Genomic DNA, 42,490 nt, shown 5'->3' with positions numbered 1-42,490 from the left:
ATCCATGCCCCCATCGTGCAGCGACACCTGCCCCGATCACCCGACATTCTCCGCACCGCCTTTGTCGGGTAATCACCGGAGCGCGGTCAGGTTCACCGTTCCCGGCGTCCCGTCGTACGAGGGCGGAAAGGCCACCCACACCAGCGGCATGAGCCGCATCGAGATCGGTGACACCGTGGTGTGGGGCAAGACCGGTGGGCGGTACGGGTACCTCAACGGCTTCGGTGCCACCAGGGACCTCTCCCGCACGCTCGTCCACTCGGTCAATGCCGCCGATGCGAAGGGCGAGGCGCAGAACCCCGTGGTCGGCCGGATCATCGCCGCGGCGGGCTTCTGACGAAAGTCTGCCGGGAGGGCGGGGGCGCCGGGCCCGGATCCCCCCCCCGGATCCCGGATCCCCCCGGATCCCCCCGGATCCGGGATTCCCCCTGGTTTCCCCCCCGATGGTCCCCCTCGGGCCGGGAGCTCCCCCCCCCGAGCCGGTCCCCCCGGCCCGACAGCTCCCTGCCCGTTTCGCGCGTCGGCCCCGGATGCGCCCCCCGTTGCACATCCGGGCCCGATCTGCGGTCGGGACCACTTTCTCCCAGCTCACGAGGAGCCGGTAGTGGCATCTGTAGTGGCATATCGGCGGGCAAGATGGGGTCTGTGTTGATTGGAGAGCTGATCAGAGACCTGCGCACGGCACGGGGGTGGAGCCAGGGCAGGCTGGCGTCGGAGATCAACGACGCTTGTTCGGCAAGCCTCACGCGGGAGTACATCAGCGGCTGGGAACGTGCGAAGGTCCGGCCGGGGCCGTTCTATCTGCGCTGCCTGTCCACGGTGCTGGACGTGCCGCTGGAGGTGCTGGAGGGGGTGGCCGGACGTCCGGGGCAGCCGGTGCGGTCGAACGCCGCCGCCACCGTCGCGGCGCCCGCGGTGACCGCCGGCCTGTTGAGCACGGGCTTCGCGGTCCGGCTGCGGGGTGGGCCGTCGTCGGAGGAGTGGGAGGCCAAGCTCGCGGCGTACGGCTCCGACTACATGTCGCTGGGGGCGGCCGACATCCAGCACCGGGTCGCGGGGGACCTGGTCGTCGTGCAGCAGCAGCTCGACGATCCGCCCATGTGGGCCGTCGCAGCCCGCCTGATGACCCTCTACGCCACGACCTTCTCCCGGGCCGAGCAGGCGCAGGCCGTCAGCTGGTTCCGGACGGCGGCCGAGGCCGCGGACCGGTCGGGGGACCGCGACACCCGCGTCTGGGTGCGCGGCCGGGCCGCGCTGTCCCTGGGCTACGGGGGCACGTCCCTGGGCCTCGCCGGGGTGCTGGCCGATCAGGCCATGGCCCTCACCGACAGGCCCTCCGCGGGGCTGCTGGGCGCCACCCTGGGCAAGGCGTACACGGCGGCGATCCGCGGCGACAAGGCCACGGCGCTCCGGCTGGCCGACCGCGGACGCCGGCTCTTCGACGCCTCCGCTGCCGCCGCCGGCCGCTCCGAGGGCGTGAGCGACTACGCCATTCCCGCCTGGCGCATGAACGGCTTCCTGTCGCTGCTCTCGGCCCGGGTCGGCGACGAACGGCGCGCCCTGCAGGCCCAGGAGGAGGCCCGCCGTGAACTGCCGGAGAAGCTGCCGCGCTTCGTCGCGCACCTGGAACTGCACACGGGGCTCATGCTGACCCGGGCCGGTGACAAGGCGGCCGGACTGGCCCATGCCCGGGCCACCCTGGACGCCCTGCCGCCCGGGAAGCTCAACGGCACGCTGCAGATGCTGATGGACGAGATCAGGGCCTAAGGCTGGAGCTGGAGCTGGAGCTGGAGCTGGGGTTGGGACTGCGGGGTGCAGGCGTCGGCGATCGTGAGGCTGTCCTCGTAGAGGCAGAAGCGCGTGATCAGCCCGTCCTCGACCGTCAGCCGCATCGCGAAGGGCGACCGGAAGGTCTTGCCGGTGGTGCGTACGACGCCGCTGACGTGGCCCGTCAGCATGGCTTCGGCGCCGTCCACCACAACTGCGTCGACCGTGGGGCCGCCGTCCACGGGGACCATTCCTTCGGCCAGTTCGCGGAAGTGCCCGGCCACGTCGGCGCGCGTGGAACGCGGCCGGAGCCACGGTACGACCGCGCCGCCTGCGATCAGCCAGTCGACCTGCTCGGCGAACAGCGCGGCGATACGGTCCGGAACCCCCTCCGCGAAGCGGGTCAGGAACTCCTGTACGACCGCACGGGTGTGGCTGTCGCTGACGTTGCCCATTCCGCGTTCCGAGCCTTTCTGCCGCGATTCCATGTGATTTCCCCACAAAATAGCGTGCTCGGAATCCAAACTTCCGCATGGGGTCTTCGGCGCTGAGGCAAGAGCAGGAGCAAGGCCGGGCCGGGGGTGCTAGCCGGCCGGCAGGGGCCGGCGGGGCCAGCGGGCGCGGGCCTGCTCCTCGGAGCGCATCAGAGCGAGCGTGGGCAGGCCCTGGGCTTCCCCGCCCTCCAGCAGTTCCGGGAGGGCGGGCAGCGGGGCCACCGCCGCCACGTCGTCGAGGACGAGGGCGAGTGGTGGGTCGAGCCGGCCGGAGGATGACCGTTCGGCCATGCGGCGGCCGTGCTCGACCACGCTTGAGGCAAGTGCGGTCAGCAGGGGCATCGCACCAGGGCGGGTGCGGGGATCCTCAATCGCCTCACCCACCACGTACAGCGTTCCCCCTTCGGCGATGAATGATTCCCACGACGGCGAATTGGCTCGATTGGGATTACAGGCGTCGCGGATGTGGACCGACGTGAGGGCGCTGAGGGCACGGGCCGTCAACGCCTGGGCCATGTCGCGCCGCTCGGGGTGCCCGGTGAGCGCCGACTCCAACTCGCCGGCCGTACCGCCGGTGGCCCGGGGGTGGGTGCGGAGGATGCGAACGGGCTCGTGCGCCGACGTCCCCTGCGCCCACCGGTGGACCTGGCGGAAGGGACGGCCGTCCACGGCGGCGGCGTGCAGCCAGCAGCGCAGCAGGGTCTCGGCCGTGTCGGCGGTGGCCGAGTCGAGGGCGCTGGGCGGGCGTACGGGCGCGAGCAGGGCGGTGGCGCGGGCGGCGGCCGTCCCGCGGGACTCGCAGCCGCTGGTGGGGTTCCAGCGGAGGCGGTCGGGGGTGTCGAGGAGATGGGCGGGGTCGAAGACGAGCACCGGCCCCAGCTTGGCGCGGGCGGCCTTCGTGCCGGCCCAGAGTCCGGGGTCGCTGGTGACGACGAGAACGGGCCCGGAGGCGTCGAGGACCGCACGGGTGGCGGTGTCGCGGCGGTCGGTGGTGTAGACGAGGCGCTGTCGCGTGGGGGCGGGAGCAGCCGGTGGCACGGGCGTGGCCGAGGCGGCGACGGTGGGCAGGGGCGCGGTGGGGGCGGGTGCAAGGGGTACAGCGGGCGCCTGAGCGAGCGGCTGGGGCAGCCCCGGGGGCGGGGGCTGGGGCGGGGCGGACGCCCCCGGCTGGGGCAGTGCCGCGGCCTGGGGCTGTGGCTGTGGCTGTGGCTGGGCTTGGGCCTGCGTCTGGGCCTGCGCCTGGGCTTGGGCCTGCGCCTGCGCCTGGGCCTGGGCCTGCGCCTGGGCTTGGGCCTGCACTTGCGCCTGGGCTTGGGCCTGCACCTGCGCCTGCGTCTGGGCCTGCGTCTGCGTCTGGGCCTGCGTCTGGGCCTGCGTCTGCGTCTGGGCCTGCGCCTGGGGTGGGGACTGGGCGGGGATCGGGGCCGGTGCCGGCGCTGCCGTCCCGGGAGACGTCACCGCCACCGGCTGCGCGCCGGTCGCCGCGCCTGCCGCCTCACTCGCCACCCCACTCACCGCGCCACTCACCGCGCCACTGGCCGTGGCCGCTGCCGCTGCCGCGGCCGTCGCGGATTGGGTGCGCTGCCGTGCGCGTACCGCGCGCCAGCGGGCCACCGTGCCGATCGCGAACGTCGCCAGCACCACGGCCACCAGCACCTCGCTGATGAGGATTCCCCAGAACAGCCCGTACCCCGAGAGCGCGTTCACGGGCGTCTCCGGCCAGGCGGCCGGGAGGTCGCGGGGCTGGGTCATGAGGTGCCGCAGGGCCTGGGGCGTACGGGCGAGCGACACGCCCTCCGGCCACGCGCCGTGGGCGAACAGGGCGGAGAGGCCGGTGGCCGTCCAGACGAGCAGCGTCAGGCCGAGCAGGAAGGCGATGACGGTGAGCAGCAGCCCATCCGGAATTCCACGTTCCGGGGCGGGTTCCCGGTCCCGTATGGGCGTCACGTCACGCCACCGTGGACTCGGACGGTGGCGCGGCCGGCGATCCGTAGGGCGCGTCGGCGTAGTCGGCGTTCCGCGCGGCGGCCGCCCGTTCCGCAGCGGCCGCCTCCGCGGACGCCTCGCGGGCGAAGGCGCCGTCCTCGGTCATGGCCCGGTCGGTGTAGACCAGCGGCCGTTCGGCGTCGGTGATCAGGTGTTTGACGACTTGGACGTTGCCGTTGACGTCCCACACGGCGATGCCCGGCGTGAGCGTCGGGATGATCTCGACCGCCCAGCGCGGCAGCCCCAGGACGCGGCCGGTGGCGCGGGCCTCGTCGGCCTTCTGGGCGTAGATGGTGCGGGTCGAGGCCATCTTCAGGATGGCCGCGGCCTCCTTCGCGGCGGCGCCGTCGACGACGTCCGAGAGGTGGTGCACCACCGCCACGAACGACAGGCCCAGCCGTCGGCCGAACTTGAGCAGGCGCTGGAAGAGCTGCGCCACGAACGGCGAATTGATGATGTGCCAGGCTTCCTCGACCAGGAAGATGCGCTTCTTGCGGTCCGGCCTGATCCAGGTGTGTTCCAGCCAGACGCCCACGATCGCCATCAGGATGGGCATGGCGATGGAGTTGCGGTCGATGTGGGAGAGGTCGAAGACGATCAGCGGGGCGTCGAGGTCGATGCCGGCCGTCGTCGGCCCGTCGAACATGCCGCGCAGGTCACCGTCGACCAGGCGGTCCAGCACGAGCGCCACGTCCAGGCCCCAGGCCCGTACGTCGTCTATGTCGACGTTCATCGACTCGGCGGACTCCGCCTCCGGGTGCCGCAGCTGCTCGACGATGTCCGTCAGGACGGGCTGGCGGTCGAGGATCGTGTCGTTGACGTACGCGTGCGCGACCTTGAGGGCGAAGCCGGCCCGCTCGTCGAGGCCGCGGCCGGTGGCGACCTCGATGATCGTGCGGAGGAGGGCGAGCTGCCCGGTGGTGGTGATGGCCGGGTCGAGCGGGTTGAGCCGGATGCCGCCGTTCAGGGCGGCCGTCGGGTCCAGCCGGATGGGGGTTATGCCCAGCTGCTGGGCGATCAGGTTCCACTCGCCGACGCCGTCCTCGCCCTGGGCGTCCAGGACGACGACCTGACGGTCGCGGAAGCGCAGCTGCCGCAGGACGTACGTCTTCTCCAGCGCCGACTTGCCGTTGCCGGACTCGCCGAGGACGAGCCAGTGCGGGGCGGGCAGCTGCTGGCCGTAGAGCTGGAACGGGTCGTAGATGTAGCCCTTGCCGGAGTAGACCTCACGCCCGATGATCACGCCCGAGTCGCCGAGGCCGGGGGCCGCGGTGGGGAGGTAGACGGCCTGCGCCTGCCCGGTCGAGGTCCGGACGGGCAGACGGGTGGTTTCGACCTTTCCGAAGAGGAAACTGGTGAAGGCGTCGGTGACGGCGGAGAGCGGATCGAGCACGGCGTTTGCCCCTATCGTCGGATGCCGGTCGCGAACGGCAGCGTGTTGACGAACGCCCGGTGGTGCTCGCGGTCGCACCACTCGAGCTTGAGGTAGCTCTTTCCGGCAGACGCTCTTATGGTCCGCTTGTCGCGCGCCAGCGCTTCGGGGGAGCGCGAGGAGACGGTGATGTAGCCGACGAGGTTGACGCCCGCCGCGCCGCTGGCGAGGTCCTCGCCGCGCTGGTCGACGCGTGAGTGGTGGGCCACGTCGCGGGGGTCGACGACGCGGTTCATCTTGGCGGCGCGGGAGGCGTCCGCGTCGTCGTTCGTCTTCTCCGTCAGCATCCGCTCGATGGCCACGTCGGTCGGCTCCAGGTCCATGCAGACCGCGACCGTGCGGATCACATCGGGGGTGTGGACGAGCAGGGGGGCGAGGAAGTTGACGCCCACCGGCGTCATCGGCCACTCCTTCACCCACGCGGTGGAGTGGCACCAGGGCGCGCGGGTGGACGACTCGCGCGTCTTCGCCTGGAGATAGGTGGGCTCCATGGCGTCCAGCTCGGCCGGCCAGGCGTTGCGCTTCGTCATCGCCTGGATGTGGTCGATCGGGTGGTCGGGGTCGTACATGGAGTGCACGAGCGACGCCAGCCGGCCCTGCCCGAGCGGCTGACGGACCCGGATGTCGGCCTCGGCGAGCCGCGCGCAGATGTCCGTCAGCTCGCGCGCCATGACCACGGCCAGGCCCGCGTCGCGGTCCAGCGTGCGCTTGCCGCGCTCGTGCCGGGAGGCGCGGGCGATGGCCTGCGCCTCGGCGGCCAGCTCACGACCGTAGTGCATGCAGGCGACCAGGTAGGCGCGGTGCTGCTCGGAGGACGTGGAGACCATCGACTGCAGCTGGTCGTAGGAGTCCTTGAGCCAGTCCGGCGACCGTGCGTCGCCGCGCCGCTCGACGTCCTTGGCGTGCGCGTCGGGGTCGGCGGGGAGCGTGCGGGCCAGCATCTGGATGCGGGTGACGTAGCCGTCGCCGTTGGCCACGTGCTTCAGGAGCGTGCCGAAGCGCTCGACCAGCGCCTCCTGGTCCTCCGAGTCGCGCAGCCCGACGCCGGGGCCCTCGATCTCGATGGCGGCGGTGACGGTGCGGCGGTCGGCGTGGAGCAGCACGGCGATCTCGTCCGGCCCGAAGGGCGCGGACAACCAGTTGATCCGCCCGATCCCGGGCGGCGGGCCGACCTCCACCTCGCGGCCGTCCAGCTGCGTGCCCGCCTCCATCGTGCCGGAGCGGTACGTGGTGCCGCGGCGCAGCGTCCGTTTGTACGAGCGGTTGATTTCAAACCACTTGTAGAACGTGCGGCCCTTGTACGGGACGTAGACGGCGGCCAGCGACAGCGCCGGGAAGCCGGTGAGGGCGAGGATCCGCAGCGGGAGGAAGGGGATCAGCAACCCGCACATCATGCCCAGGAACGCGCCCGCGATGATCAGCGCGATCTCGCCGCTCTCCCGGTTCTTGCCCACGACCGCGTTGGGGCGCGCGCGGCCGATCAGATACGTACGGCGGGCCGCGATCGGCTGGGACTGGGCCGGGACCGTCAACTCCGCTCACCTCCGGATGTATTGCTCTTGCTGTCGTTCTGCGCACGCGACGCGGGCGCGGGGGCTGCGGAGGGAGCGCTTCCGTTGCCGCCCGGGCCACCGCTCGGTGCGGCGGGCCGGGCACTGTGGGCGGCGACACCGCCGGAGACCGGGTGGGCGGGACGGGCCTGCTGGGCGGAGCCGTTGCCGTTGCCACGGGCGCTGTGGGTGGTGATGCCCTGCTTGACCAGGGCGGCGGGCGAGGAGATCACGGCGGCCGCCTGGCGGGACGCCGCGTCGTTGGAGGCGTTGCGACTCTTGACGATCTCGTCGCCGAAGCCGGGGACGAAGCGGTAGATCATCGCACTGGCGAAGATGGCGAGAATGATGATCGCGAGCCCGGAGACGACGGCGGAGAAGGCGGTCGGCCCGTCGCCCGCGGACAGCGCCCCGGCGAGGCCCAGCACGATCATGATGACGGGCTTGACCAGAATGACCGCGATCATGATGCCGGCCCAGCGGCGGACGTGTCCCCACATGTCTTTGTCGACCAGCCCGGAGTACACGGCGGTGCCGAGGAGCGCCCCCACGTAGAGCAGGGCGGCCCGGATCACCAGTTCCAGCCAGAGGACGCCGGCGGCGAGGACGGACACGAGCGATACGACGATCAGCATGATCGGACCGCCGCCGATGCCGTTGCCCTTCTTGAGCGCGTCGGAGAAGCCGGCGAAGAACTTGTCGTTGTTCGCCCCCGAACCGCTGGCGATGACGTCGGTGACCGCGTCGGTCGCCGAGACGACGGTGTAGAGGACGAGCGGCGTGAAGGCGGACGCCAGCACGGTGAGCCACAGGAACCCGACGGCTTCACTGACCGCCTCCGTCACCGGCACCCCCCGCACGGCCCGCTTGGCCACGGCCAGCAGCCACAGGACGAGCGTGAGGATGGTGGAGGCGGCGAAGACGACGGCGTACTGACGGAGGAAGGGGGCGTTGGTGAAGTCGACGGCGCCGGTGGAGTGGATGGCGTCGGAGAGCTTGTTGATGATCCAGGAGGCGGCTTCGGCACAGCCCTTGGCGAGGGAGGCGAGAGGGTCCAGGGCGGATTGGGAGTCGGTGGGAGGGGCGTTGTTGCCGGCTCCGCCGCCTTTGTGGCCTTGGCAGTATTCCTTGGCGGGGCCGCGGATGAGATCACACGGGTCGTTGCCCGTTCCGGCGCTGGCCGAGGGTGACGGCGTCGGTGTGGGGGCCGCACTCCCGCCGGGGGTGGGCGTGGGGGTGGCGCTTGTCCCAGGGCTGGGCGGAGGTGACGGAGCAGCGAAGGCCCTCGCCGACAGGACGACGGCTGTTGCCTGAACGGCTGTCAGTGCCGCTGCGACGGAGAAGCGGCGACTAGCGGGCATAGGTGAACCCTCCGAACCCTTCCACAGCGTCCGACATCTCCTTGGCCGAGGAAGCGACCTGGTCACGGCCGACCGGAGTCGGACCGTCCTTCTGCGTGAAACCGGTGACCTTCCAGTCGTCACCGGTCCACTTCAGGTCGAACGTGTTGGTGTACCAGCTGTCGGCGACGGGGTGGGTGGAGCTCTCGCCGGCGATCCCGAACAGCGAGGAGTACCAGACGGCAACGCTCGCCGTATCGCCTGCGTACTTGACGACCCTCGTGCCTGCGGGATTGGTGCGGGAAACGAAGGTCATGCCCTTCGGGGCGTTGCCATTGGCATCGAGGCCGATCTTCTTCAGGAACTCCTGGTCCGAGTAGACCTTGTCGAGGTCGCCCTGCCGGGCAGCGGCGACGTCCGGCGCATAAACGGCGTTGACGATCGCGTGACGGCTGTCCGCCCTGAACATGCCGTCCCCGCCCAACGCCACCGCGAAATTGGCCGCCGCCGACTGCGCCCCCTGCTCCGAATGGGCGAAACCGGAGGCGATGCCTCCGGTCTTTCCGTCCACCGGCTTCACGCCCGACGGCGCCGTCGCCTCGCTGCGGGGGCCGCCCTTCGCCGCCTCCCCGTCCGCGCTGCCGGAGCCGGAGCCGCCGCCTCTGTTGGCGAAGGCGATGGCGGCGATGAGCAGCACCGCGACGGCGACCACCGACATCAGGTTGCGGTGGGACGGCCGTCCCGTACGGCCCCCGCGGCCGCCCCGGCGGGGCGGTGCGTACGGGTCGACCTCGCCCTCGGGGAGCCGGGTGCGCGTCACGTGGTGACCGCCGCCACTGCCGTAGTCGTCGTCGCCGAGACTCATCGCTCGCCTGCTCCCTCATACGTCGTGGCTGGCTTGCCGCCCGTATATGACGGTAGCGGTGTGAAGGGAATCCGGGGGGTGGACGAAGGGGTGTGAGGGGGCATCAGGTGGCAGCCTCGGTGCGGGTGGACTCGGGGACGAGAGGGTCTGCGCGGGGCGATGCGCGGAGGGGCAGAGGGGAGCGGAAAGGGGGCGCGTGGGGCGGCGCTAGACGGCCATGCCGTAGACGATCGTGAACAGCGTGCCGAGCGAGCCGATGATGAACACACCGGTGAGACCGGCGACGATCAGGCCCTTGCCCTGCTCCGCACTGAAGGTGTCGCGCAGCGCCGTTGCGCCGATGCGCTGCTTCGCCGCGCCCCAGATGGCGATCGCGAGGCACAGGAGGATCGCTGCTGCCATGATGACCTCGATCATCACGCGCGCTTCCTGGCCGAGTTGGCCGAACGGACCCCATTTCGGGGCGATTCCGCCAATGATGGTGTTGATGTCGCCCTTGCCGGCAGCCAAAAACATTTCTAACTCACCGCCCCTTGTGGGTTGTTGTATCCCCCCTGCCGCACGGCAAAGGTCAGGACCTATCTTCGCCGACGAAGCCGCCCCCGCATGTCGATTTGGCGGCATTTTTTGTCGGAACCCGTATGAGTGAGCGGTGGTGCCGCTCTGACCTGCGGCGAAGCCCCGTTGTCAGTGGGGAGCCCTAGGGTGACTCTGTGTATCACGCGTATGGACGGCGAGCAATGTCCATCGGGGGCAGGGGGCGCGGAGATGTTCAAACGACAGTGTGTTCGGTGGGTACTCTTCGTGCTCGGCGCAGGGTGCGAGATCAAAGGTGGTACGGGTGCTGGTTGCCGGGCGTTACCGGTTGGGGGAGCTGCTCGGCCGCGGCGGAATGGGCGAAGTCTGGCACGGACACGACGAGGTGCTGGGGCGTCAGGTCGCGGTCAAGCTGATGCTGGGCGACGACGGCGACGAGTCCGCGCCGATGCGCTTCCAGATGGAGGCGCAGACGGCAGCCCGTCTGAATCACCCTCAGGTCGTTGCCGTGTACGACTTCGGTGCGTGGGAGGGCCGCTTCTATCTGGTCATGGAGCTGGTCCGTGGGCCGAGCCTGGCCGCCGAGCTGTCCGCCCAGGGCCGGCTGCCGGTCCGGCGCGTCGCCGCCCTGGCCGCGCAGACGGCGTCCGGGCTGGCGGCCGCCCACCAGCAGGGAGTGGTCCACCGGGACGTGAAGCCGGGCAACCTCATGGTCGACGAGGCGACCGGCGCCCTGAAGATCGGCGACTTCGGCATCGCCCGCTTCGTCGACGAGACCTCGGCCGGCTTGACGCGCGCGGGCCAGATCGTCGGTACGAGCACCTACCTTGCCCCCGAGCGGGCACTGGGCAGGACGGCGGGTCCGGAATCGGACGTGTACGCACTGGGCTGCGTGCTGTACCAGCTGTTGGTCGGCAGGCCGCCGTTCTGGTCGGACAATCCGACCACGTTGCTCTATATGCACGTGGACAGCCGGCCCGAGTCGCCCCGGCTGCAGCGCGGCGAGGTGCCGTACGCGTTCGAGGCGTTCCTGTTGCGGATGCTGGCCAAGACGCCGGAGGAGCGTCCGTCGGCGCAGGAGGTGGCGGACTTCTTCTCGGGTTCGTCCTGGGAGGACACCGCACGGCCGCTGCCGCCGGCGGCCGTGCGGCAGCCGGCCGCCGCCCCGCCGCGGCCGGCCACCACGCCGCCTCCGTTTGCCGCGCCCGCGGCACCCGCTGCCCCGCCCGCGCCCGCGGCGCGGGGGGAGTCGACGACTGCGTATGCGGTACCGCCTCGGGCGAGGCGGAAGGGGCGGCTGCTGTTCGGGGTGGCCGCCGGGGCGGCGGTCTTTGCGGTGGCCGCGCTGGTGGGTACGTCCCTGTTCGGGGCCGAGGACGATGGCGGCGGCTCCCGGCCGCCGTCGGTGCCGGGCGCCGACATGGCGCCGGGCACCGATGCGGAGCCGGACGACGGCAATGCCCACCACGGCGCGACCCCGCATCGGGGGAGCAAGTCCCCGAAGCACGATGCCGACGTCGGTGACGGGCCGACGAAGGCCGCGAAGCCGCGGCCGTCGGCCTCGCCGCGGCCCAAGCGGTCGCCGTCGTCCTCCCCGGTGACGTCGTCGCCCAGCCCGCGGAAGAAGCTGGACAAGAAGAAGGACGGGGACGACAGGGACGATGACGAGTGAGGGCGGTCAGTCCTCGATGCCCTCGACGAAGTGGTCGAACTCGCCGGCCTTGACCCCGAGGACGAAGGCGTCCCACTTGGCGTCGGTGGTCACGACGACCTTGTCGGGGTTGATGTTCTCCCGGATGTAGACGTTGCCGTCGTCCCCGAAGGCGATCTCCAGGTACTCGGTGAGCGTCTCGTCGTCGGTGGCCGGGATCCAGTTGAGCTCGGGCACGCGTCGCCCTCCTCAGGGTGGGATGTTCGGATGAACGTCGTGCCCACGATAGGGGAGGGGCGAAGTGCCTGTCGGGAGCGGACACTTACCGGCTGCCGTCCCGTGCCAGGTGGCGGGCGCCGGAGCCCGGATGACACGAGCTCCTCAAACACGCCTTGGACACCGCCGCCGCGCGAGCCGGAACGAGGCCAACGGCCTGGCTTCGACTCGCGCGTACGGCCAGTGCCGTGAAGTGGTCCGCTCAGGACTCGTTCAGTGCTTCGCGGACTTGCCGCCGCACTTCCTCGTCGCCGACGGTCGTCAGGTACTCCGCGAACTGCCGGACCTCGGGGCCCTCGCCACGGTAGACGATGTCGACGGCATGGTTGAGCGTGCGCGGAGAGGCGCTGACATTGAGCACGCTCATGGCCAGCTCCACCGCCAAGCGGCCGTCGACCATCGCCACAGCGGTTGAGAGGTCCACCAGCTGGGTGGCCAGGTCGAACCGCTGCTTCTCCCCCGACGCGAGAGAGTGCACGCCGCGCCCTATGACGTCTTTGATGTCATCCAGCGCGACCATGAGAAATTCATCATCGAACAATTCGCCCAGACGGTCTTCAAAGTACTGACTGTCGGCGAGCCGCACGAGGGAACGGAATGCCTGCTGTCGCTGCTCGTCCGTCCCCTTTTCGTCGGACAGGTTGCAGCTGTTCTCCACGGCCAGCGCCAACTGCGAAAAAGTACTGTCCACCGAAAACTTTCGGTCGACCGAAAAAGCGTACCAAGGCGTCTTTTCCGGGTCCGCTGTCGCACGCATGACGGCCTCGTACCCGGCCGGCTCCGCCCATGTCGTCAAAGTCATGCAGGCGATAAACCGTTCCATTTCAGGCGCTGCAGAGTCATTCATCAACTCGACCAGCCCGGGCACCCGTTCCGCGTGCCGGGGGTCATCGAACGCCTTGTACAGCACGAGGTCCGTCGTCGAATTGCCATCGAAATCTGTGTAGAGCAATTCTTTGAATCGCGTTATCACTGCCCTCCCTTCGCGCTCAGGAATGAGAGCGGACCCGTGATGTACTCACTGGGCACAACACCTTTGATGAGTCACTCGGCTTACGCACTCACCGACTCTCGGCACACCGTATGAGGTGTGCCGTTCGTCGCCACGGGTTCTACAGGCTGTCGGTGACGTCGGGGCCGGAACCGTCCGGGTTGGTTTCCGGCGTCCCAATGCCGAGCCCTGAGGCGTAGCCAAAGTACGTGGCCTCACCCGGTTCAGGGGTCACGCCGAGCGTGGAGGTCAGTTCCTGCAGCGCTGCGGTAAGGCGGGGTGCGTTCCGCCCGTACACGTCCGGGTGCGGCGTTCCGGAGAAATCGAACCAGGCCCAGACGTCATGGTGAACGGCGAGCTCCGCCGAGAGCCCGATAGGGGCCGGGGAAACCGACAGATCCACGAGACCAGGTTCACGGTGGGAATTTCCCTGGGCATCGATCCATGTCCCTGTGCCAAGGATGTGGATGTCGTCCACGTCGGCTTCCGGAAAGCCTGACGGCCGGCTCTTCAGGACTCGGTCGGGGAGGGACGGATCGTCCAGCGGGACAGTGAGCGCGACATGTGACCTGATGCCGATGCCACCCACATCCAAAACGTACCAGTCGTATTCGAGTCGGTGCGGAGTGAGTAGGCCGTGCCCGTTCAGAACGGCTGCCATCCGAGCCGCGACTGCCAGAGCAGACGCCAAACCCGGCTCGGCCACCTCTTCGAGGTCCCAGAACCATGATCCACATTCACGCGGTGCGCGCATCAGGGTCGACATGAATGCTCCTTACGGATAAACGGAACCATTGGGCGGGACTGTGATGGACCCGTCTTCGAAACGCAGGTGGAACGTAGCATTTGCTCGCTTTGCGTGGAACTCGACTTCCTTCAGCATCTTAGCGTTGAAGCCGCCGATCGATTGATGCACGTCCAGTAGCGCGACCTTCTGGGTGGCGGTCCCGGATTGGAGCTGTTTGGCTGCCTTCTTGGCAGCGCCCTTGATGGCGTCGATGGTGCTCACATCCTTGAGCTGGTACCCGTAGTGCGGGGTACCGTCCTCAAGGACAGTGGCCACGTCGAAATCGAGGCCCGTTGCCTCGTCCTCGAGCTCGAAAACAAGTCGGGAGAAGCCCCGGTTCTGCAGCTCGGTTGCGTGCTTCAGCGCCATGGATGCGGCGGGCAACATGCCCTTGTCCGGCGGCTTGGGACCCTGCTTGCACATATTGAGGATTTTGTCGTATTTCGGGACATCGCTGAGATGGCCGCGGGTGATCAGGTCCCGATCTCAGCACCGTGAGGATTCTTGCCGAGGGTCCTCAGCGCGCGTGCTTGATCCGCAGGGAGCATCTTCGCCCGCTCGAAGGCCTCGATGACGCCCGCTTGCTGTTCGGTGCGCATGGGCTCCGAGGGCGTCGATGCCGCGTCCGTGCCGCGGCTGTACCGCTCCGGTTCGATGTCGTCGAGAGGGCTTCCTGCTGCGCCGCTCGGGGGTGTGTGCTCTGCCTGCGTCGGTGTACTCGGCCTGTCGGTGGGGCCGTCTCCCGGCCCACTCGTGGAACTCTCGCCGTGACGGCCCGCAGAGCCCTCGGCAACACCGCCAGCCGGTGATTCCCCGTGAGACGGCGAGGGGCCGTGCGACGACCCCGCGGGACGCTCATGGCTTGCAGAGGGGCCATGCCCGAGGTCGTGGCCGCCGCTGCTCGTCCGTCCCCTTCTCGTCAGACAGGTTGCAGCTGTTCTTCACGGCCAGCGCCAACAGCCGGTCGGGTGCCGTAACCGCGCTGCAGCCAGGTGACGGCGATCTTCGGGGCCACGGCGTGGGCCAGGATGGTGTCCGGACCGCTGACGAGGGTGACGCGCTCGGTGGCCTTGTCCAGGGCGATCTCCCCCAGGCGCCGCCCGTCGCCGTCGCCGCATCCGTAGCGCACGCTCCGGGCGCCCTCGTGCAGCTTGTCGGCTTCCGCGTAGATGGCCATGGCCTCATTTCAGCATTCGCGGTGAGGGGCACCCTCGTGTCCCCAGGGCAGCCTGACGGGGCGGCCATTCCAGTACCAAGGGCTGTGGTCGCCGACAGCCGGCGCGCGTTCTGCCGCTTGCACGAGCGCACGACCGCCGTCCTCGACGGTGTGGCTGTGATAGGTGGCGTCGAGTTCGGTGAGGGCTTGCCCTGCGTGAGACCGTGCGAGCCGCACGGCCAGGTCCTCCTCCAGCGGCTGGTATTCGACCTCATCGGACACTGTGACGTACAGCGAGTAGTCCAGATCGCCGCTGCGTGGCGCGTACTCGCAGAGGGCCTTGGCTTCCCAATTCACCTCGTCCAGCAGCGAGTCCTCGTAGAGCTCGACCTCCTGCGGCGGCAGGGTGAAGATCTCGGCCAGCGTGGACGCCATTCGGGAAGCGGCGTCCACGCCGGTGGAGAGGAGCACGTAGAACGGTGGCACGGATTTCGGGTCTGTCACAGTCGGCCCGTTCGCCACCTCGGTGCTGTGCGAACGTCAGGCCGGCGGTGAGGGCTGTTGCGCCGCATTCTCAAACAAGTACGCGTAAAGATCTTCCAGGTAGCGGTACAGCGACTTCTCGTCCTCGAATTCGACGTCCGTGACGGCGATGTAATCGTCGACTGACATGCTTCGATCGTCGAGAATCGACCTAAGCCCCGAGCGCACCGCCTCAACGTATGCTTCGTTGCACGAGTGGAGGGTTGGCCGGAGGTAACCGCTCGTATCGTCGGCCATTTCGTAACTGAGGTAGGTCCTCAGAAAGCCGCGGAGGTTGTCGTTCATCACATTTCTCTCGACTAAGGGTGTCGTCCGAGTGCGGGGTTGGGGTACATCGTGTAAAGGTGGTAGGAGCCGTTGGAGAAATCGCCTCGGTAGACCGCTGTGATTGTTCCGTTTTCGAAGTCCGCCGGCAGGAATTCATCAAGCTTTCCCGGGTTGCGGTAGAAGCCGGTAAGCCTTTGGTGCCCCTCGGGCCCCAGTATGTCAGATATCGGGACCGGGCCGTCCGGCGGTGCGCCATGTGTGTCTATGTAATTGCGGAAGTATTCATCTGCTCGCACCATGTCTTCCGCATTGTTGAAGCGGGTGGAGTAGGCTCCTACTCGATGGGGGTTTCCGGTCACCCCGTCGACCGTTGTGCCGGTGAGCGGGTCGATATTGTTTTGCGATTTTACGTGGCCGACATTATCAGATGCCGGCCCCAGCAACTTCGGGGTGCCGTCTGCGTTGAGTTGCGGATCGCCCAGGCGCCTCTTGAGTGTCGCGTCATCCGGCACGTGGTGTCGGCCGGGAGCGTGGCCTTCGCCCCCCTGCCGGTCGTCCAGCTTCTTGATTCGCTCCTTTACGTATTCCGGGTCGAGGGTGGTGCTGTTCGAGTTCGCCCCGTCGGAGTCGTTTTTCCCTGTGCCGTCGTCGCTGCCGCTGCCGGAGCCCTTTTGGTCTGAGGCCGTCTCGTCCCCCGAAGTGTGCTGAGGGTCGTGCCCGTGAGGCGGTTGTGCATGGCCATGGCTCGCGTTGGTTCCGTGTCCATGCTGGTGAGCTGAAGTCGGATCGCCGCCCGATCCGTGACTCTGGTGACTTGAGGGTGCAGCGGAACCGTGACCGGCCTGATGTGCGGCATGTCCGACAGGCCCAGACCCCTGATTGTGGCCTGAGCCGCCGGCCGAGCTGTGGCTGGCGGGGGACGCCGGATGGCCGCTGCTCCCGTGCGCCGCGTGGCTGGTTGCCCCGGAGTGAGCCAAGACCCGCTTGTCGGCCGTAGTAGTAGCCTCCCGCGGCGTCGCCAGGTCGTGCTTGCTCGGTTCCTTGGGGGCCTCCGCGCCGGGGTGCTTGATGCCGGTGTTGTCGCGAATGGTGCCGTCCGGGTGGAGGTACTGGGGCTTGCCGTCCAGGGTGGGGAGTTCGACCGAGGACGGGTTGTGGGTGCCTATTCGGCCCAGGCTCTGCCTGACCTCCGCCGCGATGTCACCGATCTTCGGTATCGCGAGCTTCGTGGCCTCCACGCTCAGGCCCGTGGCCTTCTGCACGTACGTCACCGGGTCGACGTAGCGCCCCACCGTGCCGAGAGCGGTGGCGGCCTTGGCCGCCCTCGCGGCCGCTGCGGCGGTACCGGCGGCCTCGCCTGCCGCGCCGGCCTGGCCCGCCTTGCCGGCTGCGCCGGCCTTCAGGAGGGGGCCCGCGGCGAGGGTCAGCGCGTTGAATGCGACGGTTCCCCCCGCGCGGGTCGGGTTCGTCTTCCACTCGTCGTAGGCGATGAAGGACTTGCCGAACTCCCTGGCCGCCTTCTTCGCCCGGATCTCGTCGGGGCCGTCCTTGTCCCTGAGCATCGTCTGGTCGAAGACCATGTCGAAGGGCTTCGTGGCGTACAGGCCGAGGCCGTGGACGGTGGTGCCGAGGCCGTTCCAGGTTTCCTTGAAGGTCTTGCCGTCGGTGAAGTTGACCAGGTGGTAGAGGCCCTTTGCGGCGTTTCCCACGCCGTCGACGAAGAAGCCCTTGGCGACGTTGGTCACGGTGTCCGACGTCCAGTGCCACGCCGCCGCCAGGCCGTCGTATTCGCGGTCCTCGACCACGCCCCACGGTGTCTTGGTGGCCTTTTCGACGTCGCTCGGCTTGTAGCCGTACATCCCCTTCTTGTGGGTGCCGTCGTCGACGGTCAGACGGAGGCTCTTGTCGAAGACTCCGGTGATTTTGTTGAAGGCGTCGCGCTCGGCGTCGTGGAACTTCTCCTGGGCCACCGCCACCGCGCGGATCAGGTGCGCGTTCCGGTCGACCTTGCTCTGGTCCTTGAGCCAGCGGTCGCTGTCGCCTATCTCGGCGCGGAAGGCCACCGCCTGCTCGCGCAGGCCGTCCAGCTCCTTCACGATGGGGCGGATCGCCGACGCGTACGTGGCCAGCGCGGACTTCACCGTCTCCAGGCCGTCCGCGAAGTGATCGGCCTTGTCGCGCACCGGCAGGGTGCTGTCCAGCAGCTGCTTGACCTCGGGGGCGACGTACCAGGACGAGAGGCCCTGGAAGGTGGTGTGGGTGTTCGCGCCCGTGGTGCGGACGTTCGATGCGTCCTTGGCCAGGGCGGCCACGTCCCGTTCCAGTGCGCCGACGTCGCCCGTGAAGTGGGGGATGAGGATCGGGTCGATCGGGGAACTCTTCACTTCTTGTCCCCCCGCTTGCCCAGGACGGCTGCGAGTTCCTCGGGAGTCGGCGCCTTGCAGGCGGCCGCCTGCTTGTTCGCGGCCATCTCCAGGTCGCCCTCCTCGTACGCGGCAGTGGCGTCGATCGCTCCCTGCAGGGACTTCTTCGCGCGCACCGCGATGAACGCGAGCTCCGGCGTGGCGTGCTGGGTGTAGGCGGCCAGTGCCAGCCCCACCAGGCCCTGGCTTGCGTCGCAGGGGCCGACGAGGGCGCCGGCGTGCCCGGCGGCGGACTGCGTGTGGGTGCTGTACGAGGTGGACTCGTCCCCCAGCTTGCCGATGACCTCCGACGTTCTGGAGATCACTCCCCGGACGCCGGCGGGCTTGATGTCCCATTGAGACATGGTGGTGCGGACCCCTCCCCGGGAATGCAACTGTGCCAGTGCAACTGCCTGCACAGGGATCACACAGTTGACACCACGTCACACCGTAGATCATGAGGTGATGGGGTGTTGTGAGTATTCGTACTCATGTTTGAGGGGGGGGGGTAAGTCCGACCCCGCCGGCTCCGGCTTCGGTGTTGATCAGGACATGCCTCTTTGTGGCACAGTCTCCCCCCGTGGAAGCTCTTCGTCCTCAGGACCCCGCAAGCATCGGTACGCACACTGTCCTAGCCCGGCTCGGCGCCGGTGGCATGGGGCAGGTGTATCTGGGGCGGTCGCCGGGTGGGCGGCAGTTGGCCATCAAGGTCATCAGGGAGGACTTTGCGGACTCGCCCGAGGCCCTGGCGCGCTTCCGGCGCGAGGTCGAGACCGTGCGGGCCGTGCGCAGCGCGTTCACCGCGAACCTGATCGACGCCTCGCTGGAGGCGCCGCCGTACTGGCTCGCCACGGAGTATGTGCCCGGGCCGACGCTGGTGCAGGCGATAGGCGAGCGGGGGGCGTTGCCCGCCGCCACCTGTCTGCGGCTGATGGCCGCGCTCGCCGAGGCGCTGGCCGGGGTGCACGAGTACGGCGTGATGCACCGCGACCTCAAGCCGCACAACATCATCCTGTCCGGGGTCGGCCCCAAGCTCATCGACTTCGGCATCGCACGCGGTGCCGAGCAGACGGCGCTCACCCAGGTGGGGACGGCGCCGGGCACGCCCGGTTACACCGCCCCCGAGATCATCACCCGCAACGACGTGACGCCCGCGGCCGACGTGTTCGCGCTGGGCGCCACCATCGCCGCCGCGGCGACGGGCCGGCCGCCGTACGGCGAGGGCGCATCGGATTCGGTGACGTACCGGGTCGTCCATGGCGAAATCGACGTGGACGGGGTCGAGCCGGAGCTGGCGGCCCTCGTCCGGGACTGTGTGGCGGCCGATGCGGCGAAGCGGCCCACGCCCGCCGAGATCGTCGGCCGGTGCGCGGTGAGCTCCGCGCTCGTCGACGACCCGGTGTACCGGGCGCTGGTGGGCGGCGGTGCCGCCGCGTCCGCCGTGCCCGCGGCGCCCGCTGAGGCTGCCGCGCCCGTCGGCTACGTCCCGACGGCGATGTCCGGGCCGGCCGCGCCGCCCATGCCGGCGGCGCCTCCGGCAACTCCCCGCCCGCGGACGAAGCTGTGGCTCACGGTCGGTGCCGCGTCCGTGGCCCTCGGGGTCATTGCGGCACTCACCGTTCAGTCGATGGGGGACGACTCCAAGGGGGGCAGGGAGGGGGCCCGCGCCCAGGGTGATGCGAAGCCTTCCGCGTCCGGGTCGCCGTCGGTGGCCGGTTCCCCCGGCCCGGGACAGGCGGACAAGGCCGGCCAGGACGGTCAGGGCGGCAAGGAGCCCACCTTCGTCGAGGCGACCAGTCCCAACCGTGACTACTGGTCGGCCAAGGAGGGCTCCCTCTACGGCGAGGGCACGTGCAACCTGCCGCCCGAGGAGCGCACGCCCGGGCAGTTCCAGTTCTCCGTGGCGGATGCGGTGGACAGCCAGGCCAAGGTGATGTCCGGCAAGGTGAAGATTCTCTTCCGGTTCAAGTACGCCGACACCAGCCAGCTCAAGGGGCCGTACTACGTCTCGGTGGCCGTCAAGCCCCGGCACGAGATCGACTCGAAGACCGGCAAGCCCTTCGAGGGGATCCGTCAGACCAACCTCGGTCTGGGCTACACCAGCAAGCCCGTCGACATCGCCCCCAAGGGGTCGGGGTGGGGGTCGGAGAACAAGGAGCTCACCTACCCCGACGACTTCCAGACGTACGTAGAGGGCAAGCCGTACGCACCGGCCATTCCCGTCGGCAACGACCCCGGAGACTGGACGGTGATCTTCGAGCACGTCAAGGGCACGAAGGAGTACGCGAGCATCGGCTGCTACGGCTTCACGGCCCAGTAGCGGCCCGAGGCGGCGGTCCCGCACGATATTCCGGAAACGGCAGTGCAAGGGGCCTGCCGTGGGGGAAGGTTGACGGGTGCGGAAGCTCTGGGTGGGCGTGGGCGCAGGCATCGCGATGTGCCTGTGCTTCGTCGGGCTGCTCGTGATCGGGGTGTACGTGGCCGCCGGGAACATCATGGGCGCGGGCGGCGGGGGCACGGTCGGACTGGCCAAGGGCTCGGTGCCGGACCAGTACCAAACCCTCGTGACCAAGTGGGGCAATCTCTGTCCCGCCCTCAACCCCGCGATCCTCGCCGCGCAGCTCTACACCGAGAGCAACTGGGATCCGACGGCCGAGAGTCGTGCCGCCGCGCAGGGGATAGCGCAATTCATCCCTGAGACGTGGGCGACCGAAGGAATAGACGGCAACGGTGACGGGAAGCGTGACGTGTGGGACCCGTCAGATGCCATTCCGTCAGCCGCCTCCTACGACTGCCAGTTGGCCAAGGACGTGAAGGGCGTGGCGGGCAATCTGACCGACAATATGCTCGCCGCGTACAACGCCGGCCCGTACCGCGTCATCAAGGCCGGCGGCATCCCGTCGATCAGCGAGACCCAGGGCTATGTGAAGTCCATCCGCAGCCTGGAGAAGAGCTTCGCCCGGCCCGTCGGCAGGGTCGCGCCCTCGCAGGCGGCGGCCGGAGCCATCTACTACGCGCAGGACAAACTCGGCACGCCGTACCTCTGGGGCGGAGACGGGACGAAGGAGGACGGCGGGCGCTTCGACTGTTCGGGGCTGACCAAGGCCGCGTACGCCTCGGTCGGGATCGAGCTGCCGCGTGTCGCGAACGACCAGTGGAACGCGGGAGCGCACCCCAAGCGGGAGGAACTGCTGCCGGGTGACCTGGTCTTCTTCGCCCACGACCTGAAGGATCCGCGGACCATCCACCACGTGGGTCTGTACGTCGGGGGCGGGTACATGATTCACGCACCGCGCACGGGGGCCGTGATCCGGTTCGAGAAAGTCGACGCACAACCGGACTACATCGGGGCGACCCGGGTCACGGAGGACGGAGCGAAGGCGCTCCCGAAGAACAACAGGGTCTGAACGGCGGACCCTGCACCCGGGCCGCGGGTCACTCTTGGGTAACGTCCTGGTGATCATTGGGTGGAGAGTGGAACGCCTGGCCGGAGTCGGGCGTTCCATGAAAGTGGCAAAGCAGCGCCGTCGGCTGCGGCGCACGGACCACGGGGGTCGGTAGCTGGACTGGACGTAGCGACAGGCGACAGATAGGGGCCGGGGCGATGGCTGGACTCGTGACGGGAGACTCCATGCCGGTGGCCGGGGGCGAATCGAACCCCGACGTCAGCCTGCTCTACGACATCAACGGCATGGCCAAGGACGCGCCCCACTGGGCCGACCGCACCGTGGAGTTCATCGGCGAGTACGGGATCGTCCTCGGGCTCGCCGTGCTCATGGTCTGCGCCTGGTGGAGCATCCGCAGGAGCGCGGACGCCCCCGCGGGCGTCGCCGCGCTGCTGTGGGCGCCGCTCGCGGCCGGGATCGCGCTGCTGATCAACATCCCCATCCGCGGGTTCGTCCGGCGGCCCCGGCCCTTCCTCGACCATCCGGGGCTGGACGTTCTCGTCGACGGGAAGAAGGACTTCTCCTTCGTCAGCGACCACGCGACGTTGACGATGGCCCTGGGCGTCGGTTTGTTCGTAGCAAACCGGAAGTACGGATTCATTGGGATCGGCCTGGCGCTCCTCGAAGGTTTCTGCCGCGTCTACATGGGTGTGCACTACCCCACGGACGTCGTCGGCGGGCTCGCCCTGGGCACGGCCGTGGCGCTGCTCCTCGCGCCCCTGGCGATGATGCTGCTCACCCCGCTCGCCCGGATGGTCGCCGGCACACGCGCTGCCCGGCTCGTGCGGTCGAGGCGCGCGCCCCTGCCGGTGGTGCCGGCAGCCGGTGCCTACGACGCGCCCGACGACGGCGACGCGTCGCTTTCCGGCCGCCGGTCGTACCGGCACGACCGGGACCTCGCCGCGTAGCCGACGGGGTCGGGGCCTGGGCCTGGGTGCATTTTCTTCCGGTGGCCCGTTCAGTCCGTTGATCCGCCCGGCGGGCCCGCCGGTCTCGGGCCGGGCACCTTGCCGTCCGTTGCCGTTGCCGCTGCCGCCGTTGCCGTGGCCAGGTGCGTGCCGGCGTCGTCGCGGGCCAGGGAACGGGCCCGGCGGGCCGGGCCGTACCAGCCGCAGCTGCAGCGGGCCGTGCAGAACGAGCCGCGCTCGCTCGTGCTGATGGTGTGTTCGGCGCCGGGCGGCGCGAAGGCTGGTTCGGACACGGGACCACGCTACCCGGCCGTGACGGTGACCCCGGGGCGGTCGTTGAAGAGAACGGGTTCCACCAGCGTGCGGCAGGGGGCTTACGTTCATGGCGGTGCAGGTGCACAGGCGCAAGGGCGCGGTCGTCGCCGGCGCCCTGGCGGGCAGCCTCGCCCTCGGGCTGCTCGCGGTGTGCGGCTGCGCCGGGCGCGGGCCGGGTGGCGGTCCGGTGGGCGACGCCGCCCACGGCCGCGGCAGCAGTCAGGTCCGGCAGGTGCGCGAGGCGGCCGGTCCGGCCGCCGACCCCGCCCGGGCGCTCGCCGCCGTGCGGCACGCCCCGACGGCCTTGGCCAGGGCGGGTGGCGCCAGGGTCCGTACGTCCATGGAGACCGTCAGCGGCGGCACCCGGCTGACCATCCGGGGCCGGGGCGTCTACGACTTCGCCCGGCCGGTCGGGCGGCTCACGGTGATGCTGCCCGAGGGCGCGGCCGGCCGGGCCGGGCACCGGCCGATCACGGAGGTCTTCGCGCCCGGCGCGCTGTACATGAAGAACCGCGGCGCGGGTGTCCCCGCCGGCAAGTGGGTACGGCTCGACACGGGCGCCCTCGCGGACGGCGACCTCCTCACCAGCGGGGCCACCGACCCGCTGGCCGCGGCCGAATTGCTGGGCGGGGCGCGTGAAGTGGCGTACGCGGGGGAGGAGCGGATCGACGGGGTCCGCGTGGCGCACTACTGGGGGACGGTCGACCTCTCCCGGGCCGCGCAGGCCGCACCCGAACGGGACCGGGCGGCGCTGGCCGCGGCGGCGAAAGGGTTCTCCAGTGGCACGGTGGGCTTCGACGCGTACCTCGACGAGCAGGGCAGGCCGCGGGTGCTGCGCTATCGGTTCGGCATGGCGGAGGCGGCGGCCGCCGGGGGCGCCGGACGGCGGCCGGCGATGACGGCCGCGGCGCCGGCGGCGGTGGTGCCGTCGGGGGCGTCGGCGGCTCCGGCAGCGTCCGTCGCCTCGGCGGGCGAGAGGGTGGCGGCGGCCCGGCCTTCGGGGCTGCCGTCACCCATGACGGTGGTTTCGACCGTCGAGCTCTTCTCCTTCGGATTGCGTCCGGACATTGCGTTGCCGGCACCAGCCGAAATCTATGCGGGCACGGTCGCTTCGCCGCAGAAATAGGGCGGCAGGGCGTAGTTGGCCATGGAAATGGTCCTTCTGTGCCATGCGCGGAGTCTGTACCGATCACTACGCTGGAAGCGGCGGTAGTGGGACCCGAGGAGGTGCATCACGTGGTTTCGCGGCGCGGTCCGTCCGGCGGGCCGGATCCCGTGGCCCTCATCGAGATCGATCTCTACGGCGAATTGATGATCGCGGCGTCCAGCGCCGCGGAGGAGCGTCTCAGTACGGACCGCATCGACGAGGTGCTGAGAGTGGTCCGCCGGCAGCGCGGCGAACCGCCGGAGGGGTCCGGCGGGGCGGAGAGCTGACGGCGCCCGTCCCGACGGCCCTGGCCGTCGGCCGGGACCCGGCTGAGCACGGCCCCGCCGTGGCCGCGACCTGCAGGCTCACCGGCCGAGGCCGCGCACCGCGGCTTCACCGGCCCGGCCCCCGGGTCGGTCGGCCCGCTCCCCGGTCATGGGGGTCCCGGCCTCGTCTCCGGTCGGTCGGCCCGGCCCCCGGCCATGGGGCCCTGGTCCGGCCTCCGGCCGGTCGGCCAGCCCTCCCGGTCAAGGGGCCCCGGCCCGCCCCCCGGCCAGTCGGCTCGCCCCCAGCCAAGAAGACAAGGCCCAGCCCCCGCCGCTCAGGTCCGCAGCAGGCGGGCGATCGCGGCGCTCGCCTCCTCTACCTTTGCGTCGATCTCCGTGCCGCCCTTGAGGGCCGCGTCCGCCACGCAGTGGCGGAGGTGTTCCTGGAGGAGTTGGAGGGCGAAGGACTGCAGGGCCTTGGTGCCCGCCGAGACCTGGGTGAGTATGTCGATGCAGTAGACGTCCTCCTCGACCATGCGCTGGAGGCCGCGGATCTGGCCCTCGATGCGGCGCAGGCGCTTGAGGTGCTGGTCCTTCTGCTTGCTGTAGCCGTGCGGGCCGGACGGGTGGGCGTGGTCCGCCTCGGGGGCGTCGCCGTGGCAGGACGCCGCGGCCTGTTCAGTGGTGCTGGTCACTGTGGCCTCCGTGGGCGTCATGGCGTTCTCCGTCGTCCTGCCGGCGCTTCCGCGCTGGTCATCGCGGGTGGCGGAGGCGGCGCCGCGCCGGGCGGCCGCGTTCCGGCTGTACGCCGTTTCCTATACCCCTGCCGGGTATATGGTACCGAAATTCGCCACCACAGACCCGTACCGCCTTCGTGAGCACTCTGCCCGATGGGCGACACTGAGGGAATGCCAGTTAGCTGTGGCTGGATGATGCGCCTAGCATCAACGAGACCGAATCCGCTGCACCCCGAGGATCCCACGTGCGCTTTCGTCTGACCCCCAGGGAGACGAGCTTCTACGACATGTTCGCCGCCTCCGCGGACAACATCGTCACGGGCTCCAAGCTCCTGATGGAACTGCTCGGAGCGGAAACCTCCGCCCGGGCCGAGATCGCCGAGCGGATGCGGGCAGCGGAGCACGCGGGGGACGACGCGACGCACGCGATCTTCCACCAGCTGAACTCCTCCTTCATCACGCCGTTCGACCGCGAGGACATCTACTCCCTCGCCGGTTCGCTCGACGACATCATGGATTTCATGGAAGAGGCGGTCGACCTGGTCGTCCTCTACCAGATCGAGGAATTGCCGAAGGGCGTCGAGCAGCAGATCGAGGTTCTCGCCCGGGCCGCCGAGCTGACGGCCGAGGCGATGCCGAACCTGCGGACCATGACGAACCTCACGGAGTACTGGATCGAGGTGAACCGGTTGGAGAACCAGGCCGACCAGATTCACCGCAAGCTCCTCGCCCAGCTCTTCAACGGCAAGTACGACGCCATCGAGGTGCTCAAGCTCAAGCAGATCGTGGACGTGCTGGAAGAGGCCGCCGACGCCTTCGAGCACGTCGCCAACACGGTCGAGACCATCGCGGTCAAGGAGTCCTGACCCCCGGTGGATACGTTTGCGCTCGTCGTGACCATTGCGGTCGCGCTCGGCTTCACCTATACGAACGGCTTCCACGACTCCGCGAACGCCATCGCGACGTCGGTCTCCACGCGGGCGCTGACCCCGCGGGCGGCCCTCGCGATGGCGGCGGTGATGAACCTCGCCGGTGCCTTCCTCGGCAGCGGGGTCGCCAAGACCGTCAGCAAGGGCCTGATCGAGACGCCGGTGGGCGACAAGGGGATGGGCATCCTCTTCGCCGCCCTGATCGGCGCCATCGTCTGGAACATGGTCACCTGGTACTTCGGCCTGCCGTCGTCCTCCTCGCACGCCCTGTTCGGCGGCATGGTGGGCGCGGCGCTCGCGGGCGGTACGACCGTCATCTGGTCGGGCGTGGTCGAGAAGGTCGTCATCCCGATGTTCCTCTCGCCGTTCGTCGGCCTGATCATCGGCTATCTGGTGATGGTCGCGATCATGTGGATGTTCCGCAGGGCCAACCCGCACAAGGCCAAGCGCGGCTTCCGTATCGCGCAGACCGTCTCGGCCGCCGGCATGGCGCTCGGCCACGGTCTGCAGGACGCGCAGAAGACGATGGGCATCGTGGTGATGGCCCTGGTCATCGGTGACGTGCAGGGCAAGGACGAGGCGATCCCGCTGTGGGTCAAGCTCGCCTGTGCCATCACGCTGTCGCTCGGTACGTACGCCGGTGGCTGGCGCATCATGCGCACCCTCGGCCGTCGCATCATCGAGCTGGACCCGCCGCAGGGCTTCGCCGCCGAGACCACGGCCGCCTCGGTCATGTACACGGCGTCGTTCATGTTCCACGCGCCGATCTCCACGACGCACGTCATCACCTCCGCGATCATGGGCGTCGGTTCCACCAAGGGCCCGCGGGCCGTGCGGTGGGGCGTCGCGAAGAACATCGTGATGGGCTGGTTCATCACCATGCCGGCCGCGGCCGTCGTCGCCGCGTTCAGCTACTGGATCGTGAACCTGGCGTTCGGATAGCCGGCCCGGTACGCACCGGCCGGTGCGCACGCAGGCGGAAGGGCCCGCCCCCTGGTACGAGCAGGGGGCGGGCCCTTTTGCCTTGCGGCGGCACCGCCATGCAGCGCCGCAAGGCGATCGTGGCGGCCTAGCCGAAGCGGCCGGAGATGTAGTCCTCCGTGGCCTGGACCGACGGGTTGGAGAAGATCCGCTCGGTGTCGTCGATCTCGACGAGCTTGCCCGGCTGGCCGACGCCCGCGAGGTTGAAGAAGGCGGTGCGGTCGGAGACGCGGGCCGCCTGCTGCATGTTGTGGGTGACGATGACGATCGTGAACCGTTCCTTCAACTCGCCGATCAGGTCCTCGATGGCGAGGGTGGAGATCGGGTCCAGCGCCGAGCAGGGCTCGTCCATCAGCAGGACCTGCGGCTCGACCGCGATCGCGCGGGCGATGCACAGGCGCTGCTGCTGACCGCCGGAGAGGCCGGCGCCCGGCTTGTTCAGGCGGTCCTTGACCTCCTTCCAGAGGTTGGCGCCCTTGAGGGACTTCTCCACGATCGTGTCCAGCTCCGCCTTGCGGACCCGGCCGCCGTTGAGGCGGATGCCCGCGGCGACGTTCTCGTAGATCGACATGGTCGGGAAGGGGTTCGGCCGCTGGAAGACCATGCCGACCGTGCGGCGCACGGAGACGGGGTCGACGCCGGCGCCGTAGAGGTTCTCGTCGTCCAGCAGCACCTTGCCCTCGACGCGGCCGCCGGGGGTGACCTCGTGCATGCGGTTCAGGGTGCGCAGGAAGGTGGACTTGCCGCAGCCGGAGGGGCCGATGAAGGCGGTCACGGAGCGGGGCTCCACGGTCATCGAGATGTCCTCGATGGCCTTGTGGGAGCCGTAGTAGGCGGTGAGGCCGCTGACGTCGATTCGCTTGGCCATGGGGATCACTACTTCTTTCGTACGGCGGGCGGTCAGCGACCGGCCTTGGGGGCCTTCCAGCGGGCGATGCCGCGGGCCACCAGGTTCAGGATCATGACGAAGGCGATGAGGACCAGGGCCGCGGCCCAGGCGCGGTCGTAGCTGGCGTCGTTGCCGGCCGCCCACTGCTCGTAGATGTAGTACGGCAGGGAGGACTGGGCGCCTTCGAAGGGGTTGTTGTTGATCAGCTGGGAGCCGAAGACCAGGAGGACGATCGGGGCGGACTCGCCGGCGATGCGGGCGACCGAGAGCATCACGCCGGTGGCGATGCCGCCGATGGCGGTGGGCAGGACGACCTTGAGGATCGTGCGCCACTTCGGCACGCCGAGGGCCAGGGACGCCTCGCGCAGCTCGTTGGGGACGAGCTTGAGCATCTCCTCCGTGGAGCGGACGACCACCGGCATCATCAGGATCGCCAGGGCCATCGACCCGGCGAAGCCCGAGTAGCCGTTGTCCAGCATCAGGATCCAGAAGCTGAGGACGAACAGACCCGCGACGATCGACGGGATGCCCGTCATGACGTCGACGAAGAAGGTCACCGCCTTGGCGAGCCGGCCGCGGCCGTACTCGACCAGGTAGATCGCTGTCAGCAGGCCGATCGGGGCGGCGATGGCGGTGGCGATGCCGACCTGCTCCAGGGTGCCGATGATGGCGTGGTAGACGCCGCCGCCGGGCTGGATGGTCAGGACGCCGCCCATGGAGTGGGAGAGGAAGCCGCCGTCGAGGACGGAGCTGCCGCGCGAGACCGTCTCCCAGATCAGGGAGACCAGCGGGACGACCGCGAGCAGGAAGCAGACCCACACCAGGCTGGTGGCGAGGCGGTCCTTGGCCTGCCGGACGCCCTCGACGCGGGTGGCGAGCGCGAACGTCCCGGCGACGTAGAGGACCGCTGCGAGCAGGCCCCACTGGATGCGGCTGCTCAGTCCCGCGCCGGCGCCGATCCCCACGCCCACCGCGAGCGCGGCGGCCGCGATGGCGGCCGGGGCCCAGCGGGGCAGGCGGGGCTGGTGCAGGCTCGACGAGGACCGCCGGGCGCCGGGGACGGCGCCGGAGGGCTGGTCCATGGCTACCTCGCTCATGCCGTGTACTCCTTGCGGCGGGCGATGATCAAGCGGGCCGCGCCGTTGACCAGCAGGGTGAGGACGAAGAGGACGAGACCGGAGGCGATCAGGGCGTCCTTGCCGATCTCGCCGGACTCCTTGAAGCTGCTCGCGATGTTCTGCGCGAACGTTCCGCCGCCCGGGTCGAGCAGGCTCGTGCCGATCTCGAAGCTGGGGGAGAGGACGGTGGCGACGGCCATCGTCTCGCCGAGGGCGCGGCCCAGGCCCAGCATGGAGGCGCTGATGACGCCCGAGCGGCCGAAGGGCAGGACGGCCGTCCTGATGACCTCCCAGCGGGTCGCGCCGAGCGCGAGGGCGGCCTCCTCGTGCATCTTCGGGGCCTGCAGGAAGACCTCGCGGCTGACGCTGGTGACGATCGGCAGGATCATGATCGCCAGCAGGATGCCGATGGTGAAGAGCGAGCGGGCGGCGCCGTCGTGGTACGCGAAGATCCCGGTCCAGCCGAAGTAGTCGTCCAGCCAGCTGTAGAGCCCGCCGAGGTGCGGCACCAGGAACAGCGCGCCCCACAGGCCGTAGACGATCGACGGGACGGCGGCGAGCAGGTCGATCACGTACGACAGCGGGGTGGCGAGCTTGCGCGGCGCGTAGTGCGAGATGAACAGCGCGATGCCGATGGCGACCGGTACCGCGATGGCCATCGCGATGACCGAGCTGACGACCGTGCCGAAGGCCAGGACGGCGATGCCGAAGACCGGCGGGGTGGAGTTGGCGCGCCACTCGAAGGTGGTGAAGAAGTTGCCCTCGTTGTGGGAGAGGGCGCTGGCGGCGCGGATGGTGAGGAAGACCGCGATGGCGGCCATGATCGCCAGGAGCAGGATGCCGGACCCCCGGGAGAGGCCGAGGAAGATCCGGTCGCCGAGGCGGGTGGTGGTGCCGCCCTGCCGCTCGGCGGGGTCCGGGGCGTTGCCCGGGCCGGGCGGTGGGCCGGCTGCGGTGGCTGAGGTTATGTCCATGGGTTTCTCCGGTCTGCGGAGCCGGTCGCCTCCGGTGGTCGGGGCGGGTGGCTCCTGGCGCGGCGGTGCACCGGGAGGGGGCGGGCGTCACTCCGGCGCCGTGGCCGGCTCCCGGGCCGGCCCGGGAGCGTGGGCTCCGGGCCGGGTCCGGGCGTGGGGTGCGCTCTGCCCCGTGTCAGGAGCGTCGGGAGCGTCAGGAGAGGCCGGCGACGGTCTCGCGGACCTTCGTGGCGATCTCGGCGGGCAGCGGGGCGTAGCCCAGGCCCTTGAGGACCGACTGGCCGTCCTCGCTCGCGATGTAGGTCAGGAAGGACTTGGTCGCCGGGAGGGTCTCGGCCTTGTTGCCCTGGTCACCGACGATCTCGTACGTCACCAGGGTGATCGGGTAGGCGCCCTCGGCCTTGGTGGTGTAGTTGAGCTTGAGCGCCAGGTCCTTGCCGGTGCCCGCGATCTTCGCCTCGGCGATGGCCTTGGAGGCGTTGTCGGAGGTGGCCTCGACCGGGGCGGCGGCGCCGGTGTTGAGCTTCACCGTCTTGATCGAGTTGGCGGTGGCGTAGGAGAGCTCGAAGTAGGAGATGGCGCCCGGGGTCTGCTTGACCTGCGAGGACACACCGGCCGAGCCGTCGGCGGACTGGCCGCCCTTGGCCTTCCACGCCTTGGCGGGCTCGTACGGCCAGGACTTGTCCGCGGCGGCCTTGAGGTACTTGGTGAAGTTGTCGGTGGTGCCGGACTCGTCGGAACGGTGGAACGCCTGGATCTTGAGGTCCGGGAGCTTGGCGTCCTTGTTCAGCTTGGCGATCGCCTCGTCGTTCCACTTCTCGATCTTGCCGTCGAAGATCTTGGCGAGCGTGTCGGCGTCGAGGACCAGGTTGTCCACGCCCGGGACGTGGTAGCCGATGGCGATGGGGCCGCCGAGCAGGGGCAGGTTGATGCCCTGACCGCCCTTGACGACCTCCTTGGACTTGGCGACCTCCTCCGGCTTGAGCGCCGAGTCGGAGCCCGCGAAGGCGGTCTTGCCCTGGAGGAACTCCTGGATGCCCGCGCCCGAGCCGGTGGGCTTGTAGTTGACCTGGACGTCCTTGCAGGCGGCCATGAAGTTCTTGACCCACAGGTCCATGGCGTTCTTCTGCGCGGACGAGCCGGAGGCCAGCAGCTGACCCTTGCCCTCGCACTTGATGTTGCCGGCGGCCTTGGTCGAGCCGCTGCCGCCGCCCTCGCCGCCGCCGTTGTCGTCCGAGCCGCACGCCGTGAGGACCAGGGCACCGGAGACGGCGATGGCGCCGAGGGCGACGCTGCGAAGCCGGTTCTTGCGCTGAAGCTTCACTTTCGGGGGTTCCTTCCGGGAGCCGCCGCGGGGGCGGCGTGCGAGAGGTTGGTGTTGCTGTTCCGCTCTGTACGGGCGAGGGCCGGTGGGGTGGTGTGGTCCGCACCCTCTACGGCCGAAATTAGGCAGATCAGATGAAGCGGTCGATGGGGAAGAGTGAACGCAGGGTGAACCTCGGCCATCGGGGTGGTGGCTCCGCTTCGGGCCGGTTCCCACTGCAGTGTGACGCAGGTCTCTGTCGGTTTCCGGGGGGACGTGACAGCATCCGAACTTCGTGTGACGGCGTGTCAGGCGCGGGGGCGGAGTCGCGGAGGTGTCCGGTGGGGTTTCCGGTGAGGCGGAGCGGTGGCATCGACGGCGGGGCGGTGACCGGGCGGCGACGCCTGGCCGTGGCGACCGCCCTGGTCGGCGCACTGATCAGCGCGGGAACGGTCGTTCTGGCCGCCCCGGTGGCACACGCCGACCCCAGACCTCCGCAGCCTTCCGCGACCGGCACGCCCGCCGCCTCCTCGCCGCGCCTGGAGGAGGTGCACAAGGAGGTGGAGGCCCTCTACCGCAAGGCCGAGGCCGCCACGGACGCCTACAACGCGGCCGGTGAGCAGCTGCGGCTGCAGGAGAAGTCGGTCGCCGACCTCAACCGCCAGGTGGACGCCGCCCGGCAGCGCATGGAGCGGCTCCGCAAGGAGACCGGGGCCCTGGCGCGCGCCCAGTACCGCAGCGGCGGCCTCACCCCGCAGGCCCAGCTCTTCTTCAGCGCCTCGCCCGACACCTTCCTGAACGGCGTCGCGCTGGCCCGCAAGGGCGAGCAGGCCACCCGCGGGCTGCTCGCCCAGGTGGAGGCCGTGCGCGCGGAGCTGGAGGGGTACGCCAAGGCCGCCGACGAGCGCCGCCGGGCCCTGGAGGGCGAGCGCCGGAAGAAGGAAGCCGCGAAGAAGGAGGTCGAGGCGCGGCTGGAGGAGGCGAAGAAGCTGGAGTCCCGCCTGGAGGAGAAGGAGCGGGAGCGGCTGCGGCAGCTGGAGGAGGAACGGGCCCGCCAGGCGCAGGCGAAGTGGCTCGGCACCGACGCCGGCAAGGGCCTGGCCGGCCGGGGGTCCGCCGCGACCGGTGACGGAAAGCGAGCGGTCGACTTCGCGACCGCGCAGATCGGCAAGAACTACGTCTGGGGCGCCGAGGGCCCCGACACCTACGACTGCTCCGGCCTGACGCTCAAGGCGTGGGCGGCGGCCGGGCGCGCGATACCGCGGACCTCGCAGGAGCAGTGGCGGCAGCTGCCGAAGGTCGACGTGAAGGACATGCGCGCCGGGGACCTGGTGATCTACTTCGGGGACGCCAGTCACGTGGGGATGTACGTGGGTGACGGAACGATCGTGCACGCGCCCCGGCCGGGCCGCCAGGTCACGCTCGCGGGCGCCGGCACGATGCCCATCCTCGGGGTCGTACGCCCGGGATAGGGGCGGCCACGCGGAGTGATTTCGTACGCTCGTACGACGTGATGTTTGTCATCGCGCGGTCCTCCGTATGGGGGCCTTCCTGCGTCAATTGCCCTTGTGGCGTGGGCATATGACAGAGGCGGGTGGCTCCGTACCATTCCGTTCGGCAGGGCTCTGGCGCTAGGGTCACCCTCGGTGCCCGCCCCTCGGCGAGGCGCCGTGCCCTCGGGGGGAGGGGAAGGAAGCCGAAGTGATGCCCGTACCCGTGCCGAGGCAGGCGGAGCCTCCCGTCGTGCTGCCCGACGGCGGGCTGACGCTGCTGGTGATCGAGGACGACCCGGCAGGCTCGCTGTCCTGCCCGGACATGGCGGACATGTCGGGGACGGCCGGCGCGCCCGTCCGCATCCGCACCGCCCGCAACCTCACCGAGGCGGAGCGGCTGCTCACCGACGACGTGCAGTGCATCCTCCTCGACCTCGCCCTGCCGGCCACGGACCACCCGTCCGGGCGGCCGGCCGGTGAGCCGGAGCGGGCGGAGGGGCCGGACGAACTGGCCACCCTGCGCCGGGTGCTGCGGCTCGCCCCGCACCACGCCGTGCTCGCGCTGACCGCCGAGGCGGACGCCGAGCGGGCGGCGGAGGCGGTCCGCGTCGGCGCTCAGGACTACCTCTTCCGCGACGAGCTCGACGGGCGTGTCCTCAGCCGGGCCATCCGCTACGCCGTCGAGCGCAAGCGTGCGGACTTCGCGCAGCGGCAGCTCACCGAGACGCGGCTGCTGGCGCAGGAGAACGCCCGCCTGGAGCGCGGTCTGCTGCCCCATCCGCTGCTGGCCGGCTCGGACCTGCGCTTCGCCGCCCGCTACCGCCCCGGCCGCAGCCGGGCCCTGCTCGGCGGCGACTTCTACGACACGGTCCGCACGCCCGACGGAACGGTGCATGCGATGATCGGCGACGTGTGCGGGCACGGCCCGGACGAGGCGGCGCTCGGCGTCGAACTGCGCATTGCGTGGCGTGCGTTGACGCTGGCCGGACTGTGCGGCGACGAGCTGCTGGCCACGCTGCAGGAGGTGCTGGAGCACGAGCGCGCGGACGAGGAAATCTTCGCGACGCTGTGCACGGCCGACATCGCCCCCGACGGCCGTTCGGCCGCCGTCTGCCTGGCCGGACACCCGGCGCCCTTGCTCGTACGCCCCGGCGAGGCCCCTGTCCTGCTGCCGCAGGATGACGGCGGCCCGGCGCTGGGCCTGCTCCCGGACGCCCGCTGGCCGCACCGCGAGGTCGAACTGGGCGACGCGTGGAGCCTGTTGATGTACACCGACGGCCTGATAGAGGGCAGGGTCGGCGAGGGGACGCGACGGCTGGGCCAGGAGGGCATGATCGATCTGGTGGCCCGCCAGGTGAAGGAGGGCCTGCACGGCGAGGAGCTGCTGGAGGCGGCCGTCTCGGAGGTGCAGGCGCTCAACGGCGGGGAGTTGACGGACGACCTGGCCGTGGTGCTCCTCGACCGGGGCTGACGCCCCCGCGTGCGGGAGGTCAGCGGCCGCCGTTGTACGGGCCGTAGGGGCCGTCCGAGCTGGAGCCGCCGCGTCGGCGCGGGCCGCCCCGGCCGGAGACGTGGCGCAGGGCGGGGCGGACGTCGACCATGTAGACGATGGTGGCGATCAGGCCGAGGACCGGCAGGAAGGCCAGGATGCCGAAGAGCAGGTTCACGACGGCCGCGAGGCCGAGGATGATCAGCCAGAAGCCCTTGGACTGCTTGTCGGCCGCCCGGTAGGCGTCCTCGCGGCGCACGGCGGCGTCGAGGAAGGCCACGGCTGCGAAGACGAGCAGCCCGACCGAGATCCAGGACAGGACGTGGCCGAAACCCTCCACCAGCATGCGATCCACCTCTTCTGCGTGCGTCTGCTGCCCACCGTACCGGGAGAACGATCCGGGCACGCGAGGCGTGCCCGGATCGTTTCGCTGCTGCTACCGCTGACCGCTTACTGGTCGCCGGTCTTGGCGTCCGCCTTCTTCGCGGCGGGCTTGCGGGTGGCGGCGGGCTTGCGGGCGGCGGGCTTGCCGTCGGCCTCGGCCTCGGCGTCCGCGGCGGGCTGCTCGTCCTTGGCGGCCGGGGCCGGCTCCGGGTCGGGCTCCACGGCGACGGCGATCTCCGTGATCTCCTCGGCGGCCTCGCCGCGCCAGGTCTGCACGGCGGTGCGGCCGCGCTTGACCAGCTCCTCGAAGCCGTCGTTGGCCTGCGCCGCCACGGTGACGACCTGGCCGAAGCCCTGGAGCACCAGGTCCTGGGCGGTCTGGCCCAGCTTCTTGACGTCGGTGTCGATCGTCCCGACGATCTCGGTGGCCTTCGCGGTCACCTGCGTCTGCACCTGCTTGGCCTGCTGCGCCACCCGCTCGCCCAGGGCCTTGGGGTCGGTGTTGCGCAGCTTCTCGAAGCGCTCGGGCGCCTCGGTGACGAACTGCCCGATCTTCTCGGCCGCGAGGTCCGCGGCGCCGGCCGCGGCGTAGGCGGTGTCGGTGGCGGTCTTGCGGATGTCCTGGGTGATGGCCATGTCGAGGGTCTCCGGATCAGCTAGAAGGTGTGCTGTGGTCGTCCGTCCTGCCCGGCCCGTCGGTCCCGAGGGCGTTCTCCTTGCGGAAGGACTCGTAGATCTGGAGCAGCACCTGCTTCTGCCGCTCGTTGATCGAGGGATCGGCGAGGATCACGCTGCGGACCTCTGCCTCGTCCCGGTCGCGTTCGTCGAGGATCCCGGCCTGCACGTACAGCGTCTCGGCGGAGATCCGCAGCGCCTTGGCCAGCTGCTGCAGGATCTCGGCGCTCGGTTTGCGCAGCCCGCGCTCGATCTGGCTGAGGTACGGGTTGGACACTCCCGCGGCATCCGCGAGTTGCCGCAGCGTCAGCTGCGCGGTACGCCGCTGCTCGCGGAGGTACTCGCCGAGATTGCCGACGTTGAGTGAGGCCATGCGGCGATCCTGCCGGACGTTGCTAACTTTTGCAAGCAGGTGCTTGCAAAAGTAGCCACCGGGGGGCTCTTGGGGGTCTGAGGCTGAGCACGATAGGTGTCGCTTTTGCATGTGAGCCGAAGCGCGGTAGTTGTCACGTAGGCCGCTGGTTGTCACCGGCGGCGTTGTGGGTGGTCGTCGATCGCTGAGCCGGGCCACGACAGGTGGGACCCGGCCAGGCATGGTGGAACTACTGGAGACGTGTCGCCGTGCGGACAAGGTCGGCGACGGCTCTGGACCGGCTGTGTGGTGGCCATGCGATCACGGTGGTGACTTTCGGCGCGTCCAGCACGGGCACGGCGGCGAGGTCGCCGTGCAGTTGGGTCCGGCACGACTCCGGTGAGACCGCGCAGGCCCGGCCGAGCGCGACGAGCTGCAACAACTGTGCGTGGTCGCGGACCTGCGGGCCGGGGCCGGGCGGGTAGGTGCCGTCGCGGTCGGGCCAGCGTGGCAGGGGCAGGCCCGGCAGCCCGGTGATGTCGGCCATGTGCACATGGGCCCGGACGGTGAGCGGATGCCCGGCCGGCAGAACCGCAACCTGGCCCTCTGTGCTGAGTACTTCGGTGTGGAACCCGGCCGTCGAGTCGAACGGCTGGTGCAGCAGCGCCACGTCGGCCCGGCCCTCACGCAGAAGTCGTTCCTGCTCGGCCGGGCCGCACAGGATGACGTCGACGGGGACCGCGCCGGGTTCGGCGGCGTACGCGTCGAGCAGCTTCGCCAGCAGTTCGCGGGACGCGCTGGCTTTCGTCACCAGGACCAGGCCGGGACGGCCGGTCGCGGAAAGGGCGGCGCGGCGGGTCCGGCGCTCAGCAGCGTCGACCGCGTCGAGGGCGGCCCGGCCCTCGGCCAGCAGCACCGAGCCGGCCTCGGTCAGCGTGACGGTGCGGCTGGTCCGATCCAGCAGCGTTGCCCCGAGCCGGCGTTCGAGCTGCTGGATCGCCCGCGACAGAGGCGGCTGCGCGATCCCGAGCCGCTGCGCGGCGCGCCCGAAGTGCAGCTCTTCAGCGACCGCAACGAAATATCGCAGTTCCCGGCTCTCCATCCGGCCACGGTACCCCGGATCAATACCCGGACGGTATCGTTGCCCACCTGATCGGTCTTGGACCCCAGCCGGAGTCCGTGGGCAGCATGGTCCCTATGAGTGAACGAACGATTGCGCTGGTCACCGGCGCGAACAAGGGAATCGGCTACGAGATCGCCGCGGGCCTGGGCGCCCTCGGCTGGAGCGTCGGCGTCGGCGCCCGCGACGATCAGCGCCGTGAGGCCGCGGTGGAAAGACTGCGCGCGGCCGGCGTCGACGCGTTCGGCGTACCACTGGACGTGACCGACGACGCGAGCGCGACCGCCGCCGCACGGCTGATCGAGGAACAGGCCGGGCGCCTCGACGTGCTCGTCAACAACGCCGGCATCGCCGGAGGCATGCCGCAGGAGCCCACCCGGGTCGATCCCGCCATCGTACGGACGGTCGTGGAGACCAACGTGATCGGCGTCATCCGCGTCACCAACGCGATGATGCCGCTGCTGCGCCGCTCGGCCTCACCACGGATCGTGAACATGTCCAGCAGTGTCGGCTCCCTCACCCGGCAGTCAGGAACCGCTGCTGAGCAGACTACGGGTCCGATCGCCGTGGCGTACGCGCCGTCGAAGACGTTCCTGAACGCCGTCACCCTCCAGTACGCCCGGGAACTGAGCGGCACGAACATCCTGATCAACGCCGGCTGCCCCGGCTACGTCGCGACCGACCTCAACGGCTTCCACGGCGTGCGCACCCCCGAACAGGGCGCGGCGATCGCCATCAAACTCGCGACCCTGCCCGACGACGGCCCGACCGGCAAGTTCTTCGAAGACGCCGGCGTAGTGCCCTGGTGATGTGAACGGCGGTCATCGCCCGCCAGGTGAGGCGGCTTCGCCCGCGCGTGAAGGGCAATTCACCGCCGGTGGCAAGCAGCATGACCATTCGGTGCCAATAATCGTGCCCCGGGGACCCTCGGGCCCGCCGCGCAGATCAGACGACCGGTGGAGCGAGGGCGCCGCTGGTGACAACTATCGTCCCTCGGCTCAGTCAGCCTGCCTCGATGCCGAGGTCGGCGAGCAGTTCGCGGACGCGCCGTTCGATCTCGTCGCGGATGGGGCGGACGGCGTCGACGCCCCGGCCGGCGGGGTCGGCGAGCTTCCAGTCGAGGTAGCGCTTGCCGGGGAAGTACGGGCAGGCGTCGCCGCAGCCCATGGTGATCACCACGTCCGAGGACTGCACCGCTTCGACGGTGAGGACCTTGGGGGTTTCGGCGGAGACGTCGATGCCGACCTCCCGCATGGCGTCCACGACGGCCGGGTTGACCGCCCGGGCGGGCGCGGAGCCGGCGGAGCGGACCTCGACGCGGCCGGCGCCGAGGTGGGTGAGGAAGGCGGCGCCCATCTGGGAGCGTCCGGCGTTGTGGACGCACACGAACAGCACCGAGGGCTTGGGGAGTTCAGACACGGGTGGAGCCTTCCGGGGCGGCGGCGGGCAGGCCGGCGGTGGGTGGGGGGAAGTGGCGGCGGGCGGCCAGGGCGACGTGGACGAGGCCGATGAGGACGGGGACCTCGATGAGGGGGCCGACGACTCCGGCGAGGGCCTGTCCGCTCGTGGCGCCGAAGGTGGCGATGGCGACCGCGATGGCCAGCTCGAAGTTGTTGCCCGCCGCGGTGAAGGCGAGTGTCGTCGCCCGTGGGTGGTCCAGGCCGACGGCGCGGCCGAGGGCCATGGACCCGGCCCACATGAGGGCGAAGTAGACCAGGAGCGGCAGTGCGATGCGGGCGACGTCGAGCGGGCGCGAGGTGATCGCCCCGCCCTGGAGGGCGAAGAGCACGACGATCGTGAAGAGCAGGCCGTACAGGGCGAACGGGCCGATGCGCGGGAGCAGCTTCGCCTCGTACCAGGTGCGGCCCTTGGCCTTCTCGCCGAGGCGGCGGGTGAGGTATCCGGCGGCGAGCGGGATGCCCAGGAAGATCAGGACGCTGCGGGCGATCTCCCGGACGGATACGTTCAGGCCGGTGGTCTCCAGGCCCAGCCAGCCGGGCAGGACGGAGAGGTAGAACCAGCCGAGTGCGGAGAATGCGATCACCTGGAAGACGCTGTTGAGCGCGACCAGGACGGCGGCGGCCTCGCGGTCGCCGCAGGCCAGGTCGTTCCAGATGATCACCATGGCGATGCAGCGGGCCAGGCCCACGACGATCAGCCCGGTGCGGTACTCGGGCAGGTCCGCCAGGAACAGCCAGGCCAGGGCGAACATCACCGCCGGACCGAGCACCCAGTTCAGCGCCAGCGACGGGATCAGGAGGCGTCGGTCGCGGGTGACGGTGTCGAGGCGGTCGTAGCGGACCCTGGCCAGCACCGGGTACATCATCACCAGCAGGCCGAGTGCGATCGGCAGCGAGACCCCGGTGACGGTCACCTCCGCCAGCGCGTCGCCCAGCCCGGGCACGAGGCGGCCCAGGCCGAGGCCGACGCCCATCGCGAGCAGGATCCACGCGGCCAGGTAGCGGTCGAGGAAAGACAGCCGGGATCCCGGCGGAGTCGTGTCCCGGCCGGTCACGAGGGGGCCTCGGCCGGCTCGGGCGCCTGTCCGGCAGGGCGGGTGAGGAGCGCGGCGAGGCGGTCGGTCATCTCCGGCAGCACCCGGTAGTACACCCACGTCCCGCGCCGCTCGGAGGCGATCAGCCCGGCCTCGCGCAGCAGCTTGAGGTGGTGGGAGATCGTCGGCTGCGCCAGGTCGAACGCCGGGGTCAGGTCGCAGACGCACACCTCGCCGCCCGCGCGCGAGGCGATCATCGACAGCAGCCGCAGCCGGACCGGGTCGCCCAGGGCCTTGAAGACCTTCGCCAGCTCGACGGCCCGGTCCTCGGGCAGCGGCGCGGTCAGCAGGCGGGGGCAGCAGCCGTCGGGGCCGTCCTGGCCGAGCACCACGAACTCTTGATTCGACATGTGTCTATGTTGACATTCTTCGATTCAAGGCGCAACCTTGTATCGAAGTCGATCGATGCAAGCTGATCGAGGAGATCGCCATGTCCCGAGTCCAGCTCGCCCTCAACGTCGCCGACCTCGAAGGATCGGTGGCCTTCTACTCCAGGCTCTTCGGCGTCGAGCCCGCCAAGCGCCGACCCGGCTACGCGAACTTCGCCATCGCCGAACCCCCGCTCAAGCTCGTCCTCATCGAAGGCGAGCCCGGCCAGGACACCCGCCTGGACCACCTCGGCGTCGAAGTCGGGACCACCGGCCAGGTCGCCGCCGCCACCGGGCGACTGAAGGAAGCCGGCCTGGCCACCTTCGAGGAGAACGACACGTCCTGCTGCTACGCGCTCCAGGACAAGGTCTGGGTCCACGGACCCGGCCGCGAGCCCTGGGAGGTGTACGTCGTCAAGGCCGATGCCGGCACGCTCGGCACAGGACCAGCCCGGACCGATGCCTGCTGTACGGGGGATCGGCCGGCAGCGTGTGCCTGCGGTGCTGGTCAGTCCGTCCGGCGGTGGCGCCGTACGTCGTCCAGCTGCCAGTAGTACGGCGAGGTGTCGTCGACGGGCTCCAGGGCGGCCAGCACCTCGTCGCCGCGGGGGTCGTCGCGCTGCGCCAGCTGCACCGCGGCCGTGACCCGCACGGGTTCCGCCTCGTCGCCGAGCCGGGCGGCGAGGGCGTCCGCAGCGGTGGGCGAGCCCTTGGGGGCGGCTTGGCCGAGGGTGTGGCAGGCCGTTTCGCGGACCGTGGCGTCCGTGTCCTGTGTGCACGCCACGACAGTGGCCAGTGCGCCGGGGTCGCCCGCGGCGACCGGCCTGTGCAGGCCGGCGACTGCTGTCCCGCGGACCTGGCCGTCCGGGTGGCGGGTGAGCGCGGTCATCGGCTGCTCGGACCGGGGGTCCCACGCGTTGGACAGCGCCGCGGTGAGGGACCGCATCACCCGGGGGTCCTCCTCCCGTGCCGCCCAGGGCAGGAGGAGGTCGACGAGCGGCTCGTCGAAGGACTCGTCCTCGCTCTCGTCGAAGAGGACGACCGCGTACAGCAGTTCGGCGCCGAAATACCTCTCCATGGGGTCCGGGCGGGTCTGCAGGGCGGCCGCCTCGTGCCAGACGGCGGGGTCGTGGCGCTCCCGGAGCGTGTGCACGGTCGCCCACCACACGGGGTGGTCGGCGTCCGGCTCGGCCAGGGCCCGTTCCATCAGTTCGGCGAAGGGCGGCATGATCCCGTACCCGGGCTCCAGCCCGGTGAGGATCGTGGCGTGTCCGGTGCGCACCGTCAGCCCGCCGAGCGAGAGCTCTTCGCAGACCGCCCCGGACTCGCGGTGCACCGTCCGGCGCGCCACCGGCCCCGACGCGCCGGTCCGGCGGCGCAGTTCGGCCTCGGCGCCCACCGCGTGCCAGTGCCGGGCCAGGGCCAGGGCGTCACGGCCCTCGGGGTCCTTGAGCCGCAGGTCTGCCCCGCGCCGGACCAGCGTCGCCGCGATGTCGTCGGCGCCCAGGTCGATCGCCCGCACCAGCGGTGTACGGCCGTCGGCGGCGGGGAGGTCCAGCCGGGCCCACCACATCAGCTGGTCGACGACCGTCCCGGCGAAGGCGTCCACCGCCAGGCACAGTGCCGGAGTGCCGTGCTCGTCGACGGCGTCGGGGTCGGCGCCCCCGGACAGCAGCGCGTACAGCGCCTCGTCGTCCCCGTTCCGTACCGCGGCGATCAGTGGTGCCTCGGCCAAAATTCCGTACCGCCTCTCGCGCGACGCTGTCTACGACGCCGACGGCCGGCAGGTCGCCTACGCGCGCGTCGTCACCGACCTGGCCACCTTCACATGGCTCTGCGACGTGTTGCGAAGGCCGGGTTCACGCCCGTCCAGGACTCCGGGGCGTGGATGTCCATGACCTTCGAGTGATCACCAGTGCGCGGGGCGGGTCAGCGACGACGGGAGCCTGGTCGCGCCGTTGCCCCGGGCCGCGTTCAGCTGGGGCTGGGTGAGGAATATCGACTCGGTCAGGTCCGCGCCGGCGAGGTTGGCGTCCCGCAGGTCCGCGCCGATCAGGTCGGCCATCCGCAGGTCCGCCCCGGTGAGGTCCGCGGCGATGAGGTACGCCCCGCGCAGATTGGCGCCCCGCAGGTCCGCGCCCTTGAGCCGGGCCCCCATCAGGTCGGCGCCCCGGCGGTCCTTCGTCTTCCGGCCGGCCTTCGCCCGTACGAGCTCGCTGGTGCGCAGCAGCACGGTGTTGACCTTCTGCCGGTGCGCGGCCACGTCCACCGTCGCCAGGCCGTCGGCGTCCAGCAGGGTCAGGCGTTCGGTCTCCTCCAGGAGCCGCCCGGCCTCGGCGTGCACCGGGCGGGCCGCCGGCAGCGTCAGGGCCTCGCTCAGGTACCAGAGCAGCTCCTGCAGCTGCCGCACGACCGGGAACACGTCGAACATCTGCTGCGCCGTCTCCGGGGCCTGCCGCCAGTCGCGGCCCGCGAACGTGTGCTGCGAGACCTTCTGGCCCGCACCGAAGCAGTCGTAGACGGTGCAGCCGCGGAAGCCGCTCGTGCGGAGGCGGGTGTGGATGCCGCAGCGGAAGTCGGACTGGAGGTTGGTGCAGGGCTTGCCGGCGTTCTTGTTGACCGCGAAGTCGGCGGAGGCCGCGAAGGGGAGGGCGACGCAGCACAGGCCGAAGCAGTTCGCGCAGTCGCCGAGGAGGGGGAGGCGGCTGCGCGCGCCGGGGCTGGTGGCGGAAACGTTCTCGGACACGGTGTGTCGCTCTCCCTGCGCCCGGGGGCGGCTCGACTCTGACTCGACCTTCGAGTCTAACCTTCCGGCCCAGGCCGCCCACCAGGCATTTTCCGCGTCAGCCGGTGTTGCGGAGCCCTGCGGCGATGCCGTTGACCGTCAGGAGCAGGGCCCGGGAGAGGAGCGGGTCGGGTGTCTCGCCGCGTTCGGCTGCGCGGCGCTGGCGGTCGAGGAGGGTGACCTGGAGGTAGGAGATCGGGTCGAGGTAGGCGT

The 42,490-nt window shown here is 70.3% G+C and carries 45 protein-coding genes and 2 pseudogenes; 15 read left to right on the top strand and 32 right to left on the bottom strand.

Annotated features, from left to right (window positions below):
• Together IE182_RS32300 and IE182_RS29565 are read left to right on the top strand one after the other, a co-directional pair.
• Positions 1-337, top strand: a pseudogene (locus tag IE182_RS32300) (hypothetical protein); the annotation flags it as partial.
• Positions 338-645: 308 nt separating this feature from the next.
• The gene (locus IE182_RS29565; RefSeq protein ID WP_190113054.1) at positions 646-1,767 is read left to right on the top strand and encodes a helix-turn-helix domain-containing protein; all 1,122 of its coding nucleotides are present in this window, start codon (positions 646-648) and stop codon (positions 1,765-1,767) included.
• Here the strand turns inward: IE182_RS29565 and IE182_RS29560 are convergent.
• From IE182_RS29560 to IE182_RS29530, 7 genes are all read right to left on the bottom strand, one after another.
• The gene (locus tag IE182_RS29560) at positions 1,764-2,222 is read right to left on the bottom strand and encodes a nuclear transport factor 2 family protein (protein WP_190113053.1); all 459 of its coding nucleotides are present in this window, start codon (positions 2,220-2,222) and stop codon (positions 1,764-1,766) included. The two genes, IE182_RS29565 and IE182_RS29560, sit on opposite strands and share 4 nt — an antisense overlap.
• A gap of 129 nt (positions 2,223-2,351) precedes the next feature.
• Positions 2,352-4,199: a DEAD/DEAH box helicase family protein gene (locus IE182_RS29555; RefSeq protein WP_190113059.1), complete on the bottom strand. Its 1,848-nt coding sequence runs from the start codon at positions 4,197-4,199 to the stop codon at positions 2,352-2,354.
• A 10-nt stretch (positions 4,200-4,209) separates the two neighbouring features.
• Positions 4,210-5,640 carry an ATP-binding protein gene (locus IE182_RS29550; protein ID WP_190113052.1) on the bottom strand — a complete coding sequence of 477 codons (1,431 nt, stop codon included), beginning with the start codon at positions 5,638-5,640 and terminating at the stop codon, positions 4,210-4,212.
• Positions 5,641-5,651: 11 nt separating this feature from the next.
• Complete coding sequence (locus IE182_RS29545; RefSeq protein WP_190113051.1) at positions 5,652-7,211, bottom strand: SCO6880 family protein; 1,560 nt, start codon at positions 7,209-7,211, stop codon at positions 5,652-5,654.
• Positions 7,208-8,590 carry a hypothetical protein gene (locus tag IE182_RS29540; RefSeq protein ID WP_190113050.1) on the bottom strand — a complete coding sequence of 461 codons (1,383 nt, stop codon included), beginning with the start codon at positions 8,588-8,590 and terminating at the stop codon, positions 7,208-7,210. Before IE182_RS29540 ends, IE182_RS29545 begins: the two co-directional genes overlap by 4 nt.
• Entirely contained in the window at positions 8,580-9,434 is an 855-nt protein-coding gene (locus IE182_RS29535; RefSeq protein WP_190113049.1) for a DUF8175 domain-containg protein, read from the bottom strand. The genes IE182_RS29540 and IE182_RS29535 overlap by 11 nt, the downstream gene beginning before the upstream one ends.
• Before the next feature lie 207 nt (positions 9,435-9,641).
• On the bottom strand, positions 9,642-9,950 hold the full coding sequence (locus IE182_RS29530) for a DUF8827 family protein (protein WP_190113048.1): 309 nt from the start codon (positions 9,948-9,950) through the stop codon (positions 9,642-9,644).
• Between the two features lie 325 nt (positions 9,951-10,275).
• On the opposite strand from IE182_RS29530, the gene IE182_RS29525 reads away from it, so the two are divergent.
• Positions 10,276-11,643 carry a serine/threonine-protein kinase gene (locus IE182_RS29525; RefSeq protein WP_268249644.1) on the top strand — a complete coding sequence of 456 codons (1,368 nt, stop codon included), beginning with the start codon at positions 10,276-10,278 and terminating at the stop codon, positions 11,641-11,643.
• 6 nt (positions 11,644-11,649) lie between these two features.
• Here IE182_RS29525 and IE182_RS29520 read toward each other — a convergent pair whose 3' ends face one another.
• From IE182_RS29520 to IE182_RS29480, 9 genes are all read right to left on the bottom strand, one after another.
• Positions 11,650-11,859: a DUF397 domain-containing protein gene (locus tag IE182_RS29520; protein WP_190113047.1), complete on the bottom strand. Its 210-nt coding sequence runs from the start codon at positions 11,857-11,859 to the stop codon at positions 11,650-11,652.
• Positions 11,860-12,100: 241 nt separating this feature from the next.
• Positions 12,101-12,871, bottom strand: coding sequence for a hypothetical protein (locus tag IE182_RS29515; protein ID WP_229845222.1), 771 nt, complete (start codon positions 12,869-12,871; stop codon positions 12,101-12,103).
• Between the two features lie 139 nt (positions 12,872-13,010).
• On the bottom strand, positions 13,011-13,655 hold the full coding sequence (locus IE182_RS29510; protein WP_190113046.1) for a hypothetical protein: 645 nt from the start codon (positions 13,653-13,655) through the stop codon (positions 13,011-13,013).
• 9 nt (positions 13,656-13,664) lie between these two features.
• A complete protein-coding gene (locus IE182_RS29505; RefSeq protein ID WP_190113045.1) occupies positions 13,665-14,099 on the bottom strand; it encodes a hypothetical protein in 435 nt (144 codons plus the stop codon).
• 496 nt (positions 14,100-14,595) lie between these two features.
• Positions 14,596-14,853, bottom strand: a complete 258-nt coding sequence (locus IE182_RS29500; RefSeq protein WP_190113044.1) for a hypothetical protein — start codon at positions 14,851-14,853, stop codon at positions 14,596-14,598.
• 9 nt (positions 14,854-14,862) lie between these two features.
• Entirely contained in the window at positions 14,863-15,336 is a 474-nt protein-coding gene (locus IE182_RS29495; RefSeq protein ID WP_190113043.1) for a hypothetical protein, read from the bottom strand.
• Positions 15,337-15,372: 36 nt separating this feature from the next.
• Positions 15,373-15,660: a hypothetical protein gene (locus tag IE182_RS29490; RefSeq protein ID WP_190113042.1), complete on the bottom strand. Its 288-nt coding sequence runs from the start codon at positions 15,658-15,660 to the stop codon at positions 15,373-15,375.
• A gap of 14 nt (positions 15,661-15,674) precedes the next feature.
• Complete coding sequence (locus IE182_RS29485; RefSeq protein ID WP_190113041.1) at positions 15,675-18,026, bottom strand: hypothetical protein; 2,352 nt, start codon at positions 18,024-18,026, stop codon at positions 15,675-15,677.
• Positions 18,023-18,409: a DUF6507 family protein gene (locus IE182_RS29480; protein WP_190113040.1), complete on the bottom strand. Its 387-nt coding sequence runs from the start codon at positions 18,407-18,409 to the stop codon at positions 18,023-18,025. Before IE182_RS29480 ends, IE182_RS29485 begins: the two co-directional genes overlap by 4 nt.
• Before the next feature lie 173 nt (positions 18,410-18,582).
• On the opposite strand from IE182_RS29480, the gene IE182_RS29475 reads away from it, so the two are divergent.
• The 3 genes from IE182_RS29475 to IE182_RS29465 all read left to right on the top strand — a co-directional run bounded on the left by IE182_RS29475 (position 18,583) and on the right by IE182_RS29465 (position 22,398).
• The gene (locus IE182_RS29475; protein WP_308432186.1) at positions 18,583-20,364 is read left to right on the top strand and encodes a serine/threonine-protein kinase; all 1,782 of its coding nucleotides are present in this window, start codon (positions 18,583-18,585) and stop codon (positions 20,362-20,364) included.
• Positions 20,365-20,440: 76 nt separating this feature from the next.
• Positions 20,441-21,451, top strand: a complete 1,011-nt coding sequence (locus IE182_RS29470) for a C40 family peptidase (protein WP_190113038.1) — start codon at positions 20,441-20,443, stop codon at positions 21,449-21,451.
• Positions 21,452-21,648: 197 nt separating this feature from the next.
• Positions 21,649-22,398, top strand: coding sequence for a phosphatase PAP2 family protein (locus IE182_RS29465; protein WP_229845221.1), 750 nt, complete (start codon positions 21,649-21,651; stop codon positions 22,396-22,398).
• Between the two features lie 50 nt (positions 22,399-22,448).
• Here the strand turns inward: IE182_RS29465 and IE182_RS29460 are convergent, their stop codons facing one another.
• On the bottom strand, positions 22,449-22,691 hold the full coding sequence (locus IE182_RS29460) for a hypothetical protein (RefSeq protein WP_190113060.1): 243 nt from the start codon (positions 22,689-22,691) through the stop codon (positions 22,449-22,451).
• Between the two features lie 89 nt (positions 22,692-22,780).
• Here IE182_RS29460 and IE182_RS29455 point away from each other — a divergent pair, with 89 nt between their 5' ends.
• Positions 22,781-23,839, top strand: coding sequence for an SCO4651 family lipoprotein (locus IE182_RS29455; protein WP_229845220.1), 1,059 nt, complete (start codon positions 22,781-22,783; stop codon positions 23,837-23,839).
• Between the two features lie 110 nt (positions 23,840-23,949).
• The gene (locus IE182_RS29450; RefSeq protein ID WP_190113036.1) at positions 23,950-24,147 is read left to right on the top strand and encodes a hypothetical protein; all 198 of its coding nucleotides are present in this window, start codon (positions 23,950-23,952) and stop codon (positions 24,145-24,147) included.
• Positions 24,148-24,461: 314 nt separating this feature from the next.
• Here the strand turns inward: IE182_RS29450 and IE182_RS29445 are convergent, their stop codons facing one another.
• Complete coding sequence (locus tag IE182_RS29445; RefSeq protein ID WP_190113035.1) at positions 24,462-24,842, bottom strand: metal-sensitive transcriptional regulator; 381 nt, start codon at positions 24,840-24,842, stop codon at positions 24,462-24,464.
• A 266-nt stretch (positions 24,843-25,108) separates the two neighbouring features.
• Here IE182_RS29445 and IE182_RS29440 point away from each other — a divergent pair, with 266 nt between their 5' ends.
• Positions 25,109-25,729, top strand: a complete 621-nt coding sequence (locus IE182_RS29440) for a DUF47 domain-containing protein (RefSeq protein WP_190113034.1) — start codon at positions 25,109-25,111, stop codon at positions 25,727-25,729.
• A gap of 6 nt (positions 25,730-25,735) precedes the next feature.
• Entirely contained in the window at positions 25,736-26,734 is a 999-nt protein-coding gene (locus IE182_RS29435) for an inorganic phosphate transporter (protein WP_190113033.1), read from the top strand.
• A gap of 127 nt (positions 26,735-26,861) precedes the next feature.
• On the opposite strand, the gene pstB is transcribed toward IE182_RS29435, so the two are convergent.
• From pstB to pstS, 4 genes are all read right to left on the bottom strand, one after another.
• Positions 26,862-27,641, bottom strand: a complete 780-nt coding sequence (gene pstB / locus IE182_RS29430; RefSeq protein ID WP_190113032.1) for a phosphate ABC transporter ATP-binding protein PstB — start codon at positions 27,639-27,641, stop codon at positions 26,862-26,864.
• Between the two features lie 32 nt (positions 27,642-27,673).
• Positions 27,674-28,759 carry a phosphate ABC transporter permease PstA gene (gene pstA / locus IE182_RS29425; RefSeq protein ID WP_190113031.1) on the bottom strand — a complete coding sequence of 362 codons (1,086 nt, stop codon included), beginning with the start codon at positions 28,757-28,759 and terminating at the stop codon, positions 27,674-27,676.
• Entirely contained in the window at positions 28,756-29,754 is a 999-nt protein-coding gene (pstC, locus tag IE182_RS29420; protein ID WP_190113030.1) for a phosphate ABC transporter permease subunit PstC, read from the bottom strand. Before pstC ends, pstA begins: the two co-directional genes overlap by 4 nt.
• 193 nt (positions 29,755-29,947) lie before the next feature.
• Positions 29,948-31,078, bottom strand: a complete 1,131-nt coding sequence (pstS, locus tag IE182_RS29415; protein ID WP_190113029.1) for a phosphate ABC transporter substrate-binding protein PstS — start codon at positions 31,076-31,078, stop codon at positions 29,948-29,950.
• Between the two features lie 332 nt (positions 31,079-31,410).
• Between pstS and IE182_RS29410 the strand changes: the two genes are divergently transcribed.
• Both IE182_RS29410 and IE182_RS29405 read left to right on the top strand, forming a co-directional pair.
• A complete protein-coding gene (locus IE182_RS29410) occupies positions 31,411-32,529 on the top strand; it encodes a C40 family peptidase (RefSeq protein WP_229845219.1) in 1,119 nt (372 codons plus the stop codon).
• Between the two features lie 232 nt (positions 32,530-32,761).
• A complete protein-coding gene (locus IE182_RS29405) occupies positions 32,762-34,021 on the top strand; it encodes a PP2C family protein-serine/threonine phosphatase (protein ID WP_190113027.1) in 1,260 nt (419 codons plus the stop codon).
• 19 nt (positions 34,022-34,040) lie between these two features.
• Here IE182_RS29405 and IE182_RS29400 read toward each other — a convergent pair whose 3' ends face one another.
• The 4 genes from IE182_RS29400 to IE182_RS29385 form a co-directional block, all read right to left on the bottom strand.
• On the bottom strand, positions 34,041-34,385 hold the full coding sequence (locus IE182_RS29400; RefSeq protein ID WP_190113026.1) for a DUF2516 family protein: 345 nt from the start codon (positions 34,383-34,385) through the stop codon (positions 34,041-34,043).
• Positions 34,386-34,489: 104 nt separating this feature from the next.
• Positions 34,490-35,059, bottom strand: coding sequence for a hypothetical protein (locus IE182_RS29395; protein ID WP_190113025.1), 570 nt, complete (start codon positions 35,057-35,059; stop codon positions 34,490-34,492).
• 16 nt (positions 35,060-35,075) lie between these two features.
• Positions 35,076-35,471 carry a helix-turn-helix domain-containing protein gene (locus IE182_RS29390; RefSeq protein WP_190113024.1) on the bottom strand — a complete coding sequence of 132 codons (396 nt, stop codon included), beginning with the start codon at positions 35,469-35,471 and terminating at the stop codon, positions 35,076-35,078.
• Between the two features lie 229 nt (positions 35,472-35,700).
• Positions 35,701-36,552 carry a LysR family transcriptional regulator gene (locus IE182_RS29385; RefSeq protein WP_190113023.1) on the bottom strand — a complete coding sequence of 284 codons (852 nt, stop codon included), beginning with the start codon at positions 36,550-36,552 and terminating at the stop codon, positions 35,701-35,703.
• Between the two features lie 95 nt (positions 36,553-36,647).
• Here IE182_RS29385 and IE182_RS29380 point away from each other — a divergent pair, with 95 nt between their 5' ends.
• Entirely contained in the window at positions 36,648-37,379 is a 732-nt protein-coding gene (locus IE182_RS29380; protein WP_190113022.1) for an SDR family oxidoreductase, read from the top strand.
• A gap of 193 nt (positions 37,380-37,572) precedes the next feature.
• Here the strand turns inward: IE182_RS29380 and IE182_RS29375 are convergent, their stop codons facing one another.
• From IE182_RS29375 to IE182_RS29365, 3 genes are read right to left on the bottom strand one after another with little or no spacing between them, the layout of a single operon-like run.
• Entirely contained in the window at positions 37,573-37,989 is a 417-nt protein-coding gene (locus IE182_RS29375; protein ID WP_268249643.1) for an arsenate reductase ArsC, read from the bottom strand.
• A complete protein-coding gene (gene arsB / locus IE182_RS29370) occupies positions 37,982-39,085 on the bottom strand; it encodes an ACR3 family arsenite efflux transporter (protein ID WP_190113021.1) in 1,104 nt (367 codons plus the stop codon). Before arsB ends, IE182_RS29375 begins: the two co-directional genes overlap by 8 nt.
• Positions 39,082-39,474, bottom strand: a complete 393-nt coding sequence (locus tag IE182_RS29365; RefSeq protein ID WP_190113020.1) for an ArsR/SmtB family transcription factor — start codon at positions 39,472-39,474, stop codon at positions 39,082-39,084. Before IE182_RS29365 ends, arsB begins: the two co-directional genes overlap by 4 nt.
• Before the next feature lie 80 nt (positions 39,475-39,554).
• On the opposite strand from IE182_RS29365, the gene IE182_RS29360 reads away from it, so the two are divergent.
• On the top strand, positions 39,555-40,046 hold the full coding sequence (locus tag IE182_RS29360; protein WP_190113019.1) for an ArsI/CadI family heavy metal resistance metalloenzyme: 492 nt from the start codon (positions 39,555-39,557) through the stop codon (positions 40,044-40,046).
• Here the strand turns inward: IE182_RS29360 and IE182_RS29355 are convergent.
• On the bottom strand, positions 40,001-41,227 hold the full coding sequence (locus IE182_RS29355) for an ankyrin and HEAT repeat domain-containing protein (protein WP_190113018.1): 1,227 nt from the start codon (positions 41,225-41,227) through the stop codon (positions 40,001-40,003). The genes IE182_RS29360 and IE182_RS29355 overlap by 46 nt on opposite strands.
• A gap of 28 nt (positions 41,228-41,255) precedes the next feature.
• Here IE182_RS29355 and IE182_RS32295 point away from each other — a divergent pair.
• Positions 41,256-41,357, top strand: a pseudogene (locus tag IE182_RS32295) (GNAT family N-acetyltransferase); the annotation flags it as partial.
• A gap of 44 nt (positions 41,358-41,401) precedes the next feature.
• On the opposite strand, the gene IE182_RS29350 reads toward IE182_RS32295, so the two are convergent.
• Both IE182_RS29350 and IE182_RS29345 read right to left on the bottom strand, forming a co-directional pair.
• On the bottom strand, positions 41,402-42,238 hold the full coding sequence (locus IE182_RS29350) for a pentapeptide repeat-containing protein (RefSeq protein WP_190113017.1): 837 nt from the start codon (positions 42,236-42,238) through the stop codon (positions 41,402-41,404).
• A 97-nt stretch (positions 42,239-42,335) separates the two neighbouring features.
• Positions 42,336-42,490: phosphoenolpyruvate carboxylase (locus tag IE182_RS29345; RefSeq protein WP_190113016.1), on the bottom strand; the 155-nt coding region annotated here is incomplete at its 5' end.

The sequence above is a fragment of the Streptomyces cinnamoneus genome (genome assembly GCF_014650495.1).
Lineage (GTDB): Bacteria > Actinomycetota > Actinomycetes > Streptomycetales > Streptomycetaceae > Streptomyces > Streptomyces cinnamoneus.
This window is presented reverse-complemented; position numbering and strand designations above follow the sequence as displayed.

Excerpts from the sequence above, each read along its gene's own strand:
- IE182_RS29560 (WP_190113053.1), bottom strand. The coding sequence starts at position 2,222 with ATGGGCAACGTCAGCGACAGCCACACCCGTGCGGTCGTACAGGAGTTC.
- IE182_RS29540 (WP_190113050.1), bottom strand. The coding sequence starts at position 8,590 with ATGCCCGCTAGTCGCCGCTTCTCCGTCGCAGCGGCACTGACAGCCGTT.
- IE182_RS29535 (WP_190113049.1), bottom strand. The coding sequence starts at position 9,434 with ATGAGTCTCGGCGACGACGACTACGGCAGTGGCGGCGGTCACCACGTG.
- IE182_RS29530 (WP_190113048.1), bottom strand. The coding sequence starts at position 9,950 with ATGTTTTTGGCTGCCGGCAAGGGCGACATCAACACCATCATTGGCGGA.
- IE182_RS29510 (WP_190113046.1), bottom strand. The coding sequence starts at position 13,655 with ATGTCGACCCTGATGCGCGCACCGCGTGAATGTGGATCATGGTTCTGG.
- IE182_RS29505 (WP_190113045.1), bottom strand. The coding sequence starts at position 14,099 with ATGTGCAAGCAGGGTCCCAAGCCGCCGGACAAGGGCATGTTGCCCGCC.
- IE182_RS29500 (WP_190113044.1), bottom strand. The coding sequence starts at position 14,853 with ATGGCCATCTACGCGGAAGCCGACAAGCTGCACGAGGGCGCCCGGAGC.
- IE182_RS29490 (WP_190113042.1), bottom strand. The coding sequence starts at position 15,660 with ATGAACGACAACCTCCGCGGCTTTCTGAGGACCTACCTCAGTTACGAA.
- IE182_RS29480 (WP_190113040.1), bottom strand. The coding sequence starts at position 18,409 with ATGTCTCAATGGGACATCAAGCCCGCCGGCGTCCGGGGAGTGATCTCC.
- IE182_RS29465 (WP_229845221.1), top strand. The coding sequence starts at position 21,649 with ATGGCTGGACTCGTGACGGGAGACTCCATGCCGGTGGCCGGGGGCGAA.
- IE182_RS29455 (WP_229845220.1), top strand. The coding sequence starts at position 22,781 with ATGGCGGTGCAGGTGCACAGGCGCAAGGGCGCGGTCGTCGCCGGCGCC.
- IE182_RS29445 (WP_190113035.1), bottom strand. The coding sequence starts at position 24,842 with ATGACGCCCACGGAGGCCACAGTGACCAGCACCACTGAACAGGCCGCG.
- pstB (WP_190113032.1), bottom strand. The coding sequence starts at position 27,641 with ATGGCCAAGCGAATCGACGTCAGCGGCCTCACCGCCTACTACGGCTCC.
- pstA (WP_190113031.1), bottom strand. The coding sequence starts at position 28,759 with ATGAGCGAGGTAGCCATGGACCAGCCCTCCGGCGCCGTCCCCGGCGCC.
- pstC (WP_190113030.1), bottom strand. The coding sequence starts at position 29,754 with ATGGACATAACCTCAGCCACCGCAGCCGGCCCACCGCCCGGCCCGGGC.
- IE182_RS29405 (WP_190113027.1), top strand. The coding sequence starts at position 32,762 with ATGCCCGTACCCGTGCCGAGGCAGGCGGAGCCTCCCGTCGTGCTGCCC.
- IE182_RS29400 (WP_190113026.1), bottom strand. The coding sequence starts at position 34,385 with ATGCTGGTGGAGGGTTTCGGCCACGTCCTGTCCTGGATCTCGGTCGGG.
- IE182_RS29395 (WP_190113025.1), bottom strand. The coding sequence starts at position 35,059 with ATGGCCATCACCCAGGACATCCGCAAGACCGCCACCGACACCGCCTAC.
- IE182_RS29390 (WP_190113024.1), bottom strand. The coding sequence starts at position 35,471 with ATGGCCTCACTCAACGTCGGCAATCTCGGCGAGTACCTCCGCGAGCAG.
- IE182_RS29385 (WP_190113023.1), bottom strand. The coding sequence starts at position 36,552 with ATGGAGAGCCGGGAACTGCGATATTTCGTTGCGGTCGCTGAAGAGCTG.
- IE182_RS29380 (WP_190113022.1), top strand. The coding sequence starts at position 36,648 with ATGAGTGAACGAACGATTGCGCTGGTCACCGGCGCGAACAAGGGAATC.
- IE182_RS29365 (WP_190113020.1), bottom strand. The coding sequence starts at position 39,474 with ATGTCGAATCAAGAGTTCGTGGTGCTCGGCCAGGACGGCCCCGACGGC.
- IE182_RS29360 (WP_190113019.1), top strand. The coding sequence starts at position 39,555 with ATGTCCCGAGTCCAGCTCGCCCTCAACGTCGCCGACCTCGAAGGATCG.